Raw genomic sequence first — 57,671 nt, forward strand, 5'->3', positions numbered from 1 at the left:
ATTGGGGATGCGTGCAGCCGTTATATGCAGCCTCAAAAAGCTAAATCGGCCTAGGTATTTAGGCCAACTTAAAAAGCCGCTCAATGAGTGGCTTTTTCATGTTAAAAGCATTAGCAGAAAGCTTGATTAAATGGTTTTACATCCAACAATATGTTGCAAACAGAAGCCAGTAACTTATTACCGCTAACAACAAATCAATTAAAACTACAAGGCGTATAACGTGGCAAAAGATCAAAGCGTAGAACAGGATTTTAACTTAAATGACCAACGCCCCCTTGCTGGAGAAGTACGCACTTACCCTCTGGGAGAGGCCCTGTTCTTTTCACCTAAGCCATTGCCTTCAGCTAGAATTCTTTCTGGGGGCCTAGGAGAGTCGAATCAAATATTGGAAATCAACGATACTTATATGGATATCGGCCAATCCAATCACGGAAAAGCCTTTCAAGTCCAATTAGTTATGTCTTGCATTATGCTTATGATGACAGTGTTTCTCTTAATATTTTTTCTGTCGCTACCTTAGAAACAACTAAATATGATGGTTTTTTTCAAGCATTATGGATTGATTTACAAGAGGAAGGAGGAATAGTTTTTTCCCCAGAATTACTTCTTTTACTCATTGGCTGGTACACCATAATCAACTCTTCTTTAAAAAGAGCACGTCAGAAACCTATTCGTTTTAATCGACAACGCAGAGAGGTCTGTTACTTCGAGGAAGGAAGTAAACACCAACTATTGTTCCTTGGGAAGAAACCGTCTCATGGGTGTCCATGTACAAAGGCTTTACTGGCAGTGCCATTGTTTCAAATGTCACATTCGGAATAGCATTGCCTGACTCGGCAGGTAAAGATTACTGGATGTTTAAAAGGCCAGTAGGAATTATGGAAGAAGGGCAACGCTCGTGGGAGATTATCCGCTGCTATATGGAAGAAGAACCAGAATTTTGGGCTCAAAAAGCAGAAGATGAAAGCCGACAATCATTTGATGAAAATCGCCACCAGATAAAGCAGAAATTTAAAAATGGACCTAAACCTTTATTTGCGATGAGCATGTCAGATCCTACCGCCTCATACTTTAATATGTTTGGCTACTATGCATTTAATATTTTATGCCTTTGGAAATTACCTTACTTGGTTTCAGAGTGGGACAGCAAAATATCCATGGCAAAGTTTCCTGAAAACGTCGATGAGTGGTCTAAACCATTACCTAAAGAAGAATGGGCTAAGCCAAGTGCCGAATTAAGTAAACAAAAAGCAGCGGCTGAAGCACATTATGCTTCAGGTGGTAACTTAAAAACGCTCAGAAAGCTCGTCGCATAACTTCAAAAAGCCGCCACTTAGTGACTAAGTGGCGGCTTTTTATCATCTACTAATCCGAATAAGCCAAACATCTTCTACAGCTAACTACAGCTTCCATACCTTGCCATAAACATCTTGGTGGTTTCGGTGACTAAATGGTTTTTTTCATCCTTATTTAAAGGCGCTTTTAGCTTCATCAGTTGTGGCCAGAAGGCACTACCTTTAATTAAGTTGTGAAGCTGATCTTTTGCGAAATCTGCATCAATATCGGTAAGCTTACCGTCATCAATCGCGGCAATAATCCACGTATAAATAGCCGTTTCTTTCTTGATGAGTTTATCCAGCTCATCTTGCAGCATTTCAGGGTTACGGAATAAAAAGTCAAACGCAACACGCGCTAAATCTAGGTAATCAGGGGAAGATAAAAACTCCAGTTCTGTTTCCACCAGCTTAGCCAACTGGCAGTGCAGTGACTGCTCTGGATTGTACTCAACATCGCTCTCAGTTGTCGCTCGGCGCCAAAGCTCGGCTAGCAAGTGCAGCACCAAAGCTTCTTTGCTGTCGAAATGGTTGTAGATGGTGCGCTTGGAAACATTCGCAAGTGTGGCCAACTTATCCATACTAGTGGCTTGTACCCCGCCCTCTCGGAACGCTTTAATCGCCGCTTCAACAATGGCTTCGCGCTTTATCTGACTTCTGGTGAGTTTAATCTCAGTCATGTTTTCTCAAAAATTCGTTTCCTGCTTTTGAACGAATTTTACACTGGATAGTTTACTTTTCAAATTTTAGAGATAAACTACACCGTGTAGTTTACTTTTATTGAGGTAAATATGAAATTCTGGATTCTGATTATTATTGGAGTACTCATTATGGCAATGCAGGCGAAATCTTCACCCGAATCGAACAAGTTTTATAACAGTGAAACACGCTATTCATCTGGTTTTGCCGACACAGTGAAGATCATCCAAACCTATCTCACCACCAAGCGGACTGATCCGGTCCCAGTACAACCGATTTTGGTCCATACCGTTGCCCCGGAAACATGGCACGAAGAAAGCGGTAATTACCTATATCGACTTGGCCATTCTAGTGTTCTAATGCAAATCGACCAGACTAAGATCCTCACTGACCCGGTCTTCAGTGAACGCGCTTCTCCAGTTCAATGGGCAGGGCCGAAGCGCTTTCATCCCGTACCTATCTCTGAGTCAGATCTGCCGTTTATTGATGTGGTGGTCATCAGTCATGATCACTATGACCACCTTGATAAACACACTATTCAGAAAATCAAAAACAAGGTCGGCACATTTATTACACCATTAAAAGTTGGTGACCACTTACTTAAATGGGGTGTTGCAAAAGAAAAGGTCGTTCAACTGGATTGGTGGCAATCAACCCTGATTAACGGTATTGAATTTGTCTCGACCCCTTCCCAGCATTTCTCTGGTCGTGGCTTATTCGATCGCGACCAAACTCTGTGGTCAAGCTGGGCAATTATTGGCAAAACTCAGCGCGTGTTCTTTAGTGGTGACAGTGGCTATTTCTCTGGCTTTAAAGACATCGGTGAGAAATACGGGCCGTTTGATATCACGCTAATGGAAGCTGGCGCATATAACTCGATGTGGAAAACAGTCCATATGATGCCAGAAGAGAGCATTCAAGCGCACCAAGACGTTCAGGGAAAGGTCATGGTGCCAATCCACAACAGTACCTTCGATTTGGCCATGCACGCGTGGTATGAGCCGTTAGAGCAAATCTCCGCACTGGCGAAGGAGCGAGATATCACCGTACTTACCCCCGCATTTGGTCAGAAAATCATGATGGACTCACCGATTTCAGCAACAAAATGGTGGCAACCAAACATAGAAAAAGCCAGCTTAGACTTAGCACGAAATGAAGTGCAGCCTGAATAACCCGCACAAAAAAGCCGCTCAAACGAGCGGCTTTATCTATTTAAACGATTTAATTAACGCACAATCAAACCAAGCAAAATACCGACTGCGCCAAAGTCTGCGTCACTGAAAGTGGTATTGGCGAAGCCTAAATCGCCCAGAACTGGCATTAGGAATACAGGTAAGAAGGTGATCAGTAGACCTTGTGCAAAAGCACCTAGCATTGCACCTCTACGACCACCGGTGGCGTTACCAAACACGCCCGCTGCTGCACCAACAAAGAAGTGTGGCACAACACCAGGGATGATCACCGTTAGCCCCATTACGTAGAGCAAGAACATACCCAGTAGGCCTGCTGCAAAGCTGGATAGGAAGCCAACCAATACAGCATTTGGTGCGTATGGGAAGACAACTGGACAGTCTAATGCTGGTTTTGCATTAGGTACTAATTTATCTGAGATACCTTTAAATGCTGGCACAATCTCTGCGATCACCATGCGAACACCTTGGAGGATCACATACACCCCACCAGCAAACGTAATGGATTGCATTAACGCGAACATAAACCAGTGTTTGCCACCGCTGACTTCACGAACAAAATCACCACCTGCGAAGATACACGTCACCATAAAAATGATGCCCATGGTAAATGAGATAGCAACCGGTGTATCACGCAAGAACAAAAGGCTCTTTGGCACATTCATCTCTTCGGTCGAATGTTCTTTGTTACCAAACTTGCTGCCGATGAAACCGGCTAATACGTAGGAAAGCGTAGAGAAGTGACCAATAGCCACATCATCTGAGCCTGTTACTTGCTTCATGTAACGATGCGCAATGGCAGGGAAGAAAACCATCACCGAACCAACGACCACTGAGCCTAAAGCGATTAAAGGCACACCCTTCATACCGCTGGAAGAAAGGATAGCGGCCACCATCATCGACATAAACAGTGTGTGGTGACCCGTTAAAAAGATGAATTTCCACGGCGTAAAGCGAGCAATCAAGATGTTCACGATCATGGCAAAGAACATGATCATTGCCATTTCTTTACCAAATGCTTCTTGTGCGATAGACACAATGGCTTCGTTGTTTGGCACCACGCCCGTAATGCCAAAAGCTTGTTGGAAAATGGTGGCAAAGTCACCCAATGAATTCACAACAAGGCCTGCACCAGCACCAAGAATGATGAAACCAAGAATGGTTTTCACCGTACCTTTAATGCATTCAGTGACTGGTTTTTTCTGCGCAATAAGGCCAATTAAGGCTATCAGACCAACCAAAACAGCAGGTTCTGATAACACATCATTCATTAAAAAACTGAAGAATTCCATAACGCCCCCTTAAAGTGCGCCTAGCTCTTGAAGTGCCACTGATAAACGCTCTTTCATCGCATTTTTATCAACCATGTTGTCAAGACTGACGATTTTCGGCTCGACATCCAATGACTTCAATTGATCCGTAATGTCATTGGTACCAATAAAGATGTCACAATCGGTGCCTTTTGCACTGCCGAGATCGATATGATCAACCGCCGCATCCACATTCAATTCTTTCACAATGCCTTTGATGCTCATTTCCATCATCAGGCTGGTTCCAAGACCATGACCGCAAACAACCATAATTTTCATATACTTACACCTTTTGTTTTTCTATATAGGGGGGAGGTTTCTTAGTAATTTTCGATGACCGCAAGGACATCTTCAGGAGTGCGAGCATTGCAGATTTGTTCTACATGCTCATCATTCATAAATAATTCCGCTAATTTGGAAATGGCACCGACATGACTGTCACTGTCCGTTGCCGCTAGCGTGACCAACATTTTGACTGGATCATTCCCGTCTGAATCAAAAGCCACACCTTGTTGGATCACCGTGATCGACATCGCCAAGCGGTTCACACCATCTTCAGGACGAGCGTGTGGCATTGCCATGCCCGGCCCAACTACGTAGTAAGGGCCCAGTTCTTCATGCGAGCGATAAATAGCTTCGACGTAACTTGGTTCAATGGCTTTTTGATCCAGTAATGCCTGACAAGATTTTTGGATCGCCTCTTTCCAGTCTGCGGCTTCTGGGTAGACTCGAATGACGTCTTTAGTAATGAGTTCACGTAACATGGAATTGATCCTGCTGATTGTTGTTGCTGGATACTTTATCGATCAAAACGTCAGAAAAACCTGAATAAGATCACAAATGATAGCGCTATCTGGTAGCGCTATCATTAATTGTGATAGCGCTACCATTTTTGGTTATCAACGGGTTTTCATATCGATATGCTTAACACTTCTACGTTATTATCCTACTCAGTATTCGGGCTGTGCTAAGATGTCGCAGCAAACAAATCCGCAACATTATTAAAAGAACCGATGAGTGAAACGCGCAAACGAAGAAGTACTGGAAAGGTAACCATCGCTGACGTAGCTAAAAAAGCCGGCGTGGGAACCATGACAGTTTCGCGAGCCCTACGCACCCCAGAATTGGTGTCTGAAAAGCTCAGAGAAAAAATACAACAGGTCGTGGATGAATTGGGTTATATCCCCAATAAAGCGGCAGGGGCACTGGCGTCTGCTGAAAGCTATTCAATCGCTCTCATCCTCCCCTCGCTTTTAGAAAAATCCTGCGCCCACTTCCTACCCAGTTTTCAGCAAGCCTTGAACAAGTCTGGCTATCAGCTATTGCTCGGCTACAGCGATTATTCGATGGAGCAAGAAGAGAGCCTGTTGGCGACCTTCTTAGAAAGTCGACCTGCTGCTGTAGTGCTATTTGGTAGCGAACACAGTGAGCGGAGCCATCAACTGCTGAACAATGCTCAAATCCCAGTTTTAGAAATAGCGGAACTGAGTCAGAATTCACGTTATATGAGTGTTGGTGCCGATCACTTTGAAATTGGAAAAACTTGTACCAAGCATTTGATTGAACAAGGTTTTCAAAATATCGGCTTTATTGGCGCGCGCGGGAACCACTCGCTGCTGCAACGTAAGCTGCAAGGATGGCAAACCGCCCTAATCGATAACTACCAAGCGCCAGATCATTTCCTAACCACTCATGAAGCACCTTCAGCGCAACTTGGAGCGGAAGGATTGGCCAAGCTGCTGCTTCGTGATTCAACATTGGATGCACTGGTCTGTAGCCATGAGGATATTGCTATCGGCGCTTTGTTTGAATGCCATCGCCGTGTATTGAAAGTGCCTACCGATATCGCAATTATTTGTTTAGATGGCACAGCCACCAGCGGCCACGCTTTCCCTACCCTGTCATGTGCAGAAATTAACTATGAAGCAATGGCAGAAGCAGCAGCTTCTAAGCTGGTGGCTCAGATAAAAAACCAAACCTTAAACAATGAAGTGATTGATCTGGGCTTTAAGCTGCAAAAACGCGCCAGCTCTCAGAGAAGTGAAAAATAGGGAGGGTATTACCTCCCTTGCTTTATCGCTTGTACACGGAAGTCATCTCATACCGCAATTACGCCTTTGGCTGCCTAAGCAAATAAACTAACAGTTTCAACGGTGTTTTTGCGATCACGCTGTGGGGTAAATGGGCATCCATATGTATCCAGGCACCTTGTTTTACCTCTTTCACATCCTCTTCAAATGTGAGCGTTGCTTCCCCTTGCAATACTTGAATAACAGCCGGAACTGAGGCCGTGTGTTCCGACATTTCTTCACCTTCTGCAAAACCAAAAATCACCGCTCTTAATCGTTCGCCTTTTTGCACTACACGACTGGTGATGCCCGATGGCGGGATCTCGACTTCATCGGCTACATCATCATAAAAGGTATATTCAAACATCACATCTCATCCTTCTTTTCTGCCACCAAGGTAATGGCGGCCAAGTTCGCTTGGTAGCGGTTAAATACTTTTCTCATTGCCAATACACGCGCCCGCTCTTGAGGGTAGCGTGCAACATTTAAGGCAAATTTCAGGGCACCGGCGAATCCTTCATCTTCAATAATTCGCTTTGGCTCAAGCAAATGCATTGGTGCGACATGTTCCAATGTGGTTTCAAAGCCACTTTGCGCAAGACACGCCTTCCATTCTGCTGCGGTAATGGGTTTCGCAGGGGCTTGTATCGCCTGAGCAATGGCTTTTTGAATCTCGCGCTTCAATGCTTCGTCAATATTGTCTGGCACAATGCACAGCTCATGAATGCCGTAGCGCCCTTTCGCTTTTAGTACTCGCGCGGCTTCATCAACAATTGCCTTTTTCTTCGCTTCAGATTGCATGGTCAGCATAGCTTCACCATACACAACCGTCGCAGAGTGGTGCGCCAAGCCTGTCTCCTGCGCGTTCCCCACTAAGCAGGTTTGCGTTGGTGGCGACAAGTAATCACGGACAATCGCTGCAGCTTGTTCATTTTGTTCAATCGCGATGTATTGTTTGGGATTGTGCTGAAGACATAAACGCGCGGTAAATCCCATCCCCGGCGCAAATTCAACCACATGATCATCGAAGCCTATGTTGAGACCACCTAGCATGACTTGCGTCATTTCTCTACCACCTGGACGCAGTACTTTTTTCCCTAATTTAGCCAAAATCCAATGACCCGGCATTTTGCGTGGATCTTTATTGGCATCTGGCATCAAAACCGATTCTGACATACGACGAACTCCTAAAATAAAAGGAACAGCAGCAGCGCGACACTCAACGCGGCCCATACAATCTTTCTGAAACAAGGGCTGATTCCATCCATCAGATTACCTATGTGCTGACTATTAATTGTTAACGATTATCATTTACAATTTAACAGTCATTCCTCAGAGGCAAATGACAAATATCAAGAAGGGGGGCTTTTAAACGTGGTGTTTGAAAGGGTAAGAGGTAAGCCAGCTCATCAGGAGATGACGAGCTGGTGAGAAAAAGTGGTGATTGTTTACACTGTAAATATGAAAATTAACGTGGCTCGCGCAACCCACAGCCAACGAGCACGCATAAAAAAACCGAGCGAGTGCTCGGTTTTTGTTTGTCACCTTTAGCGATTTAGCAGCTATGTTGCATAAACGCCTGAATGTCATCACCACTTTGGAAATACTGTGGTTCATGTTGGTGCTTGAACAGTTTTAGAGGCGCACCAGTCGCAGTGTGATAGCTTAATGTCTCCCCTTGCACCTTCAGCATTGTTCCTTCAGGAATACCTACCACAATCTCGTGTGGATTCTGGATTAAAAACTCTTCGATACGTTCATCTCGAGTCTCCCCCATATGACCTGAAATACTCGCTTCAATGTAATGCGGGTTAATTTGAAACGGCACCAAGTTAAGTGATGGCAGAATCGCCGCAGACACAATTGGCATGTCGTTAGTGGTACGAATAGTCGGACACGCAATGTTTGTCCCTGCGCTCCAGCCGATGTAAAGCTTATTGTGCTGCAAAATCGCATTTCTAAGCGGCCCAATCAGCCCTTGATCGTGCAGCATTTTATTCAGCACCCAAGTATTCCCACCGCTGACGATAAAACCATCCGCTTCTTTAACCGCTTCAACTGGGTCTTCGGCTTGATGAATACCACTCACCGTCGCACCAAATGGTGCAACCACATCATTCAGCTGAGCCAAACGTTCATCATACTGACCACGGATCATCGCAAATGGAATAAAAAGCAGCTTACGTGCGCCTGTACGTTCAATCGCTTCTGCTACCCATTCCACACCAAATTCGAGTAACGATGTGTTGCCCGCAACTTTGCCATTACTAAACAGCAATACATTCATGGTTTTCTCCCCGTAAACAGCAATTCTTATTTTTCACTGGTGATTCGGATGATGTCTTTAACAACATCGCTCGCCGCACGCAGTGATTTCACTGGTAAATATTCATAAATTGAGTGGAAGTTATGTGCGCCAGTAAACAAGTTAGGGCACGGCAATCCTTTCTGCGATAAGACAGCACCATCATAACCACCACGCATTGGGACGCGCTTCATCGCAATATTATTTTTCGCATACGCTTGCTCAGCGATCTCGACCACGTAAGCCGTTTCACCCTGTAAGCTATTCGCGACATTTTCATAACGGTCACTCAACGCAATGTCGACGCCACCGCCCCAAAGATCATTACAACTTTCAGCCAATTGCTGTAAAAAGGCCATGCGTTTCTGGTAGCCCTGAATAGAAAAATCACGCACATCCATATTCAGCACGGTTTTCGCACTATTGCCTTTAAGCTCTTTGACCCAGTAATACCCTTCCCGGCCTTCAGTATATTCAGGCGCTTCACCCGGAGGCAGCATTGCGACAAATTTATGAGCCATGAGCAGTGAATTTTTAAGCTTACCTTTGGCTGACATCGGGTGCGCAGATTGACCAGTAAACGTCACCACGACATTGCCCGCATTCCAGTTCTCACAAACAAATTCGCCAATGCCACAGCAATCGAGGGTAAAACCAAAATCTGCGCCAAACGCTTCCACATCAAACGCTTTTGCTCCACGTAGCCCTTGCTCTTCATCAGGGACAAATGCCACCTTCACGGTGCCATGTGGCTCCTGTGGGTTATTGCAAAAGTGCTGCATGGCGTCCATGATCGCGGCAATGGCGGCTTTATCATCTGCACCAAGCAAGCTAGTACCATCAGTGACAATAATATCCTCACCTCGGTATTGGGCGAGTTCAGGGAAGGCTTCTTCTGTCAGGTAAATACCCTGCGCCTTGTTTAAACAAATCGCATCACTGTTGTGAGGCTTGATTTGCGCCTTGGTGTCAGCACTTTGTTCTGCACTGGTATCTAGGTGCGCAAAAAACGAAACAATCGGCGCGTCTTTATCCATATTCGATGGCAAGGTCGCGGTAACAATCGCAGTTTCAGCGACATTCACCTGCTCCAGTCCTAGCGTGGCCAGTTCATCAGCCAATTTTTGTGCCAGTACCATCTGCCCCGGAGAGGAGGGCATAATGCCCGCCGCTCCTTTAGCACGATCCGTCGTGGTATTGATTTCGGTATAGTTGATGAATCGTTCTACGATATCCATAAAAGCCTCTTAGATAAGAAGTTGTGACGCCGCCAATACGGTAATTAAGCCACCAGCCATTGGGATCACGGTGCGTTTCGCCAACTCAATTGGAGAGACGTTAGCCACCGCTGAACATGCAATGATCACCCCTGCCACTGGAGAAGCAGAGCGCATTAAACCGGAAGCAAGCTGCATTGGTAGTGCAACCGCTGCAATTGGAGCACCGACTTGAGCTGCAACATCTGGCGCCAGATTTGAAAAACTGAAGAAAGAAGCATTACCAGAACCAGACAATAAAGTAACTAGGGTGATGATACCCACAAGCACCAATACCATTGCTAAGTAACCAAACCCAAAGCTAGACGCTGAGTTCAGTAGCAAACCGATGAAACCAATAGAGCCAAGACCAGTTACAAAGACTTTTGCCGCGATGATCAGGCTCACAACGCTCGCAAAAACCGCGCCCATACCATCTAAATACACCTTCAATGATGCGGCCACAGATTTACCATCACGCGTGACGATGAAATCACACACCATAGCAACAAACAGCGAGATAAACATGGCAGTGACCACATCCATACGAATGCTTGTAATGGCAAACTTACTGAAGGTCAGAAGCAGCATTAACGGAAGTACAGGCAGAATCGCAAACCATTTTGGCACGTCACGTTGTTCTTTCTCTTCAAGATTGAACTCGTGTTTCACACCTTTTTCTGCATCTTTTCTATCAAAGTAGCGCTGACAAACAAAGTGCAGCATAGCAATCACTATCATTGCTGCTACCGAAACCACAAGCTGATAGCTAACGAAGTACGTCGCCACATCAATACCAGACACTTCCGCCGCTTTGTTGGCAGCGGATGACGCAGGCCCTAGGTCCAAACAGCCCGTTGTTGCGACCACAGCGGCAGCCGCTGCTGGATTACACCCTACCCCAACAAGTACTGGGTACATAGCAACAAGAAGTAGTAACGCTAACCCTGTTGCACTTGGGATAAAGATGTTGATCAACTGGCCAGTAATGTAAGCCATCGCCAATACTAGGTATGGGTTTTTAATGTACGAAAGTGGCTTAGTGGCAATTTGGACCATCGCATTTGCTGCGCCAATATGGCTCATGTACTTGGAAAAGCCACCGACCGCCATGATGATCAAGCCCAATTTCGCGAGTGTTGAGGAAGCAATGACTTTAATCACTTCGAAAAAGTCGACTATCGCAGCACCCGTTGGTTTTCCGCCCTTCGGCATAAAGTCATCATGGCCGCTCATCACACCCAATGCGATCATTAATAAACCGGCTAATAATAAAACGGCTTGAGTATTGTATTTTTTAACAATGAAATATCCGACACCTAAAATAATAGGTATGGCTAAGTATGTAATCATGTTACACCTCTAAATAATTAATTCCCTTCAATAAAAGAGAGTGGTTATATTTTTATATATGTAGGTAATAAACGTTATTGGTTATCTTTAAATATATCGAACTCGTTAAATGTTCTTTCTATTCGAGTAAATCTTTTATCCTTATCTTGATTAATAGACATGCCTTTAATAAAAGCTTCAATAATCGAAAAGCCAGCGGTTCGGTTATTGAAAATACCTTCACTCTGGCTTTCTACTGCAAATTGGATATCTGAATACGAAACAAATGGGTTAACTTGCTGGTCGGTAAGAACAATGATTTTCCCACCGTGTTGATAAAACCAGCGAACACAGCGCACGGTAATGTTAGAAAAGCGATGATAAGAGATAGCCAGTAGAGTGTCGTTTTCGTCCACATCCACCAACTGATGAGGCAAAGTAGACGCATCGGCTTTGAGGAGCACAACGTCCTTTCTTAGATACCGAGCCAGAAGATAAAAGTAGTTTGATAAAGCCTCGGCAGATGCGCTGCCCATTACATACAGCTTCCCTTTGGGGTTGAGCAGGTATTCTATGGCTTGATCAAAATCACTGTGAGAAAGTGTTTGATAGGTTTCTTCCATATTACGCATCACTTCTTGAAAGTGAGTACTTAGTAACCCTTCCTGTGTGTGGGAGGAAGCGCTGCGTTGACAACGATCAATGGGGGTTGTCAGCTCTTGAACTAAGTCTTGAGAAACCTGTTTTTTAAATTCGATAAAACCACTAAAGCCTAGGCGGTTAAGGAAGCGCCCAAGCGTCGCCTTACCCACTCCGATGTGTTTGCAGAGCTCATCCATTTTGGCAAAAGGCAACATGGGAAAATTTTTTAGAAAATAGCTAACAATCAGCTTCTCCGTTGGAGTAAGCGGACCAATGCCATTCATCGTGTCGATAAACTCTTGCTTGTTCATCTTTTTTCCCATCCATAGTGGCTGATGGGAGAATTTTCCTGCAAATTAGGTGGCACCTTCAAGGGAATATATTTTTCCCATGATTAAACTGTGATTAACGTAGTAAAAAAAATTTTCGTACCGAATGTTTATTAATATGATTATTAAAAATGTTATTGAAAGGTTTAAATTTATCGAAGTAATTATAGTCAATAAGATGAGGGAATTATTATGAGAAAAAGACGGAAGTTAATTTTCCCATCAGTTTATTCTTACATCTTAAATATGACGTATAAAAAAACCGAGCATAATGCTCGGTTTTTTAGACATACGGTAATATTACAGTTCAGCGTTATGGTAAACCTGCTGCACGTCATCACAGTCATCTAGCATATCGAGAAACTTCTGGAACTTCTCAGCGTCTTCACCAGCAACAGGTGTGTGAGTCTGAGGGACAAACGTGATTTCTTCGACATCAATAGTCAGCTCAGGGAAAGCACCGTTTAGTGCTGTTTTCGTCTTGAAGAACTCAGTATGAGGTGCAAACACAGTGATCACACCATCTTCAAGCTCAACATCCGTTACATCAACATCTTCCATCATCAGCGTTTCTAGGATGATTTCATCATCATCGCCTTTGAACTGGAACACCGCTTGGTGATCAAACATGTGAGAAACTGAACCTTCAACACCAATTTTCGCACCGCATTTAACAAAACATTGGCGAACATCTTGGAAAGTACGATTACCGTTATCAGTCAGACAGTCAACGATCACGCTTGTACCACCAGGGCCAAAGCCTTCGTAACGTGCAGGTTGGTAATCTTCACCACCACCACCACTGGCTTTGTCGATCGCTTTTTCGATAACGTGTGCTGGCACTTGGTCTTTTTTCGCTTTAGCAATCAGGTGCTTAAGCGATAGGTTCATGTCTGGGTCTGAACCACCATTTTTCGCACAAACGTAAATTTCTTTACCGTATTTGGAATAAACTTTAATTTTTGCGCCTGCAGTTTTCGCCATAGAGGCTTTGCGCACTTCAAAACTTCTTCCCATCGGGATGTTCTCTCTTATTCAATTTAACGCGGAGGATTTTAGCAAAAAGCGGAGGCTTTTCAATTTCCACTCCGCCAAGCCTTTGGGCTATGCGACACCCATCATTCGCTTATATTTGTCTACTGATTGAAGAAAGCACTCTCGCTCAGCATCATCGGTTATCTTTGCCGCTGTAGAATCAATTTCGTCAGGGCCCGCTTTCGCTTCTCTCATTTTCCAAACCAAAAAAGACGCCTGTTTATCCAGCTCAATTTTGTTTTTCTCGTCTGCAGGAAGCAAAGACAGATTAATCGACATGCGAACACTCAAATCAGTAAAAATGTGGAGACGAAATATAGCATATTCCAGAGGCAAATTGGCAAGCGCGGTAAGGAATCTATCAGCTTAAGATCAATAAATGGTAGAAAATAATAAGGGTGACCCTAAAGTCACCCCAGTTCGCGTTGAGTTCGCAATCACATTTAGTGGATCAAGCCAAGCTCTCGTGCTTCTTCCATGGTTAAACCGCTTTCACGAATCTCTCGCAGTGCTTCAATGCGGCGACGAGCTTCAGCAGATTTAACGCCTTTGGCTAGCTTCGGTGTCTCCACCTCTTCCGTGTAATCCCACTTATTGGTCATGCTTGTCATTTCGTCATGGTCAATTGAATTAATGGACATAAATACCTCCGAACAAACCATGCTGTAAACAAGGTAATCTGTAGCAAAGCGCCTCACCCATGTTAAGAATTTTAGCCCGAGAATGTGATTTCGCTAATATAACCTGCATGCGAGTAATAAAATGCTCAATTATTCTTTGCACCCCTGAAAAGCACACAGTACATTTAAAGGATTCACCCCAAGTTACCGACTCTGATCCAGCTCTCAGTTTTTTTGCGCTTCTATTCTTAATTTCCTTTACTCTCTAACCACACTCAGCCTTGTTTTTCGACTCACTTCACTGTTTTTCTGTTCACTTCTTTTCTCTCGAAAAATAACAGTTAATGATAATCATTATCTTTTCCATTGGTGAGTGTCATTATGAGTTCTAAGTTACTTGAGCATGCTTTTCATGCCGACCCGATCATACGGCTGCGTAATTTGTGCGTCGATTACATTACCGACAACGGAGATTTCCAAGCGGTAAAATCCGTCAGTTTTGATATTGGCAAAGGTGAGATCTTCGGTTTAGCAGGTGAATCAGGATGCGGAAAAAGCACAATTGCCTTTGCAATAAACCGATTACATAAGCCGCCTGCATTTATTTCTGGCGGTCAAATCCATTTCGAGGGGCGTGACCTGTTACGCCTTTCAGACGCGGAGCTTAATGTACTGCGCTGGAGCGAAATTGCCATGGTATTCCAAAGTGCGATGAACTCACTCAACCCCGTCCTGACAATACAAGAGCAATTCGCTGATGTCCTGCGTCACCACAAAGGCATGTCTAACGCTCAAGCAAAATACCGTGCGGAAAAGCTGCTCGATCTGGTCAATATTCCACGCGAACGACTCACGGAATACCCACATCAATTCAGCGGAGGTATGCGTCAGCGCTTAGTGATCGCCATCGCCTTATCACTCAATCCGAAATTGATCGTTATGGATGAGCCCACGACGGCATTGGATGTTGTGGTGCAACGGGAGATCTTGCAGCAGATATACCAGCTGCGTGAGGAGTTCGGTTTCTCGGTTCTGTTCATCACACACGATTTGGCTTTAATGAGCCAACTTTGCGATCGCATTGCCATTATGCGCCATGGTGAAATCGTTGAAGTGAATCACTCAAAAGCAATCCGTAATAACCCGCAGCACAGTTATACGCAAAAGCTGTGGGCTTCATTCCCCAATATCCATGAAGGTAAACACCAAGCAGAAGGAGCACTGGCATGAGTGAACCCATCATTTCATTACACAATGTGGTCAAAGAGTTCACCATCGGTGGTGGCTTTGCTTCACAAGAGCAATTTCGTGCCTTACAAGGGGTGAGCTTTAATTTGCATAAAGGTCGAACCTTAGCACTAGTCGGCGAATCCGGTTGTGGCAAAAGTACCTGTGCGCGGCTCATTACCAAAGTGTACCCTGCAACAGATGGGGAGATCTTGTTTCATGGTCGCAATATTAACGAGCTGCAAAAGCGTCGCGAGATCCTTGATTACCGAAGCAAGGTCCAAATGGTGTTCCAAGATCCGTTTGGTTCGCTAAACCCGACTCAAACCATCGCTCACCACCTTACCCGCCCGCTTAAGATCCATAAACAGGTCAAAAACAATCAAGCGATCCCGGCGAAATTAAACGAGCTGATCGATTTGGTGGAACTCGCCCCTGATACGCTAGAAAAATACCCCCATGAACTCAGTGGCGGTCAGCGACAGCGAGTGAATCTTGCCCGTGCACTGGCCGTTGGAGCAGAAGTGATCTTGGCGGATGAGCCAACTTCCATGCTTGATGTTTCGATTCGCTTAGGCGTGCTGAATCTAATGCAGAGAATGAAAAAAGAACTCGGCATTGGCTTTTTGTACATCACTCACGACCTAGCCACCGCCCACTATATCGCGGAAGAAACCGCGGTGATGTACAAAGGGCAAATTGTGGAATGGGGAGATACCCAAGCGATCTTAACCAATCCGCAACACCCATACACTAAGTTATTGATTTCTGCGGTCCCAGATCCGGATCTTCCATTTGGCAATCTGGTTAAAAGTGAACCAAACTATTCGATAGACGCTGATGAAATTCGTGCAACCAGCGCCGTAGTGCAGTCAGAGCATGATCAAGTAGGACCAAATCACTTTGTGAAGAAATGGGTTGAGGCAGCATAATGCAGTTAGACGCGTGGGTAGAACAAATCAGCCATTGGTATCAAAACCGGAAGCATGATCAAGATGAAACCTTGCGATCATTGCTTCTCACGCCCCCTGACACTATTTGGGGACCAAGCATTACGGATCTACAAAGTAAGGCCATTGCTTGCTGGCTTGATGGCTGCCTACGTGTTTTTCATCATAACCAATATCAAAACCCAGAAACCGCTTATCAATACTTGCAGCTGGCATACGCTAAGCTACAAGCGATTGTATGTAACCCGCTAAGTGAACTGGCATTGAAAGATTGGTGCATGAAGCGAATGCAGCACCTCACGGTACTGGCGTTAGAGTTTTGCAACCAGCAAGAAACATCACATTGGCATCAAGAGTCTCATCAGTTGATCGAATCACACGTCAACTTCATGGCCACGCAATCTTGGAATGAACCTCGGAACCATGATCAAGGCCATCATTCATTGCAATAAGCGAAAACATGGAAAGATGATCAAGGGATATTCCTTGATCATCTTTCCGTAATTGGACTTTCTAAAACTCTATTTATCAATCAGTTAACGATTCACCATGGCTACGGATCACTTCTTGATACCAGTAGAAGCTTTTCTTGCGTTTACGCTGTAATGTACCGCTACCATCATCATGGCGATCCACATAAATGTAGCCATAGCGTTTGCTCATTTCTGCCGTTGAGTTGGCAACTAGATCAATCGGCCCCCAACTGGTGAATCCCATCAGTTCAACCCCATCAAGAATCGCTTCTCGCACTTGAACAAGGTGGTCATTGAGATAACGAATCCGATAATCGTCATGCACTTCACCATCCTCATCAAGCTCATCACGTGCACCTAACCCATTTTCAACAATGAACAGCGGTTTTTGGTAACGGTCATAAAGCAGATTGAGCAAAATGCGCAGACCTTTCGGATCAATCAACCAGCCCCATTGGCTTTTCTCTAAGTAAGGGTTTGGGACGCTGTCAATGATGTTGCCAACTTCCTTTTGCTTCGGATCCGCACTGGCACAACCACTGGCGTAATAGCTAAATGAAATAAAGTCGACACTGGCACTGGCCAATTCATCTAGGTCTCCATCGACGATATCCAATTCGATACCATTTTCACGGAAATACCGCTGCATATAACCAGGATACTTACCACGCGTCTGCACATCTCCAAAAAACAACCATTTGTTGTTCTCTTGCATAGCAGCAATGACATCTGCGGGATCACAGGTATAGGGGTAGTTGATCGCACCAAGTAGCATGTTTCCAATACGTGCGTCAGGAATGATCTGATGACAGAGGTTAACCGCTCGAGCACTGGCGATCAGTTGATGGTGAATGGCTTGATAGATCTCAGCTTCACTGGCTTGTTCTGGCAGACCAACGCCTGTAAATGGTGCATGCAAAGACATGTTGATCTCATTAAAAGTAAGCCATAGCTTGACTTTATTCCGATAGCGCTCGAACACGCATCGAGCATAGCGTTCGAAGAAGCCAATCAACGCGCGACTCCCCCACCCTCCATACGTTTCTGTTAACGCGAAAGGCATCTCATAGTGAGAAAGGGTCACAAATGGGGTGATGTTGTGTTTCGCAAGCTCATCAAAGATCTGATCGTAGTAACGAAGGCCCGCTTCATTGGGCACAGCTTCATCACCTTGAGGAAAGATCCGAGTCCATGCGATCGACAACCGCAAACAGGTAAAACCCATCTCGCTAAATAGTGCGATGTCATGAGGGTAACGATGGTAAAAGTCGATCGCATGATCTTTGATCCCAGAAACGCGCTCAGCTCTGGATTGATGAGGGCTTAATATCCCTTGTGGCAGCATATCTGACGTTGAAAGTCCCTTACCATCAGAATCAAAAGCCCCTTCAACCTGATTTGCAGCAATAGCGCCACCCCATAGAAAGTGTTTTGGAAATGCCATTAAACTCACCGAGATAATTGATTTATTTGTGCATAGTAGCCTAAAAATAGCGCACAAAATGAGGTCAGAAACCCATTGATGCTGTTCCTGTTTTTAAGCATTGAAGATACGTTAAAGATATCGCTGAGAGGGAAATTTGGGGCAAAAAAAAAGCGAGTTCAAAAGAACTCGCAAAATAATTCAGAATGAATGTAACAATATGAGCCAATCTATCAGGGATCATCAGATCCCTCATTCATCAGAAAGGACAAAAGGTTGTCTATTCGAGACTGATAATAGCAACCACCCGTGGTGCTATGTCAGTGATATGTCAACGTTATGTCGTAACTCTGTCTGTTTATGCTTCACTCATTAACTGGCTTGAGAGCTCAAACATTCATACTTCAAACGCAATACGGTGATCAAATAGCAACCTCATCTAACACACGGAAAACCATTTCATCTAAATGCCCTTCAAATACTTGTTTACACACTTTCCGGCGCACCGCGAGACCAGCAATCAAACGTTCAATCGACAAATGTTTACTCTCACTTTGGCTATTGTAGAGCTCGACCATCTTACTTAACGTTTCATAAGGCATCACCTCTTCACCCACTCTTAGCCAATCAAGCTTCTCTATCAGCTCGTCACACTCTTCTTTGATTGAGTTAGGGGAATGGCCTGTCATTGCTGCTAAAGCCGTTATACTGCGTTCTAGAGCCTCTGGAGAGGTATATTTAGATAGAGTGATGGTAATCTCGTCCGCATTGATTTCAACCAAGTGCTTTCTTTGCTTCACGCGGCGACCTAAATTGCCTTTTGGCGAACGGGGCTTGCGTTGAATAGGCTCAAATTCACCATCGATGATCTGTGACAGTTCATCCAATTGCTGCTTAGTCACCATCTCATTACGCAAAGGGTTTGGTAGGGTTGGCGCCATATTACGTTTGCCCGCATTCGTTGTTCGAGCGCGAGAGTACCTCAACACTTCTTCAGCGTCACACTTGATATCAAACTGGTAGTCTTGAACTTTGTTTTTCTCGATCATTGCGGTGATCGTCAAGTGGTAACCCCACAAGTTCACGACAAAAAACTCGTCGTTCCCTTTACCGTCTGACAGTTTTTTCAACTCACGGATCAAATCCATCGAGAAACGTCGCCATTCAATATTTCTTGCCAGTTTTTGGTTCAACTCACTTAACAACATAACATCAGTATGACGGCGAGACATGCGGCTACGGAAGTAAGAATACAACTGAAACACCAAGGTGTGCTGTTTTAAGATCTCTGGTGGGAACAAGAAGAAATAATCGCGAGTCAGCAGCTCTTCATAAAACGAAGGTTCCCATACTAGGATGTATAGGTTTGGTTTTATGCGTATTTCGCCGTCAGCGCCCTCTGTAGGGGCTTCTTCTGACGCGGTAATGGTTCGGGCTATAAAACGAAAACGATCGCTCTTAAAGCCTTCTGGCATGTTTTCACTTAACCAGCGGCCCGTCAGTTCATGCAATTGAAAATCGGTATACTCAATGCGATCGATACTGTCACGAATTGAGTCACGAGCTGGGCCACTGTCCTTCTTACCCCGCAGCGATAAAATATCCGTGATGTACAACGGCGTTTTGTTTGGTACCGCTTTACCATCCAGTTGGTACTCTTGTTGATGATGCTCATGGTATTGCACCGTCAAGGTGAACAATGCAAATAACGTCATCAGATCATCAACCGTCATGATGTTTTTCGATGATCGTGTCTCGATCACTGCCCTTGTGCCAGAGATCGAAACCATACTTTTTTGATAGTTCTTGCGTGTACGTGGTGGGGCTAACGCTTGGTCGATGATCCCAGCCCAATTTGTCGGAGAAACAACAAACTGATCCGCTTCATCTTTCATAGCTGGTGGCGTGTTCAAGCCATGTTCACTCAGCAAACGCTGGTTAACTTGAGTCTGAGCCAGTGCTTTTGAGCGTTTTTTCTTTTCGGTTTGCTTTACCGATTCCGTCACAAGACTGGTTGAACCAAGCACTGAAATTAATTGATTAGGATTTACGAAGCGATGCAGCATGGTTTTGCCAGCAAGTCCCTCTTCAAAACGTACAGGGATTTGGTTAAATAAACCAATGTTCACAGCCGCTCTAAGGCGTTGTTGAATCGCGGCTCTGGTCAGTTGTCCATCAGTCGCATCGATCAATTCTGTTGTTGATACCAATCCATCTTGGCTACGAAAGCCTCGCAAAGAAATTAGATTAAGAAGCTCAACGATACTTTTGGTGACGCCTTTGAAGTGTTGATATTGATCGATCCAATCAACTGCGGTTTCTGAAACTTCAAACAAATGCCCGTCTTTGTGGCTACGTGGCGCTTTAATTAATATCTTTTCTTCTGAGCTCATTTATTATGATCCGTATCACACTAGCCGTAATATCGCTATAGTTCCAGAAGAATAAAGAAAAAAAGATCATAAATAAAGAAAAAAATTGTTGTTTTAAATAACTGATCTTTTTGATTATTCTGATCTTAATTGATTATATGATCTATTGATCAGGGCAAGAGTTTGCTTTTAACTTTTTGTTTTGAAAGGAGAATTTTTTTTGGCTTTCAGAAGCATGATCATGACACAAGCGAAAGCATGATCATTAAGTTCTTGAAAGCATGATCAAAAGTTCTCGCAACGATGATCATTAAAAAGTCGAACGCATGATCAATGAAGTGACTGAAGAATGATCATGGCCCCTACACACTTTATCCACAACCCCTTGAATAACGATGGATTGTCGATAAACAAATTTACATCTCTAACTGCTTAATTTGTCCGAAACGATGATCAAGGAAACTGCATTTGTCATCGCATTTCCCTTCTTTTGATTATTAATTATACAGAAATGAAATTGAAATACACAAAAGCGTTAAATGGTGTTCTAACGACGACAATGTTCAGTGTTTCGAAAGCATGATCAAGTATAGGAGTGGTTTATGAATGGCAAGACGTTGCTATTCCGACTATGTCTATTATTAGATGCGCCAAGACTGAAATCCAGTATACATCTGCATTCTACCGTAATTTAGCCTCAAATTTACATGCTTCCGGAAAGTACACTTACTTGATCATTGATCCGAAAAACGATCATTTGCTATGGAATGATAGTAACGCAATGTTTGAGTTGAATTTTCCTTGATCATCGTTCCTATATTCCATTTTACCTTCGAAAGCATGATCATCAGGCTCTCCTTGATCATCGTTTCGAGGATTGTGTATGAACGTCACTCATCCGTTTTTACATCATGGATTAATTTTACAAAGTGTTGTCACTTTAAGGGAAGTTTTCAGTTGAAATGACACATGCCGTAATTGGGGAAGAAAAATTAATCGTTCCGTGAAGTATTGATGTTGTTTAGACTCAATAGTTCCATTTTACATTGTAAATGAGTGACGGTGTAACATTTTAATTCTTTGCCTGTTTGTGATGCGAAATACCGCTTCATAAACGCGATATTTTATCAACTTTTGTACTATTTCGATTCGATAACATTAATTTGCTAATAGATTTTCTATTTAATGTGATTTTAATCTATATGTGGATGTACACCTTTTTATTGTTAATAAAATTAAATGCTGTACAATCGAAATCAGTGACTAATAACGGAAATTGGCAATGAAAAGAGAACAGACAATAGAGAATCTCATCCAACTGGCTGAGCAAACTGCGCAAGTCCAGGCAGACCGTATAGAGATAGTTTTAGAAGAAAGAAGTGAAGAACATTTTCCTGCAATGTCGAAAGCATTGATGGAAACGCGTTCTGGCCTGACTCGCCGCAAGCTTGATGATGCGATAAGTAAAATGGAAGCTGAAGGGCATCAGTTTACTAAGAATAATGCGAACCATTATTCAATTTCTCTTCAAGAAGCTCATATGTTGATGGATGCGGCTGGCATGCCAAAATTCCATGAACGCAAAAAAAATTCAGACAATAAACCGTGGATTATCAATGTTCAAAACCAGAAAGGTGGAACGGGTAAATCCATGACAGCAGTACATCTTGCTGCATGTCTCGCGCTGAATCTTGAAAAGCGCTACCGTATTTGTTTAATTGACTTAGACCCTCAGGGCTCTTTACGCCTGTTCCTTAACCCACAAATCAGTGTTGCAGATCACGACAATATCTATTCCGCTGTGGATGTGATGTTGGATAACGTGCCTGAAGAGGTAGAGGTCGACAAAGAATTTTTGCAGAAGAATGTATTGCTACCAACGCAATACCCAAATCTTAAGACGGTTTCTGCATTCCCAGAAGACGCTATGTTTAATGCTGAAGCATGGCAATATTTGTCTCAGAACCAGTCACTCGACATTGTGAAACTCCTTAAAGAAAAGCTGATCGATAAGATTGCGGATGAGTTTGATGTCATCATGATTGATACTGGTCCACACGTTGATCCACTGGTATGGAATGCGATGTACGCATCAAACGCATTATTGATTCCATGTGCAGCAAAACGTTTGGACTGGGCTTCAACGGTTAACTTTTTCCAGCACTTGCCAACTGTGTATGAAATGTTCCCAGAGGATTGGAAAGGGCTGGAGTTTGTTCGTTTAATGCCAACAATGTTTGAAGATGACAATAAGAAGCAGGTTTCCGTTCTTACTGAAATGAACTACCTGCTTGGCGACCAAGTTATGATGGCTACCATTCCGCGTAGTCGTGCATTTGAAACATGTGCCGACACTTACAGTACTGTCTTTGATCTCACAGTCAGTGATTTTGAAGGGGGCAAGAAAACATTGGCCACCGCTCAAGATGCAGTACAAAAGAGTGCGCTGGAATTAGAACGTGTACTGCACAGTAACTGGTCATCACTAAATCAGGGGTAAGTAGAAAATGGCAATTAAGACGTCAGATTTAAACGCAAGACTATTTGGTAAATCGAATAAACGCCGAGCTTCTACACCTCAAGAAGCTCAGCAAGCAGCAAAAGAACAAGCTCAGTTTATTGAGCTTTCTGTAGCAGGTGAAGAGCTTGTTGCATTTGAATTAGTACGAATTCCTGCAGAGCAAGTTGCGGATCAAACCGTGGTCTTTGCAGATAACGCCCGTGAACAATCGTTCTTAAATGAGCATGCGTTGTCGGATGTGTTAGCGACACTTCGTGAACGAGGACAGCAATATCCGGCAGTCGGTCGTAAACGTGAAGATGGTAAAATCGAAGTTCTTGATGGTAGCCGTCGTCGCATGTCCTGTATTTTAGCGGGACAAGAATTTCTTATTTACGTTGCTGAAGGCATCAATAGCGAACATGCTAAATTCCTTTCTGATGTTGCTAACGCACATAAGCCACTTTCTTTGTATGAAAAGGGCAAGGAAATGCTCGCCAAGCTCAACAGCGGTGAAGCAGAAGATCAAAAAGCACTCGCGAAAATGTTCCAGTGCAGCGAAGCATTGGTGAGTGGAGCATTAAAAGCGGCAGATTTGCCATTAGAACTGTTGCAAGCGTATCCAAATGTCGCTGATTTAGGTCGTCCAACAATTGTGAAGCTTCACAAGCAATTTAACGAACTGAGTGACGAAAATCGCGGAAAATTGTTAGAGCGCTGCCAATCGAAAGATGGGTTTGTTTGGCAACGAAGCACTGCACAAGGTGTGGCACGTATTACTAAAGAAGTGTCTGAAACCATCGAAGATTGGATTGAAGAACTTGCACCAAGTAAACGAGCAGAAAGTGCGAAAGTTGATTTGATTAAAGGCCGAGCAACTTATACCCGTAAAGGAAATAACTTAGCTCTAACCTTGAAAAAGGTCGATGACCAAACCATGCAACAGATACTCGAATTTGTCGAAAGCAAATTAAAGTAATCCTCTAAAAAGCCGCATCAGCGGCTTTTTTTGTCCTTTTTAACCAAGTAACCTGCGGTACCAACCATGCTTGGTTGAGTATATAATCGCATCAGTATCGTTACTTCGGATCTGACATGTCTTCCTATCAACTCTTCTTTTCTCAATTGCTTTCTGCGACCAGTAAAAACCGTCAACGTGCGGGGCTCGTGCTGAAGGGGAGCCAAGCATGGCAACAATCTCGTATTGCTGAGTTGCTTGAGTTATCCAAGGAAAAAACGATTTTTGTCATGGGGGAGTGTCATGGCGTTGGCGTGACAAAACAGGTTTCGATTAAGAAAGGGCAGTTTCTTCTCGGCCAAGAATGTCAGCTGCTTATCTGTGACTTTTCTGATGACTTTGATGCTAATAGCTTTAGTGCGGCATTAGGTGCACTTGTTGGGGGCGGAATTCTTATTGTTTTGCCTCCTCGTAATCAGATAGAAGACGATGCTCAGAAATGGATGGAGCATGCATTTTCGAAGCTTATTTCAGTTGTTGAGAATAAACCTGTCCCTGAGTTTTCGTGCATCGCAAACAATCGTGATACTCAAATTGATGCCGCCCCTTTTTCTGAACAGAAACTTGCGATTGAACATATTGTTCGGGTTGTGACCGGGCACCGGAAGCGTCCACTGGTGATGACGGCCGATCGTGGAAGAGGGAAGAGCAGTGCACTTGGTCTTGCTTCTGCAGAGCTTATGCTTAATCGAGCTATTTATATTGTTATTACTGCTCCATCTCTTGCATCTGTCACTCCAGTTTTTGAACATGCAGCTAGCACGTTACCTGTCGACGTTAAAAAGAAAGGCGTTCTTGAGTTTGGTGACTCTAAACTGGAATTCATTGCGCCGGATGAAATACTCCGAACAAGTCCCGAATGTGATTTGCTGTTAGTGGACGAAGCGTCTTCCATTCCAATCCCGATGCTTAAAAATATGGTGGCGCGCTATCATCGTATGGTGTTTTCTACCACGATACATGGTTATGAAGGATGTGGGCGCGGCTTTTCTCTTAAATTCCAAACTTGGTTGAAAGAGAACAGAAGTGGCAGTCGTTTCTATCATTTGCAACAACCCATTCGTTGGATGGAAGGTGATTTCCTTGAGCAATGGCTTTACCAGACATTCTTATTGGATGCGGAATTAAATCCGCCACCTGCAATCGTTCCATCACAATGTACTTTTCGAGAAGTAAGCAAATCCACATTGCTTACTGACACAGGTTTATTGCGCGCTTGTTTTGCATTGTTAGTTAATGCTCATTATCAAACCTCACCCAATGACTTAATGCTATTGCTACGCGATCCTGCCATTTCAGTCTTTATTCTTGAGCATGAAGGACTATGTGTGGGATGCATATTGACAGTAGAAGAAGGTGAACTGGATGCAGAGTTAATCAATGATGTCCAGCGGGGTAGGCGCCGACCTAAGGGGCATTTAGTACCGCTGACGATTGCCAATCATCTTGGAATTAAAGAAGCCGCAACGATACGCAGTTTGCGTGTCATGCGTATCGCGGTTCATCCTGAGCTTCAACAGAGTGGTCTTGGCAGTCTTATGCTTCATCATCTTAAACATGACCATGCAGCGCCTTTCTTGTCCACAAGCTTTGGTGCGACACCAGAGTTGATTCAGTTTTGGCACAAGAATGGTTATCGAGTTATCCGTATTGGGTCACAGCGAGATCAAGCGAGTGGATGCCATTCGATTATTATGGTTCAAGGAAATCTGCATTGGATAGATGAAGCAACGAATCTATTTAGTGAAAGCCTACCATTCTTGCTGTCTGGAATATTGCAATATCTTGAATCTGACATGGTGCGTAACTTGTGGCATAAAATGGATGCTTCCGGTAGCAATCAACGACTTCCTGCTATTGTTGATAATTATCTAGACGGTGGAGCGAGTTATGATAGCGTTGCTTTTCTACTTGTCAGATTATTAAAAGCCGAACCTGTTCGTATTGTAAACGCGACCGATTTGGTGATAAGAAAACTGCTGCAGCACCATTCATGGCAAGATTGTGTCAGTGAACTTGGCTTCACCGGTCAGAAGCAAGCTGAAGCGCAATTCCGCTCAGACATCCATGCCTTAATTAGAGCTGACGGATTTACACTGTAAAACCAGCTTTATTTCATCAATTTACACTGTAAAACTCCTTTCAATTTTTACAGTGTAAATTACGCTAAACCGATGAACTTTCTATCAAGACAAGGATGACAAGAAAGTCCTATTACCGTATTTTTTTAGTTAGTTTTTATATTCTGTGTAACGTTCTCTTAAGTATCTAAAACTAAACAACTTATTAGCTGTTTTTAGCAAGTGTCATGCGGTAATCCGATGAACTTTCGTATATTAGTCATTTGCTAAATAGTTATTTGTTTCTACACTCATTTTTAAGCACGGTGCTCTATATCGGCTAGGTTATAAAAAAAATGTGGACTGAAACATGGAACTTAAGCTTGCAGATTCGTTGGATATCTCTACGGTAATCGACTCTTCCAACCAGTACAAAGAATGGCTTTCAAAGGATACATCGTTAGTTATAGATGCTGCTGATGTTGCCAGAACCGATGCTGCCGGAATCCAAGCGTTAACCTCTCTCTTTCTTACTGCAAAAAGTAACCAAATCGATATTCAGCTCTCGCAACCTACAGAGTTATTGCTGGAAGGCATAAATACATTGGGTTTGCAGGACGTGTTTAACTTAACACCGGATGTTGGAGAGCTATGTAATGAAAAAGATTCTGGCAGTTGATGATTCAATTTCCATTCGTCAAATGGTGAGTCATACATTAAAAGATGCAGGTTACGACGTAGAAACAGCAAATGATGGCCGAGACGCATTAATAAAAGTCGGTTCAACTAAATTTGATGTAGTGATCTCCGATGTGAACATGCCCAATATGGGCGGGCTTGAGCTAGTGAAAGCGTTAAGAGATAAGCCTCAATACAAGTTCATTCCTATCCTGATGCTAACCACAGAAACCAGTGCCGAAAAAAAGAAGCAAGGAAAAGATGCTGGCGCAACTGGGTGGTTAGTAAAGCCATTTAATCCCGATACCTTATTGAAAACGCTTAAGCGCGTTATTTAAAAAATAAAACTAACAACGTCAGTTTATACGGGGGCGATGTGCAATGGCTTTAGACATGGAACAACTTCGTAAAATGTTTTACGAAGAATGTCGTGAAAATCTCGAAGTTCTTGAAGACGTATTACTGAATCTCGACATCAGTTGTGTTGACGACGAAACTATTAATACGATTTTCCGTGCTGCTCATTCAATTAAAGGCGGCGCAGCGACATTTAATCTACTCGATATCAGTGAGTTTACCCACTCAGTAGAAGCTTATTTAGATCTTGTACGGAATAAAGAGCGTCAGCTACAAAGTGACACGATCGACTTACTACTAAAAAGTGGTGATTGCATTCGCAGCATGCTGGAAGGGCATGAGCTTGGTAATGATGTTGATACAGAGCTACGCGATAGTGTCAGTCAGCAACTGCACCATTTATTGGATGAAGGTACGGAGGTTTCTTCCGCGGTTCAATCTGAACCGGCTCCAATCGAGAATGAACAAACACCAAATCACGACGCCCCAAAAGATGGTGAATACTGGTTTGTTAGCTTTGAACCACATAAAGAAATGTTCTTTAGCGGGAATGATCCGCTAAGAATACTACGCGAGGTAAAAGAGCTCGACCATCAATGTCAGATTGAATCTTTGTTAGACAGCCTTCCTGAGCTTGCAGAAATGGAAGCTGAGCTGTGTTATTTGAAATGGCATCTTCAGTTAAATGCAAGCATCGCTAAAGAAGATATTGAGGAAATATTTGAGTGGGTTGAAGATGAATGTGAGCTACTCATCGAAAAACGCACGACGGAAGTTAAAGTTCAAGATTCATCAAGCACACCAGCAACGGCAGAGCCGTCCCCACAAACGCCACAAAAAGAAGAGCCTGCTCCTTCACCACCCGTTGTCAGCGAAAACAAAGCCACAAAAGTGACAAAAACAGATTCTGCAGTCAGCTCTATTCGTGTCGATATCGATAAAGTTGATGGCTTGATCAATTTAGTCGGTGAGCTTGTGATCACCCAGTCCATGCTTACCGAAATTGGCAATGACTTTACCATCGATAAGTTAGAGAAACTCAAAGCAGGTTTAGCTCAGCTATTGCAAAACAGCAAAGACTTACAAGAAAACGTACTCAACATACGCATGCTGCCGATGAGTTTTGCTTTCAGTCGTTTTCCACGATTGGTGAGAGATCTGTCTGGACGGTTAGAAAAGCAGGTTGATTTGCAAATTAAAGGTGAGCAAACCGAGCTGGATAAAACCGTTTTGGAGCGAATCGTCGATCCTCTTGTTCATTTAGTAAGAAATGGCATTGATCATGGTATCGAGCAACCAGAGCAACGTTTAAATCAAGGAAAGCCCGAGCAAGGGACGATAGAGCTGAATGCATTTCATCAAGGTGGCTCTATTGTCATTGAAGTCAAGGATGATGGTGCAGGACTGAATTGTGAAACTCTTTGGAACAAAGCACTTGAAAAAGGCGTTCTGGCTCCGGACACAAGACGGGAAGAAATGACCGATAAACAAGTGATGAACTTGATTTTTGCTCCGGGCTTTTCGACGGCAGAACAAGTCTCTGACATCTCAGGTCGTGGAGTCGGGATGGATGTGGTTAAACGCAATATCGAAGAGCTGGGTGGCCATATTGAAGTGAACTCTGAATTAGGGAAGGGGTGTTGTTTTACGATTAGCCTACCTTTGACATTAGCTATTCTTGATGGGCAGCTTGTTCGTGTGGCCGGTGAAGTATATGTGATTCCGCTCCTGACCATCGTTGAATCAATTCAAATAGAGCGGTCTTGCATCAAGTATGCCTCTGGTGGAGTTGAACTCTATCGCTTACGTGAAGAAAACATCCCAATTTTAAGGTTGCAAGAAGAGCTAAAAATGGGTGAAAGCGGCTCTCTAGATGACCGAATTCTCTGTTTTGTTGAAGCCGCAGGAAATCGAGTTGGCTTGCTATTGGACGAATTGCTCGATCAGCAACAAGTTGTAATTAAAAGCCTCGAATCAAACTACAGCAAAGTAGCGGGAATATCGGGAGCTACCATTCTTGGAGATGGTTCCGTGTCTTTGATTCTTGATGTCCAAGGTTTGATCACCAGTTTCCTTAATCGGAATGCTGAGGCTACGCACAAAGGTAAAGCGGCATAGGAGTGAACATGGATTCTGAACAAGAAAATATTGTCGAAGTGCCTACCGGAGTCATGAGTGATGAGGCGAATGAAAGCGCAGATTTCCTCAGTTTTCGTTTAGCAAACGAATTGTATGGCGTTGAGATTAATGATGTAGAGGAAATTCGGGTTTGGGAAAGGCCGACACCCATTCCTCGCTCTCCCTCTTACGTAAAAGGGGTGATTAATCTACGCGGCATGATTGTCCCTGTGATCGATTTGAGAAGTCGTTTTGAAGTCAGCCAATGTGAATATTTACCGACAACTGTGGTGATTGTATTGCGTTCCGTTAGTGATGATGAAGAACGTCTAATGGGACTGGTTGTTGACGCCGTAAGCGACGTCGTTAGTCAGGGCGAGAATGAACTCTATCCAGCGGTGGGCGAGTCATTGGTGACGCCATACTTGCAGGGACTTATCAATGTCGGCGAACACGTAATGTCGTTACTCAGCACGGAAGAACTGTTGAATATAGATCGAATACTAAGGGCGGCTTGAACATGATGACGGAAGAATTTTTAAGCTTTGTATTAGATAGTGAAGAGTATGCGGTCCCCATTCTTGATGTACGTGAAGTAAGAGGATGGACGGATGTGCGTCAAGTACCGAACTCACCCGATTACATGCTGGGCGTGTTAGAAATTCGGGGAGAGTATGTTCCGATTGTTGATTTGCGTATGCGATTTGGTCTTGCACCAGCGCAGATAAGTGCGACAACGGTGGTGATTGTTTTGAACGACAAGCAGCAGCACCCGCTAGGGATTATTGTTGATGCTGTATCGGAGGTTTATGACCTTCGTGATGACAATATTAAGGAAGCACCTGCGGTGGCGCCGACAGTCGATCACAGTTATATACGTGGTATCGCAGCTGTAGAAAATGGACATTTAATTTTAATAAACCTTGAGGCTCTATTTGATGTAGCAGGGCTGAACGAGGCGTCAGTAGAAGAAGCATTAATGTAAGAGGTGACTCATGGGATTTTTTAAACGCAGAACGGAACCTGCTACGCAACAGTTTGTAGCGCCAGCACAGGACACGCTCATGGAGCAGCCTCAAGATTCAGGGGGCATTTCCAAAGAGCAGATTTTATCGGCACTCAATGCGGCTCAAACGGCTTTGATGATGATTGACCGAGATTTTAAAATTACTTACGTCAATCAGAAATCCATTGATTTGTTGCAGCATCACGAAGTGCTATTCCAATCGATTTGGCCGAATTTTCGCGCGAATGAAGAGTTCTTGATCGGCTACTGTATTGATGGGTTTCATGCGAATCCGCAACACCAAAGACAGCTTCTTTCGAGTGTTGCAAACTTGCCGTACAAAACTGTCATCAGTGTTCAAGATATTAAAATTGAGTTGAACGTCGGCGCCATCATTGATGCAATGGGAAATTATGTGGGGAATACGCTCGAGTGGCAAGATGTGACTGAGCAACTCAAACAACAGGATGAAATTACCCGTCTTCAAGCCGCTGTAGATCAAGCGCAAACCGCCATGGTTATGATCGATCGCGACTTCAATATTACCTATATCAACCAAGAAACCTTAACCCTGTTCGGCAAACATGAGGCAACGCTTCGTTCCGTGTGGTCGGGCTTTACGGCCAGCGAAGATTGGTTAATAGGACGTTGTATTGATGAGTTTCATCGTAATCCGGCTCATCAACGCCAACTGCTAGGTGATCCTAATAACTTACCTTATAACACCGACATCACGATTGGTGATCTGAAAATCGCACTGAATGTTGCTGCAATACGAGATACTCAAGGCAATTACATTGGTAATACGCTGGAATGGCAGGATGTGACTGAAGAACGGGCAAAAGAAGAAGAAATTGGCCGCTTAGCATCTGCCGTTGAAGGCATGACAACAAATCTGATGATGGCCAATAAAGATGGCATTATTACTTACCTCAATCCGTCACTTAGCAGCTTATTAAAAGAGCGAGAAAGTGATCTTCAACGCGTACTGCCAGGATTTGATGCCAGTAATCTTGTAGGCAAAAACATTGATATTTTCCATAAGAACCCAAGCCACCAGCGCAACATTATCGCCAATCCAGACCGACTCCCCTTTACGTCGGACATAAAAGTTGGTGGGTTAGAGTTCAAATTGACCTGTATTGCGATGCGTGATGCGCAAGACAATTACATTGGCCCTGCATTGCAATGGGAAGACATCACCGAGCAACAAGATGGTCAACGTCAAGTTGAGGCGCTGATACAAAGGGCGATTGCTGGGGATTTAAATGAGCGCATTGATACCACTGTCTACAGCGGTTTTATGAAAGAGCTGGGTGATGGCATCAACAGCTTGCTTGAAACCATTGTTGAACCACTTGGACAGTGCATTGATGTGATGAGTCAGGTTGCGGATGGTGATCTTAACCAAAACATGTCTGACAGTAATCAAGGGGAGTTTGGCCGTTTGTCTGAAGCGGTGAATACGTCGATTCTCAACTTGCGCAATATGGTTGATAAAATCACCCAATCATCCGCTCGGGTTGCCACTGCATCAACGGAAATTGCGGATGGAAACAATGACTTAAGTCAACGTGTGGAAGCGCAAGCATCAAACTTAGAAGAAACGGCAGCCAGTATGGAAGAGATGACTGCAACGGTTCGTCAGAATGCAGATAACGCAAAAGGTGCCAACACGCTTGCGGATGATGCGGCGAAAAAGGCCAGCAAAGGCGGTGATGTGGTAGGTCAAGCGGTGGCTGCTATGGCTGAAATCAATACTGCAAGTAAGAAGATTGCAGACATTATCGGCGTGATCGATGAAATCGCTTTCCAAACTAACCTATTGGCATTGAATGCGGCTGTGGAAGCGGCAAGAGCCGGAGAGCAAGGCCGTGGGTTTGCAGTGGTAGCAGGCGAAGTTCGTAACCTTGCGCAGCGCAGTGCGGCGGCGGCTAAAGAAATCAAAGGCTTAATCAAAGACAGTGTTGAAAAAGTAGATGAAGGCTCTCGTTTAGTGGATGAATCGGGAGAGACTTTAAATGAGATTGTTGACGCGGTAGCGAAAGTGACAGAGCTGATTGCTCAGATTGCGTCATCCAGCCTTGAACAATCAACCGGTATTGATGAAATCAACCGTGCTGTTGCGACGATGGATGAGATGACCCAGCAAAATGCGTCCTTGGTAGAAGAAACTTCGGCGGCAAGTCAGTCACTAAAAGATGAAGGTAAAGAACTGCTTAACCTGATGAATTTTTTCTCAACCGACAACAACATCACCACATTTGAATCAAAAAAGCAGACTAAAGACACTGGGCAAAAAAATAATGTACGAGAGCTCCGGTCGACCCGAGTCGCCAACACCAACTTCAAAATGAATGAGGAAGGAGACGAATGGGAAGAGTTTTAACTCGTACGGAGCAGATGAATGTGGCATCGCAACAAGAATTTGAGCTGACAGATAAAGACTTTAAGTTCATTCAGTGGTTTATGCACAAAACTGTTGGAATTTATCTGTCAGATAGAAAGCGGGCCATGGTCTATGGCAGAGTCAGCCGTCAATTGAGGCGGCTGGGTTTGTCTCGTTTTGAGGAATATCGTGAGTATATTGAGCGAGATGAGGAGGAAAGAATCCACTTCATTAATAGCCTTACCACCAACAAAACCGAGTTCTTTCGTGAGTACCATCACTTCGAGTTCTTAGAAAAAGTTTTGCTTAGAGAGTGGCGTGAGCAAAGTGAGAAGAAGCTCCGAATGTGGTCGGCTGGCTGTTCTACAGGGGAAGAGCCATACAGTTTTATCGCTTCATTATATTGCTCTGGGGCATTTGACTCGATTGAAGAGTTGGACTTCTATGCCACTGACTTAGATACCGCGGTATTAACGAAAGCACAACAGGGTGTCTACGATGCAGACACGATTAGCAGTATTCCTACTCAGTATTTAAAAAAATGCTTTGTGAAAGGAAAAGGAAGTAACGCAGATAAAATAAAAGTCATTAAGGGGTTGCAGGAGTTAGTTCAATTTAGACAACTGAACTTGCTCGAAGAGTGGCCTTTTGAAAAGCAGTTCAATCTGATTTCTTGTCGAAATGTCATGATCTATTTCGATAAACCGACACAAGAAGCGCTGATCACTCGCTTCCATCAAATGCTTAAGCCTAATGGAATCTTATTCATCGGTCATTCGGAAAGTGTAGGGGCATGTGCTCCGCTGTTTCACCATCTTGGGCACACCATTTACGTTAAACAATGAGGCGTCCAGATATGATCCATAGCGCAGAGAAAACACCTTATAACAACACCCACTACAGCCGATTTTTTCATCCGGTACGAGAGACGCATATCGTAAAAGTGAATCCTGGAGGTTTGTATTGCACCTCTGAGAAAGAGCTGATTTGTACAGGTTTAGGCTCTTGTGTTGCGGCTTGCATGTGGGATGAAGAAAATCGCGTTGGAGGCATGAATCATTTTCTTCTTCCGTTTGACAACCAAAACCAAGCAAGGCACTGGCACCCGGATGAAATTGTTTCTACAGCATCACGTTATGGTAGCCATGCCATGGAACTGCTTTGTAACACGCTCATTTCAAAAGGAGCGAATCGCAGCAATCTCAAAGTAAAGCTATTTGGTGGGGCGCAGATGCTTGGTCGTTACTCAATGATAGGCGCCAAGAACGTCGAATTTATTCTCGCATACGTTGAGCAAGAAAACTTAAATGTTCAGGCTCATGATCTTGGAGGTATGGAGCCAAGAAAAATTATGTTTGATCCATTAACAGGGAAAGCATGGTTAAAACGTATTCCATTTAACGAAGTTCATCAGGTTCAGCATCAAGAAGAAAAATACGCAAGTGATTTAGACAAGGAAAGCCATCGTCCTCACGATGATGATGTGGAGTTGTTTTAATGAAAAAAATCAAAGTACTGATTGTCGATGATTCACAAGTATTCAGGGCGTTGCTGGCCCAGTTGATCGATTCTGATCCAGAACTTGAAGTGGTCGCTACGGCTGAAGATCCCTATCAAGCGCGTGAAATGATCAAAGTACACAATCCTGATGTACTGACGCTTGATATTGAAATGCCACGCATGAATGGCGTGCAGTTTCTAAAAAACTTAATGCGTTTACGGCCCATGCCTGTGGTGATGATTTCAACATTAACTCAGCATGGTGCAGAACCAACCTTGCAGGCTTTAGAGCTCGGGGCGGTCGACTATTTTCCAAAGCCAGATGCGGATCGAACGGCAGAGATGGTGGATTATAAATCTCTTGTTATTGAAAAAATTAAAACCGCCGCAGGTGCAAACGTAGCACACAGTGAAAAAGTGGTAGCAGTACCTAAAGCCATACATGTTCCGAGTAAAACAAAAATGGAAGTGATTGCTATTGGGGCGTCGACGGGAGGAACGGAAGCAATCAGGCAGGTATTGTCTGCACTGCCTGCTGGATTACCACCTATCATTATTACTCAACATATCAGTGCTATGTTCAGTGGATCTTTCGCTCAGCGCTTAAATGAGCACAGTGCTTTCCCTGTTCAGGAGCTGACTTCACAACGTGCCCCCTTAATACAAGGGCATGCCTATTTAGCTCCGGGAGACAAACACCTCACTATTATCAGAAGAGGTAGCCATCTCTATTGCCAGCTTGATGATCGTCCCCCTGTAAATCGACATAAACCTTCCGTCGATGTCATGTTTGATGCCGTCGCTGAAACGGTAGGTGAGAATGCAGTTGCCGTGATTCTCACCGGAATGGGACAAGATGGTGCAAAAGGAATGTTACGGATGAAACAGCGTGGGGCAAAAACAATTGCTCAAGACAAGCATTCATGTGTTGTTTGGGGAATGCCAAGGGTAGCCACGGAGATTGGCGCGGCGCAGCAAGTTGTCGATCTTAATCATATACCACAAGCCATTTGTGACCTATTACAAGCAACAGATTAACGGATGGACGAGAGGCTTAATAATGAATATAAAAATGTTGGCAAAACAAAAAAGATATGCGCTCTGTCTGGGCTTACAAATTTCCTTGTTGTCATTTGGGTTGTTGTACACCAGCTCAGTATGGCTAGTCATGATCATGGTTCTCGTTGCAGCTATTCCGTGGTTTACCCTACCGCTCTCAAATTCAAATGCAGTTAGTGCAGAAAGTTCAACCATCGACAGAGGAGCCGATGACACCACGGATTTTAGTGTGTTGCGTAAAACAGATCCCGTACTCAACACGCTTAATCATCAGATTGAAAGCACGTTAGATAAGCAGCGAAGTGTGGTTGATGAATCGGTAGAGACGCTCAATACCAGTTACTTTGAAATGCAAAAGCTGGCAGAAACCCAAGGGCATGTGACCTCTGTGTTGGTTGATAGCTTACTGGGTAATCAAAAAAGTGAATTCGACATAACGCAAGTACTCCCCAAGACGGAAGCCATTATTACCCAGTTTGTTGACACCCTAATCAATATTTCTGAGAAAAGTATCTCCGCAGTGCACAGCATTCACGATATGTCAGAAAAGCTCGATACGGTGTTTAAACTATTGGAACAAGTTAGGGGGTTATCAGAGCAAACAAACCTTCTTGCCTTAAATGCCGCCATTGAAGCTGCTCGTGCTGGCGATCATGGTCGAGGATTTGCTGTGGTTGCTCAAGAAGTGCGTAACCTTTCCGTTCGTGCTGAAGAGCTAAATAACCAAATAGAACATGAAATCAGCATTGCTCAAAAAACAGTGGTGGAAACCAATAAAACTGTTGGTGAAATGGCCTCGATTGATATGACTGATGCTATTGAATCAAAAGAAAAAGTAGACAACATGCTGCGTGGTGTTCAGCGCATTAATGAAGAAGTGGAAAAAGAAGTCCACAAAATCAAAGGCGTGGGGGATGAATTACACATCCATGTCGATAACGGAATTCGAGCATTACAGTTTGCCGATATTGTGGTGCAGCAGGGTGATTATGCCAAAGAATCTTTAGCCTTTTTAAGCGCTTTGAAAGAGACGGTTCAGCAGCTCGCTATGGCTGAACTTACCCCCGCAGAATTTACCTCTGCAGTAGAAGAATTGTATCAACAACTCGAAAACCGAGGTGCGCCAGCAGCCTCTCAGGTCAGTATAGAAGAAGGTGAAGTAGAACTTTTCTAAGGAGAAATTATGACAGTAGAAGCGCAAGTCGATCCGAATAAGAAGGAAGTGGTCATTGCTATAGAGGGAGCCTTTGGTTTTAGTCTGGTTCAAGATTTTCGTCGCTGCTACTCCGAGCGCCGGGATTACCGTTTTACTCTTGATCTACGTAAAGTGGACTATATCGATAGTGCTGGGCTTGGGATGCTGCTGAACATGCATAACTATCTCGATCAGGATGATGGCATGATTCGTATCACCAACACTTTGCCTCAGGTGAGAAAGATCCTGTTGATATCGCGATTTGATAAAAAATTTCAAATCGAATAGTGAGGGGGCTCAATGCGCGTATTAATTATTGATGATCATGCGACCAATCGAGAGTTGTGTCGCTTTATGCTCAACCACATGGCAGACCATATTGATACGTTTGAAAATGGTGAAGGTGTGGTTGAAGCCATGAAACAGATGGAAGCCTTACCTGATGTGATTTTGCTGGATGTCATGATGCCAGTAAAAGATGGCTTTACCACTGCCCACGAAATACGTCAGGCATTCCCCGAACAACATATTCCAATCATCTTTCTTACCGTTTTAGACGACCATGATTCTTTTGAGCGTTGTTTGTCTCTTGGAGACGACTTTATTCTTAAGCCTGTTGAACGCAGTGTGCTACTGGCAAAAGTGCAGGCGCATTATCGAATTGTTCGCATGCACAATGAAGTCACTGATCAGCGTGATGAGCTGCAGCATTTCCACGAGCAGGTTCGCTACGATTATGCCATCGCAGAGTCTATTTTTACGAACCTCATGGACGAAATGAGTTCTCAGCTCAAAAAAATCTATGGCATTGAATACATCTCGACACCGTCGACCATCTTTAATGGTGATCTGATTGTTGTGGCTAACCGGCCTCATGGCGGCGTTTATGTGATGATTGCAGATGCCACAGGACATGGTCTTCCCGCCGCGATATCGGCAATTCCCGCTACTCGTGCTTTTTTCTCTATGGCTGAGAAAGGGTTGTCTCTGGGTGAGATCGTTGTGGAAATCAACAACTCATTAGTGAAGTTTCTGCCAATGGGGATGATGCTTGCCGCCAATATTTTTGAAATTCGGGCGAACGGATTTGAGGTGACATGGTGGGGTGGTGGGCTACCGGAGGCGTATATTCTCGATGCGGATGGCTCGATTGTTCGCCGACTTATTTCAAACCACATGCCACTTGGCGTGCTTAAGCCCGAAGAATTTGAAACCAATCTGACTCATTTTAAATTAGAGCCGGAGCAAAAAATCATTTGTTATACCGATGGCATCATTGAAGCGATGAACACCGAAGGCGAACTGTTTGGTCAAGAGCGACTGGAAAATGTATTGGTAAGTGGTAAGCCTATTATTCCAACCTTGTATGAAGCGGTCAGTAAATTTGCCAATAAATCGGTTGGGGATGACTTATCCATTCTTTCCATGCAGTTCCCGATTTCAAATGCCCATGATGCGACACCGTCGAAGGCTACCCACTATATGAGCCACATTCCTACTCAATCGACATTGCGTTTTACTGGAGCAGTACTGAAATCTGTCACCATCATGACGGAAGTGCGTCAGTTCTTAGTCGGGATAGTTAATGGTGGAGCTCATTTAGATTTAGTGTGTTCGGTTTTGTCTGAGTTATTTGCCAATGCGGTTGAGCACGGATTACTCAAACTGGATTCAAAGATAAAAGATGAGCCCGATGGATTTTTCGCTTTTTATCAGATGAGAGAAGAGCGTTTACAGGCACTCGATGATGATGTCTGGGTTTGCTTGAGTTTAGATTATCACCCAGAAACTAAGCAGTTGAAGATGACTATGGAACACAATGGTGAAGGCTTTGACTATGATAAAGTAATGAAGCTTGATAAATCCTTGACGCATGGACGTGGTATTGTTCTTGCTTCGGAACTTTGTGATTCGATAAGGTATTCAAAAGAAGGGAAACAGGTCGAGGCGATATACAGTTTTGACGCCAAACATCACTTCCCAAGCTCGATGTAACGAGTATTTTTACAGTGTAAATAGGGGAAGAGGTGACGTAGGCCTGAATTTGTTACACATATGATACTGTTATCGAAGTGATTCAAATACACTGGTACCAAAGTAGTATTTTTAGAACGAACCTCTCGAAATATGCTTGGGTATATTTACAGGATGTTGAGCCATCACAGGTAGTTGTATGTGGAAGCAAATCGTCAGTTTATCTGATAATAATCAGGCAGTTGTTGCAAAGTTATCTCCGGATATCACAGTCAATGCCAGTTTCGATGACTCAGGCTTAGCAGAAGCTCTGGGTGAGATAGGTGCTGGCGATTTTTATGTGCTTCAGGATGAACTAACTCGCTTTATTAATTTCGCTAAAGACATGAAAGGTGAAGCTTACGTCGGCCTTAACATTGCAGAAATACGCGATGCTCAAGTTGAAGTTATTCTTAGCGAACACGATATGTTAGCCAGTATGATGGTGACTGGTGCATATAAAGGTAAGCCGTTACGTGGGCCTCAAATTGTTCAAGCGCTAGCCACAGCCAGTGTGGCCAAAGGCATCAATAAACTGGCACTCAAGAAAGTGTTGGTGATGAGCCATCAACTTAAGCCCGGGGAAACGTTCACTCAACCTGTCGCAAAAGGGAAAGACCCGATTCAAGGACAGGATTCCAAATTTATTCCTATGGTTGAAGACCCAACCAAGCAGATCCTAGCGCCAAAAGAACACGATGATGATGGCAAAGTGGATATGCTGGATTTAGGCGAAACCATCACGGTTGATATTCACCAGCCTTTAATGAAACGAGTACCTGCGACCAAAGGTGTGCCGGGAATGACGGTGCAAGGCAAAGTGATTCCACCTAAACCAGGTAAAGATCAAGTTCTCAAGGCAAGCAAAGGCTCAGTCATTTCTTCTGAAGACCCAAATATGTTGGTAGCCGCTGTTTCTGGGATGCCCGTAATCAAAGAACGTACCGTAGAAGTGGAAGATGCACTTTGTCTGCAGACGATTGGTGTTGCGACTGGCCACGTGAAATTCAAAGGCAATGTGGTTGTTCGTGGTGACATTGAGTCTGACATGGTGGTTCGCGTCACGGGGTCCTTAACCGTTGGTGGTTTTATTGAATCAGCCGATGTGCAAGTGCAAGGGGATGTCGCCGTCGCGAAAGGCATCATTGGCCATACAGTGTCGGAAGGTGATAAAAAAAGCTGTATCGTGAAATCTGGCGGTACTATTACCGCTAACTACGCTCAGTATTCCGAGTTACAGGCAGCTAAAGACATTGAGTTAGCTGTCCACTGTATGAGTAATGAATTGCGCTGTGGTAATAACTTAACTGTGTGCGACAAAACAGGACGTCAGGGCACACTAAGTGGTGGCATTGCGAAGGTGGGAGGTAAGATTAGTTGTGTGAATCTCGGTGTAGAAGGAGATACCGCGACACACGTGCACGCATTTGCTCGCTATCAAACGTTAAAAGATAAGCAAGCAAAACTGAAAGAGCAGTATACGCAAGCCCAAGAAGCCACGATGAATGTTGTTCGCAAGGAATTGGAGTTTAAGAAAAAACCTAAAGCCGAGCGTACAGAAGAAGCTCAGAAGAAAATTGATGAAATGAAAGAGCAGTCCAATGCTCGCCTTGAACAAGCTAAGTTGGTTCGAGATCAAAATGATGAAGAGTTAGAACATCTACTGGTAGAGAATATCGTTGAAGCCAAAAATAAAGTGTTTACTCACGTCACAGTTCAGTTTGGGGAAGAAAAAGTCATTACCAAACGGACACATGGTGCGAGCAAGTTTACCTTCAACCAATTCGAAATTAAGTGTTGCTCATTGCTTGAAGATGAAGCGTTTGATGAAGATTTGTGATCTGCCGTGTTCATCATCTGTTTGAATAGAAACCGCGCATACAGCGCGGTTTTTTTGTCCTCAATTTCGAGAATGATGGTGTCGATTTGTCTCATCGACAGCAATATGAGCAATAAAAACAGAATGGTGACCCTAATGTCGAATTGGTTATCTAAACTGTTTGAAATAACTAAAACAATCAGGAGTTTAAAGATGAAAGCAACCTGGATTCCAATTGCTTTATCCGGCTTAGCGTTAAGTGGTTGTATGACCGAAGATGTCGAGAAACCAAAAGCAGTGGCGAAGCCTTTTCAAGTAACGGCGGCAGACAGTATCTATTTTGGTGGTGACATTCTGACAATGGCGGGCGATACACCGCAATACGTTGAGGCGATTGCGGTCGCTGGCGAGAAAATTGTCTATGCAGGTGGTAAAGAAGGCGCGATGGATTACAAATTCGGCAAGACTAAGCTTGTCGATATGCATGGAAAAACCATGCTTCCGGGTTTTGTTGATGCGCATAGTCATGTTTATGGTGTTGGCCTACAAGCCATGGTTGCCAATGTATTGCCACCTCCGGATGGTCAAGTTGACACTGTTGAAAAGCTGATTGATGTGCTCAAAGCATCTCAGCAAAGTGAAAGTGCAAAGCTGTTTACGCAAAAAACAGGTTGGATCTTAGGCTTTGGTTACGATGATGCGCAATTAGATCGTTACCCGACCAAAGACGATTTAGACAAGGTGAGTAAAGATAAACCGGTACTGATCATCCATACTTCTGGTCACTTAAGCGTTGCGAATTCAAAAGCGCTGGAACTTGCAGGTATTACCGCCAAATCAGAAAACCCTCGCGGTGGCATTATTCGCCGTATGGAAGGCTCACAGGAACCAAATGGTGTTCTGGAAGAAAATGCCCATTTTGCCATGGTGTTCAATCTGTCGAAAGGCATTGATCTTGAGCTGCAAGACATGATGCTGGAAGCCTCGCAGAAAATGTATGCTCAATATGGCTATACAACAGCTCAAGAAGGCCGTGCAACGGAAGAAGGCTATCAATCGATGAAGCGAGCATCGAACGATGGTCGATTGTTGATCGATTTAGTGGCGTATGCAGATATGGTGTCTAGCAGCGGCTTTATGGACTCTGAGTACAACAGCCCAACGTATACCAAACATTTCCGTATTGGAGGCGTCAAACTTAACTTTGATGGTTCGCCTCAAGGTAAAACCGCTTGGTTAACGCAGCCTTATTTCCACCCACCTCATGGTCAGGGGAAAGACTATGCTGGCTACTCAACCTTTACGGATGAGCAAGCTTACCAATATGTCGAAACGGCATTTAAAAATAATTGGCAAGTGCTGACTCATGCCAATGGTGATGCGGCGATTGAGCAGTTCATTGATGCGGTAACCAAAGCAAATGAGAAGCTGGGTAAGCTGGATCGTCGTCCTGTATTGATCCACGGTCAGACCATTCGTCAGGATCAAATTGATCGATTGGCAGAGCAAGGCATTTTCCCATCGTTATTCCCAATGCACACCTTCTATTGGGGCGACTGGCATGCAGAGTCAGTACTTGGGCATCCGAGAGCCGATTTTATATCACCAACAAAAGCGGTTCGAGACGCAGGTTTGATGTTCAGTACCCACCACGATGCGCCTGTGGCGCTGCCAGACTCGTTCCGAGTTCTAGATGCAACGGTGAACCGTACAACCCGAACAGGCAAAGTATTAGGGCCAGATCAGCGTGTTGATGCCTATACCGCATTACAAGCAATGACGATTTGGCCTGCATATCAGCACTTTGAAGAGGATTTTAAAGGCTCTATTGAAGTGGGTAAGAACGCTGATTTGATTATTTTGGATAAAAACCCGTTGAAAGTTGAATCGAAAAATCTGAAAAAACTGAGAGTGGAGCAGACGATTAGCCGAGGAAATGTGGTTTATCAGCGTCACTAATTCTGCGTTTCTCAATACGTTTAAACAGCAAGCATTTCGCTTGCTGTTTTTTTATCTTTTTCTCTAGGTGATTGTTTAATACTAAGGGGCGTCTTTTATTGTGTTTAATTCTCTCACAGTAAGAAAATGACCAATTAAATTGTTTGGTATTCTCGCTTGGTAGGAATACAGTTTGATTAGAAATATCGAATAACGATACAAAGCAGAATGAACACGATGAAGCAAAACGCCGGACAAGTTAACGAGAAAATTTTGCAGTTGCTTATGCAAGTTGCAGTGAATGATGAGCCAGTGACCGCAAAGGTTTTGAGTGAGCAACTGGGTGTGCCGATCAGCAGTTTGTACCGTCACCTGAAAATGCTCAAAGAATGGAACTTAATTGAAGAAAGTCCATACGACAAGACCTTGATCATCGGTCCGGCAGCGTTGCTACTGATGCGTAGCTATGAAACGAGCCCACACAACCTTGAAGCCGTTAAAGTTGTATTGACTCGGTTACAGAAACAAACGGGTGAGATGGCAGCGTTCATGGTGCCAGTTGGCTATCGCGCATTGTGCGTGAGCAGACAGGAAAGCATGCAAGCACTGAGGTGTAGCTACGTTGAAGGGCAGAGCCAGCCGCTTTTAAAAGGCGCATCATCTAAGGTGATGCTGGCTTACATGCCTGCGGCGCGGTGCGAAAAAATCTTGCGCTATTTTGGCCAAGAAAGCCAGCTGGACGCGTGGTACCAAGAGTTGGAGCAGATCCGTAACCAAGGTTATGCGGTGAGTACTTCTGAAATCGACCCTGGTGTTTCTGGTATCAGTGCTCCAGTCATGAAGGGAACTAAGCTCGTTGGTGCAATCACTATCATGGCACCCGTTCATCGTGTAGAAACCGATAAACAAAGGATCATTTTGCACGTATTACAGGCAGCTCGTGCGCTGCCTCCTGAAAGGTAATTCAACATGCTAGGCTTATTCAAACGAATCGCAACACACGGTCACGCTCCTTATAATCACCATGGCGCAGTACTATTAACCGTATGTGAGTCATATAAACCGATGACATTGGTGGAGTTTGAATTTGCCGAGCAAGCATTAGAATCAGTGGCGGATTGGTTGTATCCGGGAAAAAGCAGTCAGCCCTATTGTTTGGGTACGCACTTTGTGTTGTCTGATCACCAAGCTCAGCCATTACAAAATGAGCTTTCAGCGCGATTGGGTAACGGTCAGCTTCCGGTTGTTTTGACCAATGCTCATGAGACGGTCTTGCATGTGCTACCGTTGATCTCACATGCTCGGGTTGAAACTGGCATCGTCAGCATTGGTAACGATTTTCAGTTAAAACAATCGCTTGAGCCTCAGTTAGGCTCTGCCTACCATTTTGCCTTGGCGCGTTTTTCTGAGAGTCGTCTGTTTAGTTTAGGGATTGATCCTTCAAGGCAAAAGGAAACCATGTTGGAGTATGCAGAAGATCAAGGTTGTAATTGGATGACCAATGAAGAATGCAACTTCCGCCATCGGTTTCAACTGAAAAACCTACTTGGTGGATATATTGGTCATTGTGATCAGCTGATCATCGATATTGATTTAGAATCACTGCTTCCTAAAAATGGGGTAGACAGTCATCAACACCTTAATGTGCAGATGGTGCTGCGCATGATCCGTCAATGTATGATGTCGGGCAAGGTGAAGTACGTTCAATTGGTGGGCTGTAAGGACAAACACATCTACAGTCGAGCAACCAAACTGATTTTAGATAACCTAGCGACGATGATGCCAAGCCGTCCAGTTGCAGCGTGATGTGATTGGTATTATTTCTCTGCTAATTTCATGAACTTGCTGTAGGTACTTAAGCGTCCATTGATGTATTCCATGCCGCAATGGACGTTATTGTCTGCATTTCCGACAATTTGGTATTCGACAATGAACTCCCCGCTGATGACCTTAATAAACAGAAAACCCTCATTGATTTTCCATAGGCCTTGAAGCTTTTTTTCGCCAAATAAATCGACTTCAGTCAAGGTTCCATTGGGTTTGAGCTGAATCTGAGAAGAGAAGCCATCGATATTGACCTTAACCCAAGGCTGCGGGTGCACTTCATAACTGAGTATTTTCCGGCGTTTGCTGACCCATTCTTTGAGCTCCTTTTCTTGAGTCGGCGTGAGCGTCGGCAGATCTTCCATCTCGAGTAACGTGTGATGTTTTTCAAACCAGAATAGCTGTAGATGGAGAAGTTTCATTGGTATCAATGCGAGATAAGTTAAGAACAACAACGTCACTGTGCGCTATGGCCGGATTGAAGTCAACTAATGGGAGAAAAGACCACAGAATTCACTCGAGGGAATGAAATCTGTGGATTCCCCAAGCAGGGAGAATGATTTTCGCTATCGCAATCGTTTGATGTGACCGCTAGGTGGTAAAAAGCTTAGGAAGTTGCGCATTGGTACATGCTTGATTCAGGCGAACTTGTGCCATATGTATTTGTTCTAGCCAATGTTCATCTTGTGCCCACATTTCAATCACCAATGGTACAACGCAGTCCGTTTGTTTTAAGGTCTGGAAAATGGCATTAAAGTTAACGTCACCCTCACCGATGACCAAATCACGGAATTGTCCTTGATAGTTTGGGGTTACGCGATACGTGTCTTTGAGATGGATCTGTGCAATATGAGGCTTGCTGAGTGCCAGTTCAGTACAGACGTCATAATTCCAACCAGAAATATTGCCGACATCGGGGTAGGCGGTAAAAAATGGTGAATTGATTTGCCGATTTAGCACTTCGAATTTGCTCAAAGAGTTCAGGTAGTCGGTATCCATGATCTCAATGGCTAGCATGACACCCGCCCGCTCAGCCAACTGCGCCGCATGCTTCATGCCTTGAATAAAACGCTGGTGGGTCTCGTGGCTGGCTGTTTCGTAATAAACATCATATCCAGCTAACTGAATGGTTCGAATCCCCAGTTTATAGGCAAGTGCAATGGCTTTTTCCATGTGGATAACGGCTTGTTCACGAATCGCAGGATCGGCAGAACCAAAAGGAAATTTGCGATGTGCACTCAAGCACATGGAATGCAAAGGAAGCTCATATTGCTCGCATTGACGTCGAAGTTGGTAAATGGTCTGGTCATCCCAATTTAGGCGGCGACGGCGTTCATCGGATTCATCGATGGATATTTCAAGAAAGTCAAAGCCGAGCTCTTTGGTTGTGCGTAGTTTTTCGCTCCAACTCATGTCGTTCGGTAGTGCTTTTTCATACAAACCCACTCGGTGGCGTTGTAAGTTGTTAAACATATTGCCTCCTAGTTCCAGAAACGATGGATCTGTGCTTTTAGTGCCTCTGCCGTCTCTTTTCCTTTTTCTCCTGCTAATGCGCGTCCGGCAATAAAGGTTTTGGCTTGAATTCCTTCAAACAGATAAATATCTTCTGGGACAATACCACCGGTAATTGAAAGCTGAAGTCCCAAGGCAGACAACTGGCGCATGTTATCTAAATCATGTTCCGTCCAGCCGATTCCAGCCAGTTCGGCGTCACGCGAGCGATGGTAAATGGCCTGTGTAATGCCTAAATCAACCCAAGATTTGGCATCTTCCATAGTCCAGTTGCCATATATCTCGATTTGGATCTCCCCATTGAATTGATCGGCGACTTTTTTACAGGCGGAGATGGTTGCAATGTGTGCCGCGGCAGATACCGTAATCCAATCGGCTCCAGCTTCGAAGGCCATTTTGGCGAGAATGGCACCACCATCGGTGGTTTTCATATCGCACACTAAAATATGATCAGGATGATTGTTGCGTAGGGTGGAGACGGCGTTCATGCCTTCAGCAAACGCCAAAATCGTTCCGACTTCAATGACATCAACATAACTGTGTACGTTGCTGGCGACAGCGACTGCATCGCTGAGATTGGTTTGATCCAAAGCGATTTGGATAAGTGGTTTAGTCATGAATGTTATCCTTGAATGTTATGACGTATCACATCGGCTAAGCCGTTGCTGTTGTTATTGGTTGGACAAATGAGTTGTGCATGGGATTTGACGGTGTCATCGGCATTTTCCATGGCAACGCCGAGACTGGCGTATTGCAGCATTGAGATATCATTGTGATTGTCGCCTACCGCCATCACATGATTAGGGTGATATCCCAGTTCGGTCACGTATTCAGCCAGCCTTAAGCCTTTACTGTTCCCCTTGGCGGCGAAATCGATTCGGTTAGACCATGAGCGTTCGCCATTGAATTTGTCACGTATCCAAACGTTTTCTAGTAAACGTTCAACGGAGCTTGGCAGCCCTTCAACAACAAACTTCCACACATATTGAGTGCGATGAACTTCAGCGCTAAAGGAGTCCACTTTGTAGATGTTAGGCGGTGTTCGGCTAGGTGAAGCTTTCGCCCATTTTTCTAGCGCTTCCATGTAGGTGATTGGGTTAAAGTTTGAATACGTCATGGCGTCGGTGATGTACATCACCAGCTTGACCTGAAACTCTTTCGCCAACGCAATGAAATTGAGTGCGTCGTTTTTGTCGATGGCATTTTGCTTTAACACTTGGTTATTCTGATAATCGTAAACATACGTCCCGTTACAGCAAATAATGGGAGTGGTTAAGCCCAGCTCGTCGTAATAAGGGCGTGCTGCGGTATGGTGACGGCCAGTCACAATCACCACATGACATTTTTGCTGTGCGTCTTGAATCGCTTGTTTGACGTCTGGATCAATGCTGTGCTCATCGGTGAGCACGGTTCCATCTAAATCTAACGCGAGTACTTTATACATGTGGATTACCTTTGGCCGTAGTACGCATTTTCACCGTGTTTGCGCAGGTAATGCTTATCAGAAAGTTCGGGCTGAATTTTGATGCCGCTGTTCAGTGAGCGGGTGGCTAGCGCCATGGCAGAAATTTCTTCTAATACGACAGCATTGTTGACCGCATCATGCGCGTTTTTGCCCCACGAAAAAGGTGCATGGCCGGCGACAATAGCGCTGGGAACGGCCATTGGGTCTATTTTGCGTTGGCGGAATTCTTCCACGATGACTAATCCGGTATTTTTCTCATATTCCCCCGCAATTTCTTCGTGAGAGAGCTTGCGAGTACAGGGGATATCACCATAAAAATAATCGGCGTGAGTGGTGCCAAGCGCCGGAATATCAATGCCAGCCTGAGCCCAGATCGTTGCGCTACGTGAGTGAGTGTGTACTACGCCGCCAACATCTGGGAATGCTTTATAGATTTCGATGTGAGTGGCAGTATCGCTTGATGGATTCAGCGTTCCTTCGACGATATTGCCGTTCAAATCGACCACTACAATGTCTTCGACGCTCATACCATCGTATTCAACCCCAGAGGGTTTGATGGCGATCACTCCTTGCTGGTGGTCAATTTCAGATACGTTGCCCCAAGTAAAGGTAACCAAACCGTACTGAGGCAGTTTTAGGTTCGCTTCAAGGACACGTTGCTTAAGTTCGCTATACATGATTTCTCCTTAGGCATGGGTTGCCAGAGCATCATCAATCACATTGAATACATCCAGAACGCTACGACAGCGTCGCAGTTTATCAAGGTCGACACCGGTTTCACTCTCTTCATCATCGAGGACTTGGGTGACCTCCATCAGCCCTTCCATGTGTTCATCGGAAGAACTCCCAGCTAGTGTGATCAGTACGTCAACGGGCTCGTCTTCTCCTTCGAAATAGATAGGCGTTTCTAGTGTGACTAAGGCAAAGGCGGTCTTGATCACGCCATCTTCTGGTCTGGCATGCGGCAAGGCGAGGTTCGGGGCGATACAAATATAAGGGCCGAGCTCTTCAATGCTACTGATAATGGCTTGATGGTAAGAAGGGTGTATGGCACCTGAGGCGATCAGTAAGTCGGTGCCAATCTTGATTGCCTCACGCCAGTCTTTTGCTTGGGCCTGTAATTTGATGGAATGGTTATCGATTAATGACTGTTTAAGTCCCATTGTTCTATCTCCAGTGTTGGTGCCGGCCAAACCGGCACCTGAAGGTTTATTTTGCTTCTGCGAAGTTTTTATTAATGATGTCGAGTAACTCATCGCCGAATGAGTTCGGATTCAGCATGTTTTGCACCCCAAGCACAAACTTGCCTTCACCAGGCTCCATTTCTGCAGAAAGGTGTTTGGATGAAACAATGATGTCAGTGGTGGCGAGTTTCGATTTGTAATCGGAGACTGCACAAGAGTCCATGACATGAGGAATCCCTTTCTTCTCTAGGTATTTCCCTATCTTCATTTTCATCATCATTGAAGAGCCTTGACCGTTGCCACACACCGCAAGAATGCTGACAGGGCGAACGCCATCACTGGCTCGGATTGCTTGCTCAACCGCTTGAACAACTTCAGGCTCTTCGCTGATATCAACCGTTCCTTGGGCATCTTCTTCTGCTCGTAGTTTTTTCGAAGCGAAGAACATGTAGACCAAAGCGAGAGCAATCAATACAAAGAAGAACATTTTAGAGGCAGATAGCCCTTGCATAATTGGAGGGAAGACTAAGGCCCAGTCTGCCATTCCCATCCAACCGTTAAACTCGGTGCCGTATTGATTGAAAATATGGATTGCCCATGCTGAGCCAACGACTTCGATGATGCCCATCACGAAACAAATCTTCATGACGGCTTTCCAGCCACCAAAGTGATTGGCAAAGACACCGATGGTGGCATTGGAGAAGAACATAGGAATAAAGCCAGGGATGATCATGATTGGCGCATCAAATGCCAGCATGGCAAGCACGGCGGTGAATTGCCCGAGTGCGCCCCACATAAAGCCAAATACCATTGCATTTGGTGAAAAGGCGTAGATAGCAGCACAGTCAATCGCCAACACTGCATTGGGAATGACTCGCTCAGAAATTCCTTTGAACGCTTCAGATAGCTCAGCGACGAACATACGTACGCCCGCAACGATCACTTGAATGGCAACGGCAAACTTAAGGCCGGTTTCCAGAATGAAAATAGTCCAGTGTGTTTTTCCGGCCATTTCTTGCAAGTTATCAAGCCCGAAAGACAGCAGAATAATGCCAAAGAAAAAGGTCATGACAATCGCCGTTGCGGCAATACTGTCGTGGAAAATATGAAGCCATTTCGGTAATTGGAGGTGGTCAACACTGTCCTTCTTATCACCGAGTTTGGGCGCGACTTTTACCGCTATCCATGAGGCGATCTGTTGTTGGTGGCCAATCGAAAACCCTGCGCCACCAGTCACTTCTTCTGTCGGCTTAAACATGATGTTGGAAGAAATACCCCAGTAGAGCGCCATCAATATTGCAGAGTAGATGATGGTTTCCCACATACTTGCGCCTAAGACCAAGTAGAACACCGCAATGAGCCCAGCTTGCTGGAACATGATGTGCCCGGTCAACATGATGGTGCGTATACCAGTGAAGCGACGGAATAACACCAAAAGAATGTTAATGCCGAGCGCTAAAAGGACGGCATAGCCAACCCATGAGTAGTTGTCACCCATGGTTTCCATGGTTGCCATCATCGACGTATAAGGGTCAATGACTGAACCGGTTAGGCCGTGATATTCCGACAGCTTAGCAATCACAGGTTTGAAACCTGCGACCAAGGTACCAGCCCCCACTTGAACCAACATAAAACCAACGATGGTTTTGATGGTGCCTTTCAGGATGGTCGTTTTGTCTCTTCTGAGTAGCCAATAGCCAATAAAGGTTACTAAGCCCAGCAGCAATGGGGCTTTGGTCATGACTTGGCTGTAAAAAATATAGAAAATGTCGTAAAGGAACTCCATATCTTTACCCCTAGGATTAAGTTTTATTTTGTTGTGGTGTAGGTCAGAGCGATTTCAATTGGAAGGTTGAAATTTGCTCAGTATTTGCTCACAGAACAAACCTTAGCAATCAAAAGTAATCATTCAATGCTCATTTGTGATTATTTTGATATTTATCAATTTTGTCGCTTAAAAAACCATATAAATGGTAGGTTGATCACGTTGAAAAATATAAAATCCTTATTTTTCAGTTGGTTATACATTTGTGTGATTGAGGGCAAATATTTGTTGAGAGAGAAATTGACAATCGTTTGGATGATTAATAGAATCAAATTAAGTCAAAAATAATCACTAAGTAATCACTTGATGACAGAATAGGTGATAAACATGAATGAAGTACAAAGGCATCACGGTATCTTGTCGTTGCTGGAAGAAAATCAGACCATCAACGTCGCGCATATCATCGATGCGTTTAATGTCTCACCGGCTACTGCGCGAAGAGACATTTCAAAGTTAGATGAGTTGGGGAAGCTTAAGAAAGTTCGTAACGGTGCAGAACGTATTCAGGTTAAAAAGAAGAAATGGACTCCCCTTAATATCAACAGCACCGAGCATTATGAAGAGAAGTCTCTGATCGCCTTAAGAGCTGCCGCACTGTGTAAACCTGGCGATAGTGTCGTGATTAACTGCGGTTCAACTGCGTTTTTACTTGGCCAGAAGCTGTGTGGTGAGAATGTTCAGATCGTCACGAATTATTTCCCATTAGCGAGCTATTTAATTAATGAAGATCACGATGATGTCATCATCATTGGTGGTCAATATAACCGAGCACAGAATATTTTTTTAAACCCTTCCCCTGATTCATTGGGTGGTTATGCCGGCCATTGGATGTTCACCTCAGGCAAAGGGTTAACGGAAGCTGGGTTATATAAAACCGATATGTTAACTGCGGTTGCTGAGCAGCAGATGTTAGAACAAATCGATAAGCTGGTTGTTGTCGTTGATAGTTCCAAAGTCGGGCAACGGACTGGCATGCTTTTTTGTCCAACCAACAAAATCGACATAGTGATCACTGGAAAGGACGCTGATCCGAATGTGCTGAATGCATTGCAGGCACAAGGTACTGAGATCATCTTAGTGTAGTGATTCCTTCCTCCTAACGGGTTTAAACAACAAGTAATACAGGCTCACACTTTTATTTTCGATAAAGGTGTGTGGCTTCCTACATCCAAAATTTGTGAAATAAGAAGGTGTTGCTATATGAGCAAAGTAAATGAAATCACGCGAGAGTCATGGATCTTAAATACTTTTCCTGAATGGGGGACTTGGTTAAATGAAGAGATCGAAAATACAGAGATTGAACCAAATACCTTTTCCATGTGGTGGTTAGGTTGCACAGGGATCTGGCTTAAGAGTGAAGGCAATACCAATATTTCCATCGACTTTTGGTGTGGGACAGGCAAAAAAACGCAGAAAAATGCTTTTATGAAGCATCAGCATCAAATGATGCGTATGGGTGGCGTACGTGAATTACAACCTAACTTGCGGACATCGATTTTCCCGATGGATCCATTTGCCATCAAAGAAATTGATGCGGTAATGGCCTCTCATGATCATGCGGATCACATTGATGTCAACGTGGCTGCGGCGGTGCTTCAAAATTGTGGTGAGCATGTGAAGTTCATCGGGCCTCAAGCATGTGTTGATCTTTGGACTGGATGGGGTGTGCCAGAAGAGCGATGTATTGTGGCTAAAGTTGGGGACGTATTGGAGATTGGCGATGTGAAGGTTCGAGTGCTTGATTCGTTTGACCGTACCGCGTTAGTTACACTGCCGGAAGGAACTTCATCGACTGACAAAGCGATCCTCGATGGTATGGATGCTCGTGCAGTGAACTACCTGATTGAAACATCGGGTGGTTCGGTTTACCACTCTGGTGACTCTCATTACTCGAACTATTACGCTAAGCACGGCAATGAATATCAAATTGATGTTGCCTTACTTTCATACGGAGAAAACCCCCGTGGTGTCACTGATAAAATGACCTCTTCTGATATTTTACGCGCGGCTGAGTCACTTGATTGTGAGGTGGTTGTGCCTTTCCACCATGACATTTGGGCGAATTTCCAGAATGATCCACGTGAAATCGAAGTGCTTTGGAAGATGAAAAAAGAGCGGTTGCAGTATGGCTTTGCTCCATTTTTCTGGCAAGTGGGGGGGAAATATACTTATCCAACCGACAAGGGCCGAATGCATTATCAACATTTCCGCGGGTTCCGCGATATATTTATCGATGAGCCAGAGCTGCCGTTTAAGGCATTTTTGTAAATTGGTGAGTAAAAAAAGGGGGACTGAGGTCCTCTTTTTTGTATCTGGTGGATTTTTGAAGATGGTTTGAATGGTTACTGGTGTCTAGATGTGCAAAAGCTGGCATTAAAGCCAGCTTCTTTTCTTGGTTTAGCTCGTTACGACTTTTTTGTCCGTGCTTTTGTGTGAGTCTTTCCAGTATTGGATACGTACACGGTGTAACTGAGCTCGTCTTACTTTTTTCATTATGTCCCTCACGTTACGATAGGGCTCACTTTGAGTGAGTAACTAGCTGTTTTTACTATTTTTTACCAAATTAATGTAGTCGTGTTCCTACAAATTATCCACGATCTACTTCACATAAATGTATTTAACAACGATCACCTACATACATTTACGTGAACTTGATAACAGTTTGCGGCCGAAGGGTCAATGGCCTCATAGGAACTTCATGCAGAATTCATTCCGATGAGACATAAATGCAATCCAATCGTCACTAAACTGTCAACTTTTATGTAGGAGTGTAGTATTGGTCACCTTTTGTGAGAAAAAGTTCCATTTTTACATCAAGATTTATTATGGATATGCCGATACTGAATAACGAATAATCGTGTCTTTGGATCGTTAGGTGGCATTGTTTTGACTATTTAGCAGCATGGTATGCGACAAATTCGACGTATATCACCGTTTCAGCTTCCTAAAATGAACTGATAGGAGCTGTTCGGTTAAAGCGCTGACTTATAGTACTTTTTGGTGATATTCTTATCATCTTTGATCTATTTTTTGTATAGAGGTTGAACTGAATAGGGGCACACGAATTGGAGGCCAACTAAAATGGACATCGATTATGATTATCATGTGTTTCGAGAGCGCGTAGAACAAACGATTTTCTTTTGCGAGCAAGATGGTGTGTGTGCGAGTTACAAGGATCTCAAGTTTGCCAGTGTGTTCCAGCCCATTTTTGATCGCAATATGAATGTGCATGGTGTTGAAGCGTTAGTACGAATCAAAGATCAACATGAACAGTATTATCGCCCTGATCTCTATTTTCGCTCGATTGAGCAAGATGATCATGAAACGCTTTTTGTTACGCTGATGTGTGCCGTGCTCCATGTCTTGAACTTTGCACGCTCGAGTTATCGAGACTCACGGATCTTCATCAACGTTGCCCCTTCGATTTTTGAATTGGTTGCCAATGATCAGGCTGCGATTGATCATTTGGTTTCAAGCCTTGGTCGGCATCAGTTGACATCGGACCAAATCACATACGAAATCATGGAGCTTCAGGGGCGTGATGATGCTCGAATGGTGTCGGGGATCAGCAAGTTGGCTGAGCATGGCATTCGTATCGCTTTGGATGATTATGGTGTGCAATGTTCAACGGCTGAGCGTGCGAAAACCATTCAGCCTGATTACTTAAAGCTTGATCGCAGTATTATCATGACTGATCCGGAAAAGGTAGTAAGTAATATTTCTTGCGCGATTAAGCTTGCTGGACAGATTAATGCCAGAACGATTGCAGAAGGGATTGAGACAAAAGAGGTGCTGGATGCCTGCATGGATAATGGGGTGGATTATTTCCAAGGGTATTGGTTAGCACGGCCCGAAAAAGCACCGCCCATAGCACAGTGACATGAGATTTGATAAAGAAGGGGAGCATTTGCTCCCCTTCTTGTCTACTTATTTAAGCTGTTACAGTTGCGATGGCTTTTCTTTGCCACTGGCCCATGCGTACATTAGCTCAAGTGCGACAGTAGCCCCCGCTAATGCGGTGACATCACTGTGATCATATGGTGGGGAGACTTCAACCACATCCATACCGACAATGTTCATTCCGGCTAAGCCACGTAAGATTTTCAATACCTTGTCGGAGTTTAATCCCCCACAAACTGGGGTGCCGGTGCCCGGAGCAAATGCAGGATCAAGGCAGTCGATGTCGAATGTGACATAGACTGGCTTATCTGCAGTGATTTCGCGGATCTGTGCAACAATCTCTTCAGCGCTCATGTCGTTTGCTTGCATCGCATTGATCACGTTGAAGGCATGATCGCTTTGTTCGTATTCAGTACGAATGCCAATTTGCACGGAATGCTTGGCAGAAATTAAACCTTCTTTTGGCGCGTGATAGAACATGGTTCCATGATCATAGTTACTGCCATTCGCATAGGTATCCGTATGAGCATCAAAATGGATCAACGCCATTTCACCATGATGCTTTGCATAAGCACGTAAAATTGGCAGCGTGATAAAATGATCACCGCCAAGGGCTAACATGGTCTTGCCACTTTTCAGAATTTCAGCTGTTGCGGCTTCTAAGCGATAGGTAAAATCTTCTGCATCACCGCAATCGAACACCAAATCACCGGCATCAATCACGTTCATTTTTTCAAAGACGTTGAAATCCCAAGGGAATTTTTTACCTTCCCACGCTAAATTCACTGAGGCACGACGGATTGCGTCGGGGCCCATACGTGCACCCGGACGGCCAGAGGTCGCCATATCCAGTGGTACACCGAGTACCACCAAATCGGCATCAGCAGCAACCGCATTACGTATGTATGGTCGGCGCAAAAAACTCATTGAATTTGAATACAGCGAATAATCAGTTTTCGTAAACAAATCATTCATTTAAAAATCCTCTAGGTAGGTATAACCACGTAAACCTTGCTCAAGTTCTTCTAATACCTGATCTTGCTCATGGCTTGCAACGCGCTGGACAACTAACTCTTGGTAATTGGTGCGGATCTTGTCTACATCAATATGAACATAACGCATCATGTCTTCTACCGAGTCCCCTTCATCGATACGCTCAATGATGGATTGCCCTTGCTGGTCGACCGTTACAACCGCACTATGGGTATCACCAAACAAGTTGTGCATGTCTCCCAAGATCTCTTGGTATGCACCCACAAGGAAAAAGCCCATTAAATACGGTTTATCTTTATTCCATGCGGGAACTGGTAATGTTGTTTCAATGCCTTGACCTTCAACATAGTGCTCAACAGCACCATCTGAGTCACAGGTAATATCCAGCATCACTGCGCGGCGATCGTCTACCTCTTCTAAACCTGATAACGGCAACACAGGAAAGACCTGATCAATACCCCATGCATCTGGTAGAGACTGGAACAGAGAAAAGTTCACAAAGAACTTGTCTGCCAAACGCTCGTTTAACTCATCCAAAATTGGACGATGAAAACGGTTTTTCGTGCTCATTTGGCGGTTCAACTCATAATAAATTCTAAGTGAGAGTTGTTCTGCCCATGCACGCTGTTGCAAATTCAGCACACCTGTCGCGAATTGAGAATGGACCTCTGCTAAGTCACTTTGGGTGTCATTGTAAATCTCAATCAAAGCGCGTGCGTCACTACCATCTTGCAAGTTTTCCCAACTGCGCCACATGTTTTGTATAAGCGTTGGTGCATCGACTTCTGGTGCGATGACGGTTTCAGGATAATACGTCTCTGTACCGATCACGTTAGTGATCAACACCGCATGGTGCGCAGTAAGGGAACGACCTGACTCAGAAATGATCACGGGTTTTGGCTGACCATATTGCTGACACACATCACCTACGGTGTTCACGATATTACGAGCGTATTCAATTAAGCCGTAGTTCATTGAGTTCGAGGACTGACTGCGAGTGCCATCGTAATCAACCGCTAAACCACCACCGATATCAAAGAAATCAATTTTGGCCCCCATTTCACGCAATTCACAGTAGAAGCGTGCTGATTCATTTACACCATTACGGATATCACGAATGTTCGCCATTTGTGAACCAAGGTGGAAGTGCACCAGTTGCATCGCATCCAGTTGTTGCTCTTGTTTTAGGCGTTCGATCACGGTTAATACTTGCGAAGCAGACAAACCAAATTTGGACTTCTCACCACCACTTGCTTGCCATTTTCCAGCGCCTTGAGAGGCCAAACGAATTCGTAGCCCCAAGCGCGGGTTTACGCCAAGGCTTTTTGCTTCTTTCAATACCAGATCAAGCTCAGACAGCTTCTCTAATACGATGAAAACTTTGTGGCCTAATTTTTCACCAATCAGTGCAAGACGAATGTATTCGCGATCTTTGTATCCGTTGCACACAATGACTGAGCTGGCTTTTTGTGCCAGTGCCAATACAGCGAGTAGTTCAGGTTTACTGCCTGCTTCTAACCCAAGTTGTTTGGTTTCAAGTTGTGCTTGGCTGGCAAGTATTTCGTCTACCACTTCTTTCTGCTGGTTCACTTTAATTGGGTAAACCAACAGGTAGTTATTCGGGTATTGGTACTCTTCAATCGCTTGGTTGAATGCCTGACAGATATTGTGCACGCGTTGGTGCAGGATCTGCGGAAAACGGACCAATACTGGCAGGTTCAGCTGTTTTGCTTCCAGTTGGTTAACGATTTGGCTTAAAGGTACTTGGTGCGTTTTATCACTGGTTGGAGAAACATACACTTCACCCTGATTGTCGATGCCGTAAAAGCCTTGGCTCCAGTAATGAACGTTGTAATCAGCGCGAACGCGGTCTAATTTGGATGGTTGTTCCACATCTAATCTCGCTAGAACAGAGAACGATACCAATGCGTTAGAAGTATTCGATTGGTATTAAACGTGAATCAGAAAGGCCTGAAATCACCCCTGACGCCTACAAAGATAGTGGTGTGGCGTCGGGCGCATTAACGGACAAAAAGCCAGCAGAGTCTAATGAATAAATTTTGTCGTCACGATTATTAATCGATGAGTTGTTGGATGTGCCGCATCAGCGCAAGAAACGGCATTGATTCTTGCGCTCAGTGATAAAAATTAGGTTTACGCGGCGTTCAATTGCAGGGCTAGATCACGGCCATTTCCGCGGAATTTGTCAATTGTGGCTGCGAAGTTTGCAGAAACATGGAGTAGGCGAGAATCCGGGTGATCGGCAATGTAATGGGCTTTTTCGCTGTCATTTTGCAGCGTATCCCACTTGTGATGGATGTCGCGGGCAAAATGCAAAACAGCGGCTAATTTGGGAGAAACCTCGGCATCTCGTGGATCATGAAAATGCTCAATGGCATCCACCATCTTGGCTGGGAACTTCCATGTTTTTGCGAGTCTGGCGCCGAGCGTGGGCGCTGAAATATCGAGCAATGCTTCTTGTACGGCTATCGGGTCGGCGCCAGCTTCCACTTGTTGCTGAATTCTGACCGCATCATCAGGTACAAGGGTGTGAATCATCAGTTCACCAATGTTATGCAAGATGCCAGTGGTGAAGACTTCATTGCTGTCAGAGCCAATCTCTTCTGCCAGCTTGCTAGCAATCACTGACACTTCAAACGTATCTGTCCAGTACTGCTCTAAATCTAAGGTTTTCAGTTTAGGGAAGGAGCTGGAAAGCACGGAAGCCACCACTAATGTGCGTACTGGCCCC

Annotated in this window: 54 protein-coding genes (1 of these 54 running past the window's edge); 29 read left to right on the forward strand and 25 right to left on the reverse strand. The window is 44.3% G+C overall.

Annotation, left to right across the window (positions count from 1 at the left end; genetic code table 11):
- Window positions 1-220 precede the first annotated feature (220 nt).
- Both ACQEXS_RS07755 and ACQEXS_RS07760 read left to right on the forward strand, forming a co-directional pair.
- Window positions 221-520, forward strand: coding sequence for a hypothetical protein (locus ACQEXS_RS07755; protein WP_427013405.1), 300 nt, complete (start codon window positions 221-223; stop codon window positions 518-520).
- 247 nt (window positions 521-767) lie between these two features.
- Window positions 768-1,316: a hypothetical protein gene (locus tag ACQEXS_RS07760; RefSeq protein ID WP_427013406.1), complete on the forward strand. Its 549-nt coding sequence runs from the start codon at window positions 768-770 to the stop codon at window positions 1,314-1,316.
- Window positions 1,317-1,396: 80 nt separating this feature from the next.
- On the opposite strand, the gene ACQEXS_RS07765 is transcribed toward ACQEXS_RS07760, so the two are convergent.
- Complete coding sequence (locus ACQEXS_RS07765; protein ID WP_427013407.1) at window positions 1,397-2,014, reverse strand: TetR/AcrR family transcriptional regulator; 618 nt, start codon at window positions 2,012-2,014, stop codon at window positions 1,397-1,399.
- Between the two features lie 111 nt (window positions 2,015-2,125).
- Here ACQEXS_RS07765 and ACQEXS_RS07770 point away from each other — a divergent pair, with 111 nt between their 5' ends.
- Window positions 2,126-3,205, forward strand: a complete 1,080-nt coding sequence (locus tag ACQEXS_RS07770; protein WP_427013408.1) for an MBL fold metallo-hydrolase — start codon at window positions 2,126-2,128, stop codon at window positions 3,203-3,205.
- Between the two features lie 53 nt (window positions 3,206-3,258).
- Here ACQEXS_RS07770 and ACQEXS_RS07775 read toward each other — a convergent pair whose 3' ends face one another.
- Genes ACQEXS_RS07775 through ACQEXS_RS07785 form a run of 3 tightly spaced genes read right to left on the reverse strand, consistent with a single transcriptional unit; the run spans window position 3,259 to window position 5,297 of the window.
- Window positions 3,259-4,515 carry a PTS ascorbate transporter subunit IIC gene (locus ACQEXS_RS07775; protein WP_427010591.1) on the reverse strand — a complete coding sequence of 419 codons (1,257 nt, stop codon included), beginning with the start codon at window positions 4,513-4,515 and terminating at the stop codon, window positions 3,259-3,261.
- Between the two features lie 9 nt (window positions 4,516-4,524).
- Window positions 4,525-4,812 (reverse strand): PTS sugar transporter subunit IIB, encoded by a 288-nt coding sequence (locus tag ACQEXS_RS07780; RefSeq protein ID WP_367990466.1) that lies wholly within the window; start codon window positions 4,810-4,812, stop codon window positions 4,525-4,527.
- A gap of 41 nt (window positions 4,813-4,853) precedes the next feature.
- The gene (locus ACQEXS_RS07785; RefSeq protein ID WP_367990467.1) at window positions 4,854-5,297 is read right to left on the reverse strand and encodes a PTS sugar transporter subunit IIA; all 444 of its coding nucleotides are present in this window, start codon (window positions 5,295-5,297) and stop codon (window positions 4,854-4,856) included.
- 249 nt (window positions 5,298-5,546) lie between these two features.
- Here ACQEXS_RS07785 and ACQEXS_RS07790 point away from each other — a divergent pair, with 249 nt between their 5' ends.
- Complete coding sequence (locus tag ACQEXS_RS07790) at window positions 5,547-6,584, forward strand: LacI family DNA-binding transcriptional regulator (protein ID WP_427013409.1); 1,038 nt, start codon at window positions 5,547-5,549, stop codon at window positions 6,582-6,584.
- A 58-nt stretch (window positions 6,585-6,642) separates the two neighbouring features.
- Here the strand turns inward: ACQEXS_RS07790 and ACQEXS_RS07795 are convergent, their stop codons facing one another.
- From ACQEXS_RS07795 to ACQEXS_RS07835, 9 genes are all read right to left on the reverse strand, one after another.
- Window positions 6,643-6,969 (reverse strand): cupin domain-containing protein, encoded by a 327-nt coding sequence (locus tag ACQEXS_RS07795; protein WP_367990469.1) that lies wholly within the window; start codon window positions 6,967-6,969, stop codon window positions 6,643-6,645.
- Window positions 6,969-7,778: a methyltransferase domain-containing protein gene (locus ACQEXS_RS07800; RefSeq protein WP_427013641.1), complete on the reverse strand. Its 810-nt coding sequence runs from the start codon at window positions 7,776-7,778 to the stop codon at window positions 6,969-6,971. The genes ACQEXS_RS07795 and ACQEXS_RS07800 overlap by 1 nt, the downstream gene beginning before the upstream one ends.
- 379 nt (window positions 7,779-8,157) lie before the next feature.
- Window positions 8,158-8,889, reverse strand: a complete 732-nt coding sequence (gene pepE / locus ACQEXS_RS07805) for a dipeptidase PepE (RefSeq protein WP_427013410.1) — start codon at window positions 8,887-8,889, stop codon at window positions 8,158-8,160.
- Between the two features lie 26 nt (window positions 8,890-8,915).
- Entirely contained in the window at window positions 8,916-10,145 is a 1,230-nt protein-coding gene (pepT, locus tag ACQEXS_RS07810; protein ID WP_427010584.1) for a peptidase T, read from the reverse strand.
- Window positions 10,146-10,154: 9 nt separating this feature from the next.
- Window positions 10,155-11,516 carry a C4-dicarboxylate transporter DcuC gene (gene dcuC, locus ACQEXS_RS07815; protein ID WP_427010583.1) on the reverse strand — a complete coding sequence of 454 codons (1,362 nt, stop codon included), beginning with the start codon at window positions 11,514-11,516 and terminating at the stop codon, window positions 10,155-10,157.
- A 74-nt stretch (window positions 11,517-11,590) separates the two neighbouring features.
- The gene (locus ACQEXS_RS07820; protein WP_427013411.1) at window positions 11,591-12,448 is read right to left on the reverse strand and encodes a MurR/RpiR family transcriptional regulator; all 858 of its coding nucleotides are present in this window, start codon (window positions 12,446-12,448) and stop codon (window positions 11,591-11,593) included.
- A 318-nt stretch (window positions 12,449-12,766) separates the two neighbouring features.
- Window positions 12,767-13,483, reverse strand: coding sequence for a YebC/PmpR family DNA-binding transcriptional regulator (locus ACQEXS_RS07825; RefSeq protein ID WP_367990476.1), 717 nt, complete (start codon window positions 13,481-13,483; stop codon window positions 12,767-12,769).
- Between the two features lie 87 nt (window positions 13,484-13,570).
- A complete protein-coding gene (locus tag ACQEXS_RS07830; RefSeq protein ID WP_367990477.1) occupies window positions 13,571-13,780 on the reverse strand; it encodes a DUF3283 family protein in 210 nt (69 codons plus the stop codon).
- A gap of 164 nt (window positions 13,781-13,944) precedes the next feature.
- Window positions 13,945-14,142: a PA3496 family putative envelope integrity protein gene (locus ACQEXS_RS07835; protein WP_427010580.1), complete on the reverse strand. Its 198-nt coding sequence runs from the start codon at window positions 14,140-14,142 to the stop codon at window positions 13,945-13,947.
- A 360-nt stretch (window positions 14,143-14,502) separates the two neighbouring features.
- Here ACQEXS_RS07835 and ACQEXS_RS07840 point away from each other — a divergent pair, with 360 nt between their 5' ends.
- The 3 genes from ACQEXS_RS07840 to ACQEXS_RS07850 are packed head-to-tail and all read left to right on the forward strand — an operon-like array spanning window position 14,503 to window position 16,750.
- The gene (locus ACQEXS_RS07840; protein ID WP_427013412.1) at window positions 14,503-15,351 is read left to right on the forward strand and encodes an ABC transporter ATP-binding protein; all 849 of its coding nucleotides are present in this window, start codon (window positions 14,503-14,505) and stop codon (window positions 15,349-15,351) included.
- Window positions 15,348-16,280: an ATP-binding cassette domain-containing protein gene (locus ACQEXS_RS07845; RefSeq protein WP_427010578.1), complete on the forward strand. Its 933-nt coding sequence runs from the start codon at window positions 15,348-15,350 to the stop codon at window positions 16,278-16,280. The genes ACQEXS_RS07840 and ACQEXS_RS07845 overlap by 4 nt, the downstream gene beginning before the upstream one ends.
- A complete protein-coding gene (locus ACQEXS_RS07850) occupies window positions 16,280-16,750 on the forward strand; it encodes a transcriptional regulator (RefSeq protein WP_427013413.1) in 471 nt (156 codons plus the stop codon). The genes ACQEXS_RS07845 and ACQEXS_RS07850 overlap by 1 nt, the downstream gene beginning before the upstream one ends.
- Before the next feature lie 76 nt (window positions 16,751-16,826).
- Here ACQEXS_RS07850 and ascB read toward each other — a convergent pair whose 3' ends face one another.
- On the reverse strand, window positions 16,827-18,215 hold the full coding sequence (gene ascB, locus ACQEXS_RS07855; protein WP_427013414.1) for a 6-phospho-beta-glucosidase: 1,389 nt from the start codon (window positions 18,213-18,215) through the stop codon (window positions 16,827-16,829).
- A gap of 401 nt (window positions 18,216-18,616) precedes the next feature.
- Window positions 18,617-20,587, reverse strand: coding sequence for a replication initiator protein RctB domain-containing protein (locus ACQEXS_RS07860; protein ID WP_427013415.1), 1,971 nt, complete (start codon window positions 20,585-20,587; stop codon window positions 18,617-18,619).
- A 1,261-nt stretch (window positions 20,588-21,848) separates the two neighbouring features.
- Here ACQEXS_RS07860 and ACQEXS_RS07865 point away from each other — a divergent pair.
- From ACQEXS_RS07865 to ACQEXS_RS07955, 19 genes are all read left to right on the forward strand, one after another.
- Window positions 21,849-23,066 carry an AAA family ATPase gene (locus tag ACQEXS_RS07865; protein ID WP_367990483.1) on the forward strand — a complete coding sequence of 406 codons (1,218 nt, stop codon included), beginning with the start codon at window positions 21,849-21,851 and terminating at the stop codon, window positions 23,064-23,066.
- Window positions 23,067-23,073: 7 nt separating this feature from the next.
- The gene (locus ACQEXS_RS07870) at window positions 23,074-24,045 is read left to right on the forward strand and encodes a ParB/RepB/Spo0J family partition protein (RefSeq protein WP_427013416.1); all 972 of its coding nucleotides are present in this window, start codon (window positions 23,074-23,076) and stop codon (window positions 24,043-24,045) included.
- A 116-nt stretch (window positions 24,046-24,161) separates the two neighbouring features.
- Window positions 24,162-26,186: a tRNA(Met) cytidine acetyltransferase TmcA gene (locus tag ACQEXS_RS07875; RefSeq protein WP_427013417.1), complete on the forward strand. Its 2,025-nt coding sequence runs from the start codon at window positions 24,162-24,164 to the stop codon at window positions 26,184-26,186.
- Window positions 26,187-26,514: 328 nt separating this feature from the next.
- On the forward strand, window positions 26,515-26,823 hold the full coding sequence (locus ACQEXS_RS07880) for an STAS domain-containing protein (RefSeq protein ID WP_427013418.1): 309 nt from the start codon (window positions 26,515-26,517) through the stop codon (window positions 26,821-26,823).
- Complete coding sequence (locus ACQEXS_RS07885; protein ID WP_367990487.1) at window positions 26,801-27,160, forward strand: response regulator; 360 nt, start codon at window positions 26,801-26,803, stop codon at window positions 27,158-27,160. The genes ACQEXS_RS07880 and ACQEXS_RS07885 overlap by 23 nt, the downstream gene beginning before the upstream one ends.
- Before the next feature lie 43 nt (window positions 27,161-27,203).
- Window positions 27,204-29,297: a chemotaxis protein CheA gene (locus tag ACQEXS_RS07890; RefSeq protein WP_427013419.1), complete on the forward strand. Its 2,094-nt coding sequence runs from the start codon at window positions 27,204-27,206 to the stop codon at window positions 29,295-29,297.
- Window positions 29,298-29,305: 8 nt separating this feature from the next.
- A complete protein-coding gene (locus ACQEXS_RS07895) occupies window positions 29,306-29,815 on the forward strand; it encodes a chemotaxis protein CheW (protein WP_427010569.1) in 510 nt (169 codons plus the stop codon).
- Window positions 29,816-29,817: 2 nt separating this feature from the next.
- Window positions 29,818-30,282 (forward strand): chemotaxis protein CheW, encoded by a 465-nt coding sequence (locus ACQEXS_RS07900; RefSeq protein WP_427010568.1) that lies wholly within the window; start codon window positions 29,818-29,820, stop codon window positions 30,280-30,282.
- Window positions 30,283-30,292: 10 nt separating this feature from the next.
- Window positions 30,293-32,692, forward strand: coding sequence for an aerotaxis transducer Aer2 (gene aer2, locus ACQEXS_RS07905; RefSeq protein WP_427013420.1), 2,400 nt, complete (start codon window positions 30,293-30,295; stop codon window positions 32,690-32,692).
- Between the two features lie 14 nt (window positions 32,693-32,706).
- Entirely contained in the window at window positions 32,707-33,537 is an 831-nt protein-coding gene (locus ACQEXS_RS07910) for a CheR family methyltransferase (RefSeq protein WP_427013642.1), read from the forward strand.
- A gap of 11 nt (window positions 33,538-33,548) precedes the next feature.
- The gene (locus tag ACQEXS_RS07915; protein WP_367990494.1) at window positions 33,549-34,190 is read left to right on the forward strand and encodes a chemotaxis protein CheD; all 642 of its coding nucleotides are present in this window, start codon (window positions 33,549-33,551) and stop codon (window positions 34,188-34,190) included.
- Window positions 34,190-35,230: a protein-glutamate methylesterase/protein-glutamine glutaminase gene (locus tag ACQEXS_RS07920; protein WP_427013421.1), complete on the forward strand. Its 1,041-nt coding sequence runs from the start codon at window positions 34,190-34,192 to the stop codon at window positions 35,228-35,230. Before ACQEXS_RS07915 ends, ACQEXS_RS07920 begins: the two co-directional genes overlap by 1 nt.
- A 22-nt stretch (window positions 35,231-35,252) precedes the next feature.
- Window positions 35,253-36,425: a methyl-accepting chemotaxis protein gene (locus tag ACQEXS_RS07925; protein ID WP_427013422.1), complete on the forward strand. Its 1,173-nt coding sequence runs from the start codon at window positions 35,253-35,255 to the stop codon at window positions 36,423-36,425.
- 9 nt (window positions 36,426-36,434) lie between these two features.
- Complete coding sequence (locus tag ACQEXS_RS07930; protein ID WP_367990500.1) at window positions 36,435-36,734, forward strand: STAS domain-containing protein; 300 nt, start codon at window positions 36,435-36,437, stop codon at window positions 36,732-36,734.
- A gap of 12 nt (window positions 36,735-36,746) precedes the next feature.
- Entirely contained in the window at window positions 36,747-38,441 is a 1,695-nt protein-coding gene (locus tag ACQEXS_RS07935) for an ATP-binding SpoIIE family protein phosphatase (protein ID WP_427013423.1), read from the forward strand.
- Window positions 38,442-38,619: 178 nt separating this feature from the next.
- A complete protein-coding gene (locus ACQEXS_RS07940) occupies window positions 38,620-40,299 on the forward strand; it encodes a DUF342 domain-containing protein (protein WP_427013424.1) in 1,680 nt (559 codons plus the stop codon).
- Between the two features lie 192 nt (window positions 40,300-40,491).
- Window positions 40,492-42,237, forward strand: coding sequence for an amidohydrolase (locus tag ACQEXS_RS07945; protein WP_427013425.1), 1,746 nt, complete (start codon window positions 40,492-40,494; stop codon window positions 42,235-42,237).
- Window positions 42,238-42,444: 207 nt separating this feature from the next.
- On the forward strand, window positions 42,445-43,179 hold the full coding sequence (locus ACQEXS_RS07950; RefSeq protein ID WP_427013426.1) for an IclR family transcriptional regulator: 735 nt from the start codon (window positions 42,445-42,447) through the stop codon (window positions 43,177-43,179).
- Window positions 43,180-43,185: 6 nt separating this feature from the next.
- Window positions 43,186-44,022: an arginase gene (locus ACQEXS_RS07955; protein WP_427013427.1), complete on the forward strand. Its 837-nt coding sequence runs from the start codon at window positions 43,186-43,188 to the stop codon at window positions 44,020-44,022.
- A gap of 11 nt (window positions 44,023-44,033) precedes the next feature.
- Here ACQEXS_RS07955 and ACQEXS_RS07960 read toward each other — a convergent pair whose 3' ends face one another.
- From ACQEXS_RS07960 to ACQEXS_RS07990, 7 genes are all read right to left on the reverse strand, one after another.
- Window positions 44,034-44,462, reverse strand: a complete 429-nt coding sequence (locus ACQEXS_RS07960; protein WP_367990512.1) for a hypothetical protein — start codon at window positions 44,460-44,462, stop codon at window positions 44,034-44,036.
- Window positions 44,463-44,631: 169 nt separating this feature from the next.
- Window positions 44,632-45,513, reverse strand: a complete 882-nt coding sequence (locus ACQEXS_RS07965; RefSeq protein ID WP_427013428.1) for an L-ribulose-5-phosphate 3-epimerase — start codon at window positions 45,511-45,513, stop codon at window positions 44,632-44,634.
- Between the two features lie 8 nt (window positions 45,514-45,521).
- A complete protein-coding gene (locus tag ACQEXS_RS07970; protein WP_427013429.1) occupies window positions 45,522-46,169 on the reverse strand; it encodes a 3-keto-L-gulonate-6-phosphate decarboxylase UlaD in 648 nt (215 codons plus the stop codon).
- Between the two features lie 5 nt (window positions 46,170-46,174).
- Window positions 46,175-46,996: a Cof-type HAD-IIB family hydrolase gene (locus ACQEXS_RS07975; protein ID WP_427013430.1), complete on the reverse strand. Its 822-nt coding sequence runs from the start codon at window positions 46,994-46,996 to the stop codon at window positions 46,175-46,177.
- A gap of 5 nt (window positions 46,997-47,001) precedes the next feature.
- Window positions 47,002-47,694 (reverse strand): L-ribulose-5-phosphate 4-epimerase, encoded by a 693-nt coding sequence (locus ACQEXS_RS07980; protein ID WP_427013431.1) that lies wholly within the window; start codon window positions 47,692-47,694, stop codon window positions 47,002-47,004.
- Between the two features lie 9 nt (window positions 47,695-47,703).
- Window positions 47,704-48,180 carry a PTS sugar transporter subunit IIA gene (locus ACQEXS_RS07985; RefSeq protein WP_427013432.1) on the reverse strand — a complete coding sequence of 159 codons (477 nt, stop codon included), beginning with the start codon at window positions 48,178-48,180 and terminating at the stop codon, window positions 47,704-47,706.
- A gap of 46 nt (window positions 48,181-48,226) precedes the next feature.
- Window positions 48,227-49,987: a PTS ascorbate-specific subunit IIBC gene (locus tag ACQEXS_RS07990; protein WP_427013433.1), complete on the reverse strand. Its 1,761-nt coding sequence runs from the start codon at window positions 49,985-49,987 to the stop codon at window positions 48,227-48,229.
- Between the two features lie 366 nt (window positions 49,988-50,353).
- Between ACQEXS_RS07990 and ulaR the strand changes: the two genes are divergently transcribed.
- The 3 genes from ulaR (at window position 50,354) to ACQEXS_RS08005 (ending at window position 53,905) form a co-directional block, all read left to right on the forward strand.
- A complete protein-coding gene (gene ulaR, locus ACQEXS_RS07995; RefSeq protein ID WP_427010555.1) occupies window positions 50,354-51,109 on the forward strand; it encodes an HTH-type transcriptional regulator UlaR in 756 nt (251 codons plus the stop codon).
- Between the two features lie 117 nt (window positions 51,110-51,226).
- Window positions 51,227-52,294 (forward strand): L-ascorbate 6-phosphate lactonase, encoded by a 1,068-nt coding sequence (gene ulaG / locus ACQEXS_RS08000; protein ID WP_427013434.1) that lies wholly within the window; start codon window positions 51,227-51,229, stop codon window positions 52,292-52,294.
- Between the two features lie 813 nt (window positions 52,295-53,107).
- The gene (locus tag ACQEXS_RS08005) at window positions 53,108-53,905 is read left to right on the forward strand and encodes an EAL domain-containing protein (protein ID WP_427013435.1); all 798 of its coding nucleotides are present in this window, start codon (window positions 53,108-53,110) and stop codon (window positions 53,903-53,905) included.
- 60 nt (window positions 53,906-53,965) lie between these two features.
- Here the strand turns inward: ACQEXS_RS08005 and speB are convergent, their stop codons facing one another.
- The 3 genes from speB to ACQEXS_RS08020 all read right to left on the reverse strand — a co-directional run.
- Complete coding sequence (gene speB / locus ACQEXS_RS08010; protein WP_367990532.1) at window positions 53,966-54,901, reverse strand: agmatinase; 936 nt, start codon at window positions 54,899-54,901, stop codon at window positions 53,966-53,968.
- Window positions 54,902-56,812 carry an arginine decarboxylase gene (gene speA / locus ACQEXS_RS08015; protein WP_427013436.1) on the reverse strand — a complete coding sequence of 637 codons (1,911 nt, stop codon included), beginning with the start codon at window positions 56,810-56,812 and terminating at the stop codon, window positions 54,902-54,904.
- A 261-nt stretch (window positions 56,813-57,073) separates the two neighbouring features.
- Window positions 57,074-57,671: the 3' portion of an HDOD domain-containing protein gene (locus ACQEXS_RS08020; protein WP_427013437.1), read on the reverse strand. Its footprint extends 233 nt past the window's final position; only the last 598 of its 831 coding nucleotides appear in the window; its start codon lies beyond the right edge, outside the window; the stop codon is at window positions 57,074-57,076.

It is taken from the genome of Vibrio sp. TRT 17S01 (genome assembly GCF_050113695.1).
GTDB lineage: Bacteria > Pseudomonadota > Gammaproteobacteria > Enterobacterales > Vibrionaceae > Vibrio.

Bases quoted from the DNA above. Each gene is read 5' to 3' on its own strand.
- ACQEXS_RS07860 (WP_427013415.1), bottom strand. From the start codon at position 20,587: ATGAGCTCAGAAGAAAAGATATTAATTAAAGCGCCACGTAGCCACAAA.
- ACQEXS_RS07795 (WP_367990469.1), bottom strand. From the start codon at position 6,969: ATGTTTGAATATACCTTTTATGATGATGTAGCCGATGAAGTCGAGATC.
- ACQEXS_RS07875 (WP_427013417.1), top strand. From the start codon at position 24,162: ATGTCTTCCTATCAACTCTTCTTTTCTCAATTGCTTTCTGCGACCAGT.
- aer2 (WP_427013420.1), top strand. From the start codon at position 30,293: ATGGGATTTTTTAAACGCAGAACGGAACCTGCTACGCAACAGTTTGTA.
- ACQEXS_RS07910 (WP_427013642.1), top strand. From the start codon at position 32,707: ATGAATGTGGCATCGCAACAAGAATTTGAGCTGACAGATAAAGACTTT.
- ACQEXS_RS07930 (WP_367990500.1), top strand. From the start codon at position 36,435: ATGACAGTAGAAGCGCAAGTCGATCCGAATAAGAAGGAAGTGGTCATT.
- ACQEXS_RS07900 (WP_427010568.1), top strand. From the start codon at position 29,818: ATGATGACGGAAGAATTTTTAAGCTTTGTATTAGATAGTGAAGAGTAT.
- ACQEXS_RS07890 (WP_427013419.1), top strand. From the start codon at position 27,204: ATGGCTTTAGACATGGAACAACTTCGTAAAATGTTTTACGAAGAATGT.
- ACQEXS_RS07845 (WP_427010578.1), top strand. From the start codon at position 15,348: ATGAGTGAACCCATCATTTCATTACACAATGTGGTCAAAGAGTTCACC.
- ACQEXS_RS07850 (WP_427013413.1), top strand. From the start codon at position 16,280: ATGCAGTTAGACGCGTGGGTAGAACAAATCAGCCATTGGTATCAAAAC.
- ACQEXS_RS07945 (WP_427013425.1), top strand. From the start codon at position 40,492: ATGAAAGCAACCTGGATTCCAATTGCTTTATCCGGCTTAGCGTTAAGT.
- ACQEXS_RS07830 (WP_367990477.1), bottom strand. From the start codon at position 13,780: ATGTCGATTAATCTGTCTTTGCTTCCTGCAGACGAGAAAAACAAAATT.
- dcuC (WP_427010583.1), bottom strand. From the start codon at position 11,516: ATGATTACATACTTAGCCATACCTATTATTTTAGGTGTCGGATATTTC.
- speB (WP_367990532.1), bottom strand. From the start codon at position 54,901: ATGAATGATTTGTTTACGAAAACTGATTATTCGCTGTATTCAAATTCA.
- ACQEXS_RS07970 (WP_427013429.1), bottom strand. From the start codon at position 46,169: ATGACTAAACCACTTATCCAAATCGCTTTGGATCAAACCAATCTCAGC.
- ACQEXS_RS07975 (WP_427013430.1), bottom strand. From the start codon at position 46,996: ATGTATAAAGTACTCGCGTTAGATTTAGATGGAACCGTGCTCACCGAT.
- ulaR (WP_427010555.1), top strand. From the start codon at position 50,354: ATGAATGAAGTACAAAGGCATCACGGTATCTTGTCGTTGCTGGAAGAA.
- ACQEXS_RS07835 (WP_427010580.1), bottom strand. From the start codon at position 14,142: ATGTCCATTAATTCAATTGACCATGACGAAATGACAAGCATGACCAAT.
- ACQEXS_RS07940 (WP_427013424.1), top strand. From the start codon at position 38,620: ATGTGGAAGCAAATCGTCAGTTTATCTGATAATAATCAGGCAGTTGTT.
- ACQEXS_RS07870 (WP_427013416.1), top strand. From the start codon at position 23,074: ATGGCAATTAAGACGTCAGATTTAAACGCAAGACTATTTGGTAAATCG.
- ACQEXS_RS07760 (WP_427013406.1), top strand. From the start codon at position 768: ATGTACAAAGGCTTTACTGGCAGTGCCATTGTTTCAAATGTCACATTC.
- ACQEXS_RS07765 (WP_427013407.1), bottom strand. From the start codon at position 2,014: ATGACTGAGATTAAACTCACCAGAAGTCAGATAAAGCGCGAAGCCATT.
- ACQEXS_RS07985 (WP_427013432.1), bottom strand. From the start codon at position 48,180: ATGGGACTTAAACAGTCATTAATCGATAACCATTCCATCAAATTACAG.
- ACQEXS_RS07895 (WP_427010569.1), top strand. From the start codon at position 29,306: ATGGATTCTGAACAAGAAAATATTGTCGAAGTGCCTACCGGAGTCATG.
- ACQEXS_RS07935 (WP_427013423.1), top strand. From the start codon at position 36,747: ATGCGCGTATTAATTATTGATGATCATGCGACCAATCGAGAGTTGTGT.
- ACQEXS_RS07865 (WP_367990483.1), top strand. From the start codon at position 21,849: ATGAAAAGAGAACAGACAATAGAGAATCTCATCCAACTGGCTGAGCAA.
- ACQEXS_RS07885 (WP_367990487.1), top strand. From the start codon at position 26,801: ATGAAAAAGATTCTGGCAGTTGATGATTCAATTTCCATTCGTCAAATG.
- ACQEXS_RS07965 (WP_427013428.1), bottom strand. From the start codon at position 45,513: ATGTTTAACAACTTACAACGCCACCGAGTGGGTTTGTATGAAAAAGCA.
- ACQEXS_RS07960 (WP_367990512.1), bottom strand. From the start codon at position 44,462: ATGAAACTTCTCCATCTACAGCTATTCTGGTTTGAAAAACATCACACG.
- ACQEXS_RS07785 (WP_367990467.1), bottom strand. From the start codon at position 5,297: ATGTTACGTGAACTCATTACTAAAGACGTCATTCGAGTCTACCCAGAA.
- pepT (WP_427010584.1), bottom strand. From the start codon at position 10,145: ATGGATATCGTAGAACGATTCATCAACTATACCGAAATCAATACCACG.
- ACQEXS_RS07955 (WP_427013427.1), top strand. From the start codon at position 43,186: ATGCTAGGCTTATTCAAACGAATCGCAACACACGGTCACGCTCCTTAT.
- ACQEXS_RS07770 (WP_427013408.1), top strand. From the start codon at position 2,126: ATGAAATTCTGGATTCTGATTATTATTGGAGTACTCATTATGGCAATG.
- ascB (WP_427013414.1), bottom strand. From the start codon at position 18,215: ATGGCATTTCCAAAACACTTTCTATGGGGTGGCGCTATTGCTGCAAAT.
- ACQEXS_RS07775 (WP_427010591.1), bottom strand. From the start codon at position 4,515: ATGGAATTCTTCAGTTTTTTAATGAATGATGTGTTATCAGAACCTGCT.
- ACQEXS_RS08005 (WP_427013435.1), top strand. From the start codon at position 53,108: ATGGACATCGATTATGATTATCATGTGTTTCGAGAGCGCGTAGAACAA.
- ACQEXS_RS07790 (WP_427013409.1), top strand. From the start codon at position 5,547: ATGAGTGAAACGCGCAAACGAAGAAGTACTGGAAAGGTAACCATCGCT.
- ACQEXS_RS07780 (WP_367990466.1), bottom strand. From the start codon at position 4,812: ATGAAAATTATGGTTGTTTGCGGTCATGGTCTTGGAACCAGCCTGATG.
- ACQEXS_RS07825 (WP_367990476.1), bottom strand. From the start codon at position 13,483: ATGGGAAGAAGTTTTGAAGTGCGCAAAGCCTCTATGGCGAAAACTGCA.
- pepE (WP_427013410.1), bottom strand. From the start codon at position 8,889: ATGAATGTATTGCTGTTTAGTAATGGCAAAGTTGCGGGCAACACATCG.
- ACQEXS_RS07950 (WP_427013426.1), top strand. From the start codon at position 42,445: ATGAACACGATGAAGCAAAACGCCGGACAAGTTAACGAGAAAATTTTG.
- ACQEXS_RS07840 (WP_427013412.1), top strand. From the start codon at position 14,503: ATGAGTTCTAAGTTACTTGAGCATGCTTTTCATGCCGACCCGATCATA.
- ACQEXS_RS07925 (WP_427013422.1), top strand. From the start codon at position 35,253: ATGAATATAAAAATGTTGGCAAAACAAAAAAGATATGCGCTCTGTCTG.
- ACQEXS_RS07980 (WP_427013431.1), bottom strand. From the start codon at position 47,694: ATGTATAGCGAACTTAAGCAACGTGTCCTTGAAGCGAACCTAAAACTG.
- ACQEXS_RS07820 (WP_427013411.1), bottom strand. From the start codon at position 12,448: ATGAACAAGCAAGAGTTTATCGACACGATGAATGGCATTGGTCCGCTT.
- ACQEXS_RS07915 (WP_367990494.1), top strand. From the start codon at position 33,549: ATGATCCATAGCGCAGAGAAAACACCTTATAACAACACCCACTACAGC.
- ACQEXS_RS07880 (WP_427013418.1), top strand. From the start codon at position 26,515: ATGGAACTTAAGCTTGCAGATTCGTTGGATATCTCTACGGTAATCGAC.
- ulaG (WP_427013434.1), top strand. From the start codon at position 51,227: ATGAGCAAAGTAAATGAAATCACGCGAGAGTCATGGATCTTAAATACT.
- ACQEXS_RS07800 (WP_427013641.1), bottom strand. From the start codon at position 7,778: ATGTCAGAATCGGTTTTGATGCCAGATGCCAATAAAGATCCACGCAAA.
- ACQEXS_RS07920 (WP_427013421.1), top strand. From the start codon at position 34,190: ATGAAAAAAATCAAAGTACTGATTGTCGATGATTCACAAGTATTCAGG.
- ACQEXS_RS07990 (WP_427013433.1), bottom strand. From the start codon at position 49,987: ATGGAGTTCCTTTACGACATTTTCTATATTTTTTACAGCCAAGTCATG.